Origin of the sequence: Microbacterium galbum, assembly GCF_032464915.1 — a bacterium.
Classification (GTDB): Bacteria; Actinomycetota; Actinomycetes; order Actinomycetales; family Microbacteriaceae; genus Microbacterium; species Microbacterium galbum.
Genome location: NZ_JAWDIS010000001.1, coordinates 1,186,460 through 1,244,130, shown reverse-complemented (window position 1 = coordinate 1,244,130; position 57,671 = coordinate 1,186,460). Strand labels below are relative to the sequence as shown.

General features: G+C 72.2%; 49 protein-coding genes (2 of these 49 running past the window's edge). 25 read left to right on the top strand and 24 right to left on the bottom strand.

Translation table 11 applies throughout. From position 1 onward, the window contains the following. The 6 genes from RWH45_RS05835 to RWH45_RS05810 all read right to left on the bottom strand — a co-directional run. Positions 1-686, bottom strand: partial view of a family 78 glycoside hydrolase catalytic domain gene (locus RWH45_RS05835; protein ID WP_315993937.1) — the beginning only. The gene continues 1,894 nt to the left of window position 1, outside the view; the window shows 686 of its 2,580 coding nt (coding positions 1-686); the start codon lies at positions 684-686; its stop codon lies off the left edge, out of view. Further along, a complete protein-coding gene (locus RWH45_RS05830) occupies positions 683-1,723 on the bottom strand; it encodes an NAD(P)-dependent alcohol dehydrogenase (protein ID WP_315993936.1) in 1,041 nt (346 codons plus the stop codon). The genes RWH45_RS05835 and RWH45_RS05830 overlap by 4 nt, the downstream gene beginning before the upstream one ends. After that, positions 1,720-2,616 carry a carbohydrate ABC transporter permease gene (locus RWH45_RS05825; protein WP_315993935.1) on the bottom strand — a complete coding sequence of 299 codons (897 nt, stop codon included), beginning with the start codon at positions 2,614-2,616 and terminating at the stop codon, positions 1,720-1,722. Before RWH45_RS05825 ends, RWH45_RS05830 begins: the two co-directional genes overlap by 4 nt. Before the next feature lie 5 nt (positions 2,617-2,621). After that, a complete protein-coding gene (locus RWH45_RS05820; protein WP_315993934.1) occupies positions 2,622-3,506 on the bottom strand; it encodes a carbohydrate ABC transporter permease in 885 nt (294 codons plus the stop codon). Positions 3,507-3,574: 68 nt separating this feature from the next. Continuing rightward, entirely contained in the window at positions 3,575-4,864 is a 1,290-nt protein-coding gene (locus RWH45_RS05815; protein WP_315993933.1) for an ABC transporter substrate-binding protein, read from the bottom strand. Positions 4,865-4,957: 93 nt separating this feature from the next. Then, positions 4,958-5,983: a LacI family DNA-binding transcriptional regulator gene (locus RWH45_RS05810; RefSeq protein ID WP_315993932.1), complete on the bottom strand. Its 1,026-nt coding sequence runs from the start codon at positions 5,981-5,983 to the stop codon at positions 4,958-4,960. Positions 5,984-6,428: 445 nt separating this feature from the next. Here RWH45_RS05810 and RWH45_RS05805 point away from each other — a divergent pair, with 445 nt between their 5' ends. Next, positions 6,429-7,763, top strand: coding sequence for a DUF4190 domain-containing protein (locus RWH45_RS05805; protein ID WP_315993931.1), 1,335 nt, complete (start codon positions 6,429-6,431; stop codon positions 7,761-7,763). Between the two features lie 28 nt (positions 7,764-7,791). Here RWH45_RS05805 and RWH45_RS05800 read toward each other — a convergent pair whose 3' ends face one another. Together RWH45_RS05800 and RWH45_RS05795 are read right to left on the bottom strand one after the other, a co-directional pair. After that, positions 7,792-8,793, bottom strand: coding sequence for a LacI family DNA-binding transcriptional regulator (locus RWH45_RS05800; RefSeq protein ID WP_315993930.1), 1,002 nt, complete (start codon positions 8,791-8,793; stop codon positions 7,792-7,794). 37 nt (positions 8,794-8,830) lie between these two features. Beyond that, complete coding sequence (locus RWH45_RS05795; protein ID WP_315993929.1) at positions 8,831-10,510, bottom strand: glycoside hydrolase family 13 protein; 1,680 nt, start codon at positions 10,508-10,510, stop codon at positions 8,831-8,833. A 190-nt stretch (positions 10,511-10,700) separates the two neighbouring features. Between RWH45_RS05795 and RWH45_RS05790 the strand changes: the two genes are divergently transcribed. Further along, positions 10,701-11,225, top strand: coding sequence for an adenine phosphoribosyltransferase (locus RWH45_RS05790; protein ID WP_315993928.1), 525 nt, complete (start codon positions 10,701-10,703; stop codon positions 11,223-11,225). Positions 11,226-11,352: 127 nt separating this feature from the next. Here RWH45_RS05790 and RWH45_RS05785 read toward each other — a convergent pair whose 3' ends face one another. Then, a complete protein-coding gene (locus tag RWH45_RS05785) occupies positions 11,353-12,576 on the bottom strand; it encodes an FAD-dependent monooxygenase (protein WP_315993927.1) in 1,224 nt (407 codons plus the stop codon). A 64-nt stretch (positions 12,577-12,640) separates the two neighbouring features. Here RWH45_RS05785 and RWH45_RS05780 point away from each other — a divergent pair, with 64 nt between their 5' ends. Continuing rightward, the gene (locus RWH45_RS05780) at positions 12,641-13,132 is read left to right on the top strand and encodes a MarR family winged helix-turn-helix transcriptional regulator (RefSeq protein ID WP_315993926.1); all 492 of its coding nucleotides are present in this window, start codon (positions 12,641-12,643) and stop codon (positions 13,130-13,132) included. A 51-nt stretch (positions 13,133-13,183) separates the two neighbouring features. On the opposite strand, the gene RWH45_RS05775 is transcribed toward RWH45_RS05780, so the two are convergent. Further along, positions 13,184-14,224 (bottom strand): Lrp/AsnC family transcriptional regulator, encoded by a 1,041-nt coding sequence (locus RWH45_RS05775; protein WP_315993925.1) that lies wholly within the window; start codon positions 14,222-14,224, stop codon positions 13,184-13,186. Between the two features lie 163 nt (positions 14,225-14,387). Here RWH45_RS05775 and RWH45_RS05770 point away from each other — a divergent pair, with 163 nt between their 5' ends. The 6 genes from RWH45_RS05770 to RWH45_RS05745 are packed head-to-tail and all read left to right on the top strand — an operon-like array spanning position 14,388 to position 20,635. Continuing rightward, the gene (locus tag RWH45_RS05770; RefSeq protein WP_315993924.1) at positions 14,388-15,287 is read left to right on the top strand and encodes a polysaccharide deacetylase family protein; all 900 of its coding nucleotides are present in this window, start codon (positions 14,388-14,390) and stop codon (positions 15,285-15,287) included. Between the two features lie 27 nt (positions 15,288-15,314). Next, positions 15,315-16,628 (top strand): MFS transporter, encoded by a 1,314-nt coding sequence (locus RWH45_RS05765; RefSeq protein WP_315993923.1) that lies wholly within the window; start codon positions 15,315-15,317, stop codon positions 16,626-16,628. Continuing rightward, positions 16,628-17,413: an SDR family NAD(P)-dependent oxidoreductase gene (locus tag RWH45_RS05760; protein WP_315993922.1), complete on the top strand. Its 786-nt coding sequence runs from the start codon at positions 16,628-16,630 to the stop codon at positions 17,411-17,413. The genes RWH45_RS05765 and RWH45_RS05760 overlap by 1 nt, the downstream gene beginning before the upstream one ends. After that, complete coding sequence (locus tag RWH45_RS05755; RefSeq protein WP_315993921.1) at positions 17,410-18,417, top strand: ketopantoate reductase family protein; 1,008 nt, start codon at positions 17,410-17,412, stop codon at positions 18,415-18,417. Before RWH45_RS05760 ends, RWH45_RS05755 begins: the two co-directional genes overlap by 4 nt. Next, complete coding sequence (locus tag RWH45_RS05750) at positions 18,414-19,571, top strand: M20 family metallopeptidase (protein ID WP_315993920.1); 1,158 nt, start codon at positions 18,414-18,416, stop codon at positions 19,569-19,571. The genes RWH45_RS05755 and RWH45_RS05750 overlap by 4 nt, the downstream gene beginning before the upstream one ends. Beyond that, entirely contained in the window at positions 19,568-20,635 is a 1,068-nt protein-coding gene (locus tag RWH45_RS05745; protein ID WP_315993919.1) for an oxidoreductase, read from the top strand. Before RWH45_RS05750 ends, RWH45_RS05745 begins: the two co-directional genes overlap by 4 nt. Before the next feature lie 44 nt (positions 20,636-20,679). On the opposite strand, the gene hpxO is transcribed toward RWH45_RS05745, so the two are convergent. The 4 genes from hpxO to RWH45_RS05725 form a co-directional block, all read right to left on the bottom strand. After that, positions 20,680-21,864 carry an FAD-dependent urate hydroxylase HpxO gene (gene hpxO / locus RWH45_RS05740; RefSeq protein ID WP_315993918.1) on the bottom strand — a complete coding sequence of 395 codons (1,185 nt, stop codon included), beginning with the start codon at positions 21,862-21,864 and terminating at the stop codon, positions 20,680-20,682. Positions 21,865-21,872: 8 nt separating this feature from the next. Continuing rightward, on the bottom strand, positions 21,873-22,193 hold the full coding sequence (gene uraH / locus RWH45_RS05735) for a hydroxyisourate hydrolase (protein ID WP_315993917.1): 321 nt from the start codon (positions 22,191-22,193) through the stop codon (positions 21,873-21,875). 46 nt (positions 22,194-22,239) lie between these two features. Continuing rightward, on the bottom strand, positions 22,240-22,767 hold the full coding sequence (gene uraD / locus RWH45_RS05730; protein WP_315993916.1) for a 2-oxo-4-hydroxy-4-carboxy-5-ureidoimidazoline decarboxylase: 528 nt from the start codon (positions 22,765-22,767) through the stop codon (positions 22,240-22,242). A gap of 214 nt (positions 22,768-22,981) precedes the next feature. Beyond that, positions 22,982-23,608: a helix-turn-helix domain-containing protein gene (locus RWH45_RS05725; protein WP_315993915.1), complete on the bottom strand. Its 627-nt coding sequence runs from the start codon at positions 23,606-23,608 to the stop codon at positions 22,982-22,984. Between the two features lie 161 nt (positions 23,609-23,769). Here RWH45_RS05725 and RWH45_RS05720 point away from each other — a divergent pair, with 161 nt between their 5' ends. The 8 genes from RWH45_RS05720 to RWH45_RS05685 all read left to right on the top strand — a co-directional run bounded on the left by RWH45_RS05720 (position 23,770) and on the right by RWH45_RS05685 (position 34,775). Beyond that, positions 23,770-25,458: an NCS1 family nucleobase:cation symporter-1 gene (locus RWH45_RS05720; RefSeq protein ID WP_315993914.1), complete on the top strand. Its 1,689-nt coding sequence runs from the start codon at positions 23,770-23,772 to the stop codon at positions 25,456-25,458. Beyond that, complete coding sequence (locus RWH45_RS05715; RefSeq protein ID WP_315993913.1) at positions 25,455-26,441, top strand: aspartate/glutamate racemase family protein; 987 nt, start codon at positions 25,455-25,457, stop codon at positions 26,439-26,441. The genes RWH45_RS05720 and RWH45_RS05715 overlap by 4 nt, the downstream gene beginning before the upstream one ends. 10 nt (positions 26,442-26,451) lie before the next feature. Continuing rightward, positions 26,452-27,786, top strand: coding sequence for an allantoinase AllB (allB, locus tag RWH45_RS05710; protein WP_315993912.1), 1,335 nt, complete (start codon positions 26,452-26,454; stop codon positions 27,784-27,786). Then, the gene (locus RWH45_RS05705) at positions 27,783-29,012 is read left to right on the top strand and encodes an acetamidase/formamidase family protein (protein WP_437127322.1); all 1,230 of its coding nucleotides are present in this window, start codon (positions 27,783-27,785) and stop codon (positions 29,010-29,012) included. Before allB ends, RWH45_RS05705 begins: the two co-directional genes overlap by 4 nt. 205 nt (positions 29,013-29,217) lie before the next feature. After that, positions 29,218-30,888, top strand: coding sequence for an AtzH-like domain-containing protein (locus RWH45_RS05700; RefSeq protein WP_315993911.1), 1,671 nt, complete (start codon positions 29,218-29,220; stop codon positions 30,886-30,888). A 232-nt stretch (positions 30,889-31,120) separates the two neighbouring features. Beyond that, positions 31,121-32,353 (top strand): pyridoxal-phosphate-dependent aminotransferase family protein, encoded by a 1,233-nt coding sequence (locus RWH45_RS05695; RefSeq protein WP_315993910.1) that lies wholly within the window; start codon positions 31,121-31,123, stop codon positions 32,351-32,353. Between the two features lie 43 nt (positions 32,354-32,396). Continuing rightward, positions 32,397-33,680: an allantoate amidohydrolase gene (locus tag RWH45_RS05690; RefSeq protein ID WP_315993909.1), complete on the top strand. Its 1,284-nt coding sequence runs from the start codon at positions 32,397-32,399 to the stop codon at positions 33,678-33,680. Positions 33,681-33,917: 237 nt separating this feature from the next. After that, on the top strand, positions 33,918-34,775 hold the full coding sequence (locus tag RWH45_RS05685; RefSeq protein ID WP_315993908.1) for a PhzF family phenazine biosynthesis protein: 858 nt from the start codon (positions 33,918-33,920) through the stop codon (positions 34,773-34,775). A gap of 226 nt (positions 34,776-35,001) precedes the next feature. On the opposite strand, the gene RWH45_RS05680 is transcribed toward RWH45_RS05685, so the two are convergent. The 3 genes from RWH45_RS05680 to RWH45_RS05670 form a co-directional block, all read right to left on the bottom strand. Next, positions 35,002-38,022: a molybdopterin-dependent oxidoreductase gene (locus tag RWH45_RS05680; RefSeq protein ID WP_315993907.1), complete on the bottom strand. Its 3,021-nt coding sequence runs from the start codon at positions 38,020-38,022 to the stop codon at positions 35,002-35,004. Positions 38,023-38,107: 85 nt separating this feature from the next. Further along, positions 38,108-38,941 carry an FAD binding domain-containing protein gene (locus RWH45_RS05675; RefSeq protein WP_315993906.1) on the bottom strand — a complete coding sequence of 278 codons (834 nt, stop codon included), beginning with the start codon at positions 38,939-38,941 and terminating at the stop codon, positions 38,108-38,110. Between the two features lie 2 nt (positions 38,942-38,943). Further along, positions 38,944-39,558 carry a pyridoxine/pyridoxamine 5'-phosphate oxidase gene (locus RWH45_RS05670; protein WP_315993905.1) on the bottom strand — a complete coding sequence of 205 codons (615 nt, stop codon included), beginning with the start codon at positions 39,556-39,558 and terminating at the stop codon, positions 38,944-38,946. Between the two features lie 108 nt (positions 39,559-39,666). Between RWH45_RS05670 and RWH45_RS05665 the strand changes: the two genes are divergently transcribed. Further along, positions 39,667-40,689, top strand: a complete 1,023-nt coding sequence (locus tag RWH45_RS05665; protein WP_315993904.1) for a methylenetetrahydrofolate reductase C-terminal domain-containing protein — start codon at positions 39,667-39,669, stop codon at positions 40,687-40,689. 177 nt (positions 40,690-40,866) lie between these two features. On the opposite strand, the gene RWH45_RS05660 is transcribed toward RWH45_RS05665, so the two are convergent. Continuing rightward, positions 40,867-41,532, bottom strand: a complete 666-nt coding sequence (locus RWH45_RS05660; RefSeq protein ID WP_315993903.1) for a methyltransferase domain-containing protein — start codon at positions 41,530-41,532, stop codon at positions 40,867-40,869. A gap of 38 nt (positions 41,533-41,570) precedes the next feature. On the opposite strand from RWH45_RS05660, the gene RWH45_RS05655 reads away from it, so the two are divergent. Then, positions 41,571-43,028, top strand: coding sequence for a dihydrolipoyl dehydrogenase family protein (locus tag RWH45_RS05655; protein ID WP_315993902.1), 1,458 nt, complete (start codon positions 41,571-41,573; stop codon positions 43,026-43,028). 51 nt (positions 43,029-43,079) lie between these two features. Here the strand turns inward: RWH45_RS05655 and RWH45_RS05650 are convergent, their stop codons facing one another. Together RWH45_RS05650 and RWH45_RS05645 are read right to left on the bottom strand one after the other, a co-directional pair. Further along, positions 43,080-43,706: a CDP-alcohol phosphatidyltransferase family protein gene (locus RWH45_RS05650; RefSeq protein ID WP_315993901.1), complete on the bottom strand. Its 627-nt coding sequence runs from the start codon at positions 43,704-43,706 to the stop codon at positions 43,080-43,082. Further along, positions 43,699-44,394: a TVP38/TMEM64 family protein gene (locus RWH45_RS05645; protein ID WP_315993900.1), complete on the bottom strand. Its 696-nt coding sequence runs from the start codon at positions 44,392-44,394 to the stop codon at positions 43,699-43,701. The genes RWH45_RS05650 and RWH45_RS05645 overlap by 8 nt, the downstream gene beginning before the upstream one ends. A gap of 73 nt (positions 44,395-44,467) precedes the next feature. Between RWH45_RS05645 and RWH45_RS05640 the strand changes: the two genes are divergently transcribed. Genes RWH45_RS05640 through RWH45_RS05625 form a run of 4 tightly spaced genes read left to right on the top strand, consistent with a single transcriptional unit; the run spans position 44,468 to position 48,454 of the window. Beyond that, complete coding sequence (locus tag RWH45_RS05640; protein ID WP_315993899.1) at positions 44,468-45,712, top strand: ABC transporter substrate-binding protein; 1,245 nt, start codon at positions 44,468-44,470, stop codon at positions 45,710-45,712. Then, positions 45,709-46,584: an ABC transporter permease gene (locus RWH45_RS05635; protein WP_315993898.1), complete on the top strand. Its 876-nt coding sequence runs from the start codon at positions 45,709-45,711 to the stop codon at positions 46,582-46,584. The genes RWH45_RS05640 and RWH45_RS05635 overlap by 4 nt, the downstream gene beginning before the upstream one ends. Next, positions 46,581-47,417, top strand: a complete 837-nt coding sequence (locus RWH45_RS05630; protein WP_315994594.1) for an ABC transporter permease — start codon at positions 46,581-46,583, stop codon at positions 47,415-47,417. The genes RWH45_RS05635 and RWH45_RS05630 overlap by 4 nt, the downstream gene beginning before the upstream one ends. Continuing rightward, positions 47,414-48,454: an ABC transporter ATP-binding protein gene (locus RWH45_RS05625; RefSeq protein WP_315993897.1), complete on the top strand. Its 1,041-nt coding sequence runs from the start codon at positions 47,414-47,416 to the stop codon at positions 48,452-48,454. Before RWH45_RS05630 ends, RWH45_RS05625 begins: the two co-directional genes overlap by 4 nt. Positions 48,455-48,567: 113 nt before the next feature. Here RWH45_RS05625 and RWH45_RS05620 read toward each other — a convergent pair whose 3' ends face one another. From RWH45_RS05620 to RWH45_RS05605, 4 genes are all read right to left on the bottom strand, one after another. Continuing rightward, a complete protein-coding gene (locus RWH45_RS05620; protein ID WP_315993896.1) occupies positions 48,568-50,037 on the bottom strand; it encodes a hypothetical protein in 1,470 nt (489 codons plus the stop codon). A 204-nt stretch (positions 50,038-50,241) separates the two neighbouring features. Beyond that, positions 50,242-52,128, bottom strand: a complete 1,887-nt coding sequence (locus RWH45_RS05615; protein WP_315993895.1) for an FAD/NAD(P)-binding protein — start codon at positions 52,126-52,128, stop codon at positions 50,242-50,244. Continuing rightward, complete coding sequence (locus RWH45_RS05610; protein WP_315993894.1) at positions 52,125-53,477, bottom strand: NtaA/DmoA family FMN-dependent monooxygenase; 1,353 nt, start codon at positions 53,475-53,477, stop codon at positions 52,125-52,127. Before RWH45_RS05610 ends, RWH45_RS05615 begins: the two co-directional genes overlap by 4 nt. Beyond that, on the bottom strand, positions 53,474-54,679 hold the full coding sequence (locus RWH45_RS05605) for an LLM class flavin-dependent oxidoreductase (protein WP_315993893.1): 1,206 nt from the start codon (positions 54,677-54,679) through the stop codon (positions 53,474-53,476). The genes RWH45_RS05610 and RWH45_RS05605 overlap by 4 nt, the downstream gene beginning before the upstream one ends. Before the next feature lie 315 nt (positions 54,680-54,994). Between RWH45_RS05605 and RWH45_RS05600 the strand changes: the two genes are divergently transcribed. Beyond that, positions 54,995-56,410, top strand: coding sequence for an FAD-binding oxidoreductase (locus tag RWH45_RS05600; protein ID WP_315993892.1), 1,416 nt, complete (start codon positions 54,995-54,997; stop codon positions 56,408-56,410). A gap of 42 nt (positions 56,411-56,452) precedes the next feature. Beyond that, positions 56,453-57,671 carry the 5' portion of an ABC transporter substrate-binding protein gene (locus RWH45_RS05595; protein ID WP_315993891.1) on the top strand. It continues 428 nt past the right edge of the window, so the window shows 1,219 of its 1,647 coding nt (coding positions 1-1,219); its start codon is at positions 56,453-56,455; its stop codon lies off the right edge, out of view.

The window sequence follows — 57,671 nt, the reverse complement described above, 5'->3', positions numbered from 1 at the left end:
TGGGCGATGAGACCGATGTCGCTGCCGTAGAGGTTCGGGTATCCGCCATGGAAGCCCAGCCGGCCGCGGTACCACCCGTCGGCCAGCCACGACCCCACGGTGTTGCGCCCGGAGACGAGGTGCTCGGTCACGTCGTAGGTGTAGTACCTCAGCCGCTCGCCGTACACGGTCCACCCGGGGGACAACGCGTCGTCGCCGACGCGGACGCCGTTGATCTCGACCTCGTACAGGCCGTGCGCGCTCGCGTACAACCGCGCGCGTGCGATCGGACCGACGAGGTCGAAGGCGCGGCGGACGCGAGGCGGGCGCCGCAGGGCCTCCGCGTCCTCCGCCCAGTCGGGACCCACGACCGACGCGATCCAATCGCCTTCGCGCAGGAGCCCCGCCTCGACGGGGGCGGGTGTCGACCACTCCGACGTCGAACCGTCCTCACCGTGCACGCGCACGCTCACCTCGGCCCGCTCCCGCGACGTCAGTGGGGAGAACGGCCAGGTGACCAGCACGGAGTCGGTGTCGGCGATGAGAGCGGTGGTCTCGACTCGCCCGTCCGCGGACAGAGCGACCTCGTACGCGCGCTGGCGCCATCCGGCGGGAGCCGTGGTCTTCCACGACAGGCGGGGTGCGGCGACACCGATGCCGAGGGCGCGCGGCAGGTGCTCGAACGTGACGGGGGATACCTGGATCATGCGGGGGGATTCTCATCCTGCTGGGGGTGGACCATGGGTTTGAGGGCGGACGGATCGCGGCCCGGCAGCATGAGCGCGTTGTGCACATCGCTGAGCGGATGGACGCTGGTGACGAGCCGGCGCAGATCGATGCGTCCGCTCGCCGCCAGTGCGATGGCGTCCGGATATTGGTGCGCGTAGCGGAACGTCCCGGTGAGGGTGATCTCGCGGGACTGGATGACGTCGAGGGGAACGGACGTCTGCCCGTCGGGCGACATGCCCACGAGAACGGCGCGACCGGCGGGACCGAGGGCGGCCAGCCCCGTGCTGATCGCCGCACCGACGCCTGAGCACTCGATGAGCACCGTGAAGCCCGGGGGGAGCTCGTCGGCACTCACGTCGATGGTGTCGGTCGCGCCCGCCTGCATCGCGGCGACGAGGCGATCGCCGGCCACGTCGCTGACGCTCACGTCGGCACCCGCCGCCCGGGCGACCTGGAGGACGAGGAGTCCGATCGGGCCCGCGCCGCTGACCAGAACGCGGTCCCCCACGGTGACCGACGCCTTGCCGACCGCCCACATCGCCACGGCGAGTGGCTCGATCAGGGCCGCCTCGTCGTCGTCCAGGCTGTCGGGGACATCGTGGGCGAAGTCCGAGTGGGTCACCACATGGGTGGCGAAGGCGCCATCCACCGGTGGCGTCGCGAAGAACTGCACGTCGGGACACAGGTTGTAGCGTCCCGCTCTGCACAGGGCGCACCGCCCGCAGGGAACGCCCGGTTCGAGTGCCACGCGGCTACCGATCCGATTCCGTGGAACGCCCTCTCCCACCTTCACGATGACGCCCGACGCCTCGTGGCCGAGGATCAGGGGCGCCGATACGACGGTGCTGCCGATGCGGCCGTCGCGGTACCAGTGCACATCCGACCCGCAGACGCCGACCGATCGGACTTCGACGAGCACCTCGCTCGCCTCGAGCGGTGCGATCGTACGCGTCTCCACGACGGTCTTCTCGACCGCCGTCATGACGGCGGCGTGCACGGGCTGCGCCGCGCTCACCCCTTGACCGCCCCGCTCGCGAGGCCCGCCATGATGCGCTGGTTGAGAACGAGATAGATCGCCAGGATGCCGAAGACGTTGATGCAGATGGCGGCGAAGAGCGGACCGTACTGGGTGGCGCCGAACTGCCCCGTGAAGTTGAGCAGGCCCACCTGCACCGTTCGGAGCTGCGAAGAGTTGGTGAACGTCAGGGCGATGAGCAGGTCGTTCCAGAAGAAGAAGAACTGCACCAAGCCGACGGTCACGATCGAGTTACGCGCCATCGGCAGGGCGACCGCGCGGAACGAGCGGAAGATCGATGCGCCGTCCAGCGTCGATGCCTCGAAGACCTCGCGCGGGATGGCTCGGAAGTACGTCGCCATCATGAACACCGTCAGGGGGAGCCCGGTGGCGGTGTAGGTGATGATGAGCGGCCACAGCGAGCCCGTGAGGCCTGCCTGGAAGTACACGGAGAACAGCGGGAGGAGGATCATCTGACCCGGGACCATGATCCCTGCGAGGAAGAGGAGCAGGATGCCGCCCCGCCCTCGGAACACCATGACCTCCAGCACGAATCCGGCGGCGACGCCCAGCACGAGCATGAGGAACAACGCGGGGAAGACCGCGAGCACGCTGTTGAGGAGGTAATGGCCGATGTTGCCGGTCACCCAGGCGTCGGCGTAATTCTGGAAGTTCAGTGCCCGAGGAAGGGCCCAGGTGGGCGCATTGAGGAACTCGTCCTGGCTCTTAAAGGAGTTCATGAGCAGCCAGAGCAGGGGCAGCACCTCGATCGCGACGAGAAGCGCGATGAGGAGCGTTCCGGGAAGACGTCGCAGTGACGCGCGGCGCACCGGCGGGCGGCGACGGTCGCGCTCGACGGAAGTCGGGGTCTGGGGCAAGGTGGCGGTGGACATGGAGATCAGCCCTTCGTGACGTCGCGTCGCGACGACCGGAAGATGAAGACGGTCACGATCAGGCAGAGCATCGTCAGCAGAAGCGCGATGGACGCGCCGTAGCCGTACTCGCCGTAGCTGAACGACGTCTGGAACATGTAGAGGGTCAGCGGCGTGGTGGCCGTGCCCGGCCCGCCGTTGGTCAGCGCGACGATCGAATCGAACACCTTGAGCGTGCCGTTGATGGAGAAGATGATCGACGACAGCAGCACGGGCAGTGACAGGGGCAAGACGATGCTGCGGACGAGACGAAATCCGGTGGCCCCGTCCAGACGGGCGGACTCCATGATGTCGTCGGGGATGTCGAGAAGGCCGGTGTACAGCAGCACCGCATAGAAGCCCATCGAGCGCCAGAGGTCCATGATCACGAGCACGACGATCGCGCTGACCGGGCTTCCGAACCAGTCGATCGACTCGACTCCGAACATGTTCAGGATGCCGTTGACGGGACCGGTCTGCGGTGCGACCTCGAACAGCTTCTGGAACATCAGCGCGACGGCCACGGTCGGGATGATCACGGGGAAGAAGACGAGCGTACGCACGACACTGCCGCGGTTGCGCAGGACGAACACGTAGAACAGCGCCAGGAGATAGCCGAGCAGCACCTGGCCGGCGGTGATGATCACGGCGTAGAGAAGGGTGAAGCGGAGCGCCTCGCCCACGCGCGGGTCGCTGAACAGGCGTGCGAGGTTCTCCACGCCCACGTACTCGAAGCCCGAGATCGCATTCCCCTCGAAGAGGGTGTAGCCCAACGACCACACCACGGGGATGAGCATGACGAGGGAGTAGACGACCAGCGCCGGGCCGAGCAGCAGCGCGATCGCCCTCTTATCGCCGAGGACCTTGTGCATAGCGGATGTTCCTTCGCATCGATGGCGGAGGCGAGGACCGTTCGCAACGGCCCTCGCCTCCCCGAGGGTCAGCCCAGGTCTGCCTGGACCAGGCTCATGAAGTCCTGCGGCGAGATGGCGCCCGTGACCAGCTGAGCGGCGTTCTTCTGGCTCGTCTCCGTGGCCTTGGCGTTGAAGAGGGCCTCGAACCACAGAACCGACTCCTGCGTCGATGCGATGCGGTCCTGGACGAGCGCGGTGAGGTCGTCGACCTGCACGTCGCCATTGACCTTGAAGCCGGAGATCGTATCGGCCTCGGAGAGCGACTGCGCACCGTAGTTGTTCGCGATGCACGTCAGCCACTTGCCGGTGTCGTCGGTGTACGCCTTCGCCGACAGGGCCATCGGGAGTCCGACGTTCGCCGGGGTCTGGCTCGAGTCGCCCGCACCGCCTGCGACGTCGGGGAACGGCATGAAGCCGATGTTGTCGGAGCCGATCTGGTTCGCCGACTCGTCGGCGAAGTTCGCCAATGCCCAGCTGCCCATGTAGAAGAAGGCGGCCTTCCCGGTCAGGAAGGTGTTGAAGGCCGTGTCGTAGTCGATCGACCCCACGCCCTGACCGAAGTACCCGTTGGCGCCGAGGTCGGCGACGGCCTGAGCGGCCGCGACGTACTCGGGATCGGTGAGCTTGGCGTCACCGTCAGCGACCTTCTGCAGGGCGTCCGGGCCGAGGTCGCGGAAGATGTAGCCGCTGATCAGGCGGGTGATGGGCCACCCCTGCTCGCCGGACGCGGAGAAAGGCTGCACGCCTGCGGCTTGCAGCTTCGCTGCGCCGGCGGAGAGCTCGTCCCAGGTGCTCGGCACATCGATGCCGTTATCGGCGAGCAGCTGCTTGTTGTACCAGACGCCCTCGATGTTGTACTGGTACGGCAGCACGTTGAATCCGCCGTAGAGCTGCTCGATGGTCGAGATGGCGGCCGGCTCGATCTGGTCGATGACCCCGAGGTCGGTCAAGGTCTTGTCGAGGTCGAGGACCTGACCGCCCTGGGCGAGCTCCTTGGTCAAGGCGGGGGCGTTGCCCGCCGCGTACTGCGCCGGAAGGGCGTTCTGGCCGGCGAGCAGCTGCAGCTTCTGGTCCAGCTGCGTCTGCGGCACCGTCTCGACCTGAAGCGGCTGGGCGTCGTTCTCGGCCTTGCACTGGTCGGTGCTCAAGCTGGTGAGCAGCTCGGGAATGGTCGTGTTCTCCTGGTTGACCAGGAACGAGAACGATGTCGCACCCGCCGACCCGCCGCCGGCGCACGCGGTGAGGGCGAGGAGCCCGGCGGCACCGAGCGAGGTGATCGCGACCATGCGGCGCGAGCGCGGGAATGCTGTGGACACTTTTCCTCCTTGAAAATGCGCCTCGATCATTGAAGCGCTTCAAGAGGATTATGCATGGGTGCTGAAGACGCGTCAACTCATTTTTGAAACGCTTCAGTCTCGGAGTGGCGTGGCCCGCTCGCGCCCGACGGTGCTTTCGCGCACGACCAACTCGGGGCGCAGCATCGTGGTGACATGTCGGTGCTCAGCAGGGTCCTCATCGATCTCGGCGAGGAGCAGGCGCAGTCCCTCGCGCCCCATGTCGAGACCCTTCATCTGAACGGATGTGAGCGGGATCATGCCGCCCCAGGCGGCGGAGTTGTGGTCGCACCCCATCACCGCCACGTCTCTCGGCACCTCGACGCCCCGGGCGCCGAAGACCTGGATGATCGCCATCGCCAACAGGTCCGTGACGGCGATGACGCCGTCGAGACTGCCGCGACGGACGTCCTCCACGAGTCCCTCGGCCGCCCGCAACCCTCCCGGCGGATCGAGGTTCTCCGTCGGGACCTCCTGCAGGGTGACGCGCCCGCCCTCCTCGGCGACGGCGCGCCTCACCCCGCGGCGCCGAAGCGCGACGGGCTGCAGATAGTCTCGACCGCCGACGAACGCCAAGCGGGTGCGTCCGTTGTCGATGAGATGTCGCGCCGCGAGGTAGCCGACCTCCTCGTTGTCGACGAGGACCTGGCAGCAGTCGTTGCGCCCCGTATCGAAGTTCAGGACCACGGTCGGCCGACCGTGGGTGCGGATGCGCGCGACGTCCTCTCCGGCGTCCTCCATCGGAGCGAGCAGGATCCCCCCCACTCGAGCTCCGTCGAAGAAGTCGAGATCCGCTCGCTGCTGGTCTGCCCTGTTGTCGCTGTTGGCCATCAGGACGTTCATGCCGAGCTCCGACGCGTACCGTTGTGCGCCGCGCGCGATGTCGACGAAGAGCGAGTTGCTGATGTCGATCACGACCAGTCCGATGCTGCGCGATCGTCCCGCGGCGAGTTGCTGGGCGTTCGTGTTGCGCACGAAACCCAGTTGCTCGATCGCCCCCTGCACCCTCTCCAATGTGGCGGGGGCGACCTTGTCGGGGTGGTTCAAGACGTTCGACACGGTGCCCAGCGCCACCCCGGCAGCGCGCGCGACATCCGACATGCTCGGCGTTCGCCTCGTGTGCTGCACCACGCCCCCTTCGACCGCCGTGACTCTGAGATGGATGCTAACCGATCGGCGCGATGGATTTGATGCGCTTCAACGCGGACCGGAGCGCTCGACGCCTCCGTGGCGATCCTCGAGGACAAGCCGCGATATCCGCGGAACCCGATCCACGGAGGTCGGCCACCACGGGGCTGACGGTCCGCGGACTATTCGCGTCGCCCCGCGAGCGGCGCGCGCGGGTGATCCTCGCGAGCGATGCGGAGACGCGGCGGTGACCGGCGAGCGGGCCGCGGTCGCACGGAGGGGTCGACGCGTGCGGCGCGATGGTCCGTGAGCGGTGCATCCCGCACTCGCGCGGCCCGGCAGGGGTGTCACCCCGCACGACGGGTCTAACCTGGACGCGCGCTGTGAGTCTCGCGGCGCGCGACACCCGGGAGCACCCATGGCCACCGCCGAGCTTCGTCTCACCCTGCCCGTCGACCGTGCCCGCGACGCCGTCGCCGCGGCTCTCACCGAGCAGGGCTTCACGGTGCAGCCGACCCCGGGCGGATCGCTCGACGTCTCGCGCGGCAGCCTGGGCACGACGCTCGTCGCGGGCGCGTTCGCCGGGCATGACATGCACGTCCGGTTCGACGTGCACCTCGCCGAGACAGCCGAGGGTGCGCTCGCGTCATTCGAGCACTCGACCGCCGGCGGGTTCCTCAAGGGTGGGGCGATCGGCGCCGCCAAGGCGGGCGACGTCGTTCGCGAAGCCGCGCATCTCGCGGGCCGGCGCCTCGCGTCTCAGGGGCTTCTCGTCGATGCTGCGGAGGCTGCCCCCACCGGATCGGGGGATGCCGCGGCTCCTTCGCCCGGTGATGCCCCGGCCGCGTCCGTCCCCGCGTGGCCCGCGCCGGTCGCTCCGGCGCCGCCGGCCGCCGAGGGAGAGCCCGCGGCCCCCGCCCCGCCGTACGTCGGAGCGCCCCCGGTACCGCCGAGCGGATATCCCGGTGCCTCCGGGTACCCCGGCTATCCGGGAGCGGCCGCGCCGTCGGATACGCCGTACGCGCCCGGAGCCTCGCCCTCCGGGGCCGGAACGTCGCCATACGCCCCCGGCGCGGCATCCGGGACCTCCGAACGCACGAACGGCGTGGCGATCGCCGCGATCATCATGGGCTTCGTGCTGCCGATCGGCGGGATCATCGCCGGGGCCGTCGCCCTCGCCCAGATCAAGCGCACCGGCGAGAAGGGCCGTGGCCTCGCGATCGGCGGGATCATCGCGGGCGGCGTCATCACGGTGCTCTCGATCGTCGCGATCTTCGCGCTCGTGCTCATCGCGATCTTCGGTGCCGGCGTCGCGTCCTCCTCGAGCGATCCCTTCGAGCTGCCCGCCGAACCGGGCGACGGAGGGGTGACGATCGGCCCGAGCGAGCAGGCGCCCGGTGGTGCGTACACGCTGCCCGTGGGGGCGTGCCTCGACGACATCCCCAGCGGCTTCATCTCGCCCTCCAACCTGGTCGACTGCGCCCAGCCGCACACCTACGAAGTCTTCGGCGGCTTCTTCCTCGCCGACGGCGCCTTCCCCGGTGACGACGCGATCGAGTCGTCGGCTTACGAGGGCTGCGACGCCGTCTACCCCGACTACGTCGGTGTTCCGTGGGAGCAGTCGACGCTCGCCTACACGTACGTCTCGCCGACCGCGGAGACCTGGGCCGAGGGCGACCGCGAGATCTCCTGCATGCTCTACGACCCCGAGGTGGATCAGACCACCGGATCGCTGCGGGGCTCCGCGCGCTGAACGCGTCGTCCGCGGCCCGGCCGCTGCGTCACCGAGACGGAGCGGCGGTCGAGCCGCGGTCGACCAGCTCGAACGGCAGCGTTCCGCGACCGCGGGCCGGCTCGGCGCCCTCGAGCTCGGCGAGCACGGCGTCCGCGGCGCGTTCGCCCTGGCCCCGCGCGAACTGGTCGACCGTGGTCAACCCGAACCAGCGGCCGAGCTCATGTCCGTCGACGCCGATGATCGAGACGTCCTCGGGCACGCGCAGCCCGCGTTCGCGCGCCGCGAGGATCGCGCCGATGGCCATCTCGTCGGATGCCGCGAACACCGCTGTCGGTGCATCGGCGGCCTCGAGGGCGCGCGCTGCTGCCGCCGACCCGCCCTCGATGGTGAAGTCGGCCGGCTCGACGCGGGCGTCGGTGATCCCGGCCTCGGCGAGCACCTCCTCGAAGCCGCGTCGACGCAACGACGGCACGGTGGATCCGGCGTCGATGACGGCATCCGCGCCGATGTGCGCGAGGCGGCGGTGCCCCAACTCGAGCAGGTGCGTGGTCGCGAGGCGACCGACGGCCAGGTCGTCGACGGTCAGGGTGGTCAGCAGGGGGTTGGGTCCGGCGATCGCGACGATCGGGACGCCGAGGCCGCGCAGCGACGCCGACTCCTCGGCATCCAGCTCGAGGGCGATCGTGATGACCGCGTCGATCCGGCGGCGGCGCAGGTGGTCGTCGAAGACGCGGCGGCGTTCGGCGGGGTCGGCGCTGACGCTGTAGAGCGTGATGTCGTAGCCCTGGCGCACGAGGGCGTCGGAGATGCCCGCCAGCACGGTGCTGAAGAACCACCGGTCGAGGAAGGGCACGACCACTCCGACCGCTCGCGTGCGCCCCGAGGCGAGGCTCGATGCGGCGGCCGACGCCACGTACCCGAGCCTTTCGGCCGCGGCGACCACGCGATCGCGCGCCGCGGCCGAGACAGGGCCGCGCCCGCTCAACGCGCGCGAGACCGTGGCCGTCGACACTCCCGCCGCGCGGGCGACGTCGTCGATGCCGACCACGGTCTCGTGCGTCGTCCGAAACGGTGGATGCCGCGGCTCAGGCCGCCGCGATCCAGACGGTCGTGTCGGCGGGCAGGCGGTCGCCGTCGAGGGGGCCGCTCGCGATCAGCACCTCTCCGGCGGGCAGCTCGACGGCGGCATCGCCCAGGTTCGCGACGACGAGCAGCGACCCGTTGCGGAACGCCACGACGTCGTCCCCGAGACCGTCGACCCACTCGAGGTCTCCGGCGCCGAGGTTGCGGGCGCGGCGCTCGGCGAGAAGCGAGCGGTAGAGCGTGAGCGTCGACGAGGGGTCGTCGACCTGCTGGTCGAACGCGAGGTCCGCCCACTCGGCCGGCTGGGGCAGCCACGACGCACCGGTGTCGTTGAACCCGTATGCCGGCGCATCGGCCGTCCAGGGCAGCGGCACGCGGCATCCGTCGCGGCCGTAGCGCTCGCCGTTCGTGCGGAACCAGGTGGGGTCCTGGCGGGCGTCGTCGGGCAGATCGATGACCTCGGGCAGGCCGAGCTCCTCGCCCTGGTAGAGGTACGACGAGCCGGGCAGTGCGAGCATGAGCGACGTGGCGGCGCGGGCGCGACGCAGGCCCTTCACCGGGTCGGGCTGGCCGGGGGAGGCCGGGCCGATGCCGGCGCCCTGCGGGTTCTCGGCCGTCAGTGCCAGGCGCGAGGCGTGACGCACGACGTCGTGGTTCGACAGCACCCACGTGCTCGGGGCGCCGACGGCGCCGTACTCGTCGAGCGACTCCGTGATGACGTCGCGGAGGGCGGCGGCATCCCACTTCGTCTCGAGGTAGTGGAAGTTGAACGCCTGGTGCATCTCGTCGGGGCGCACCCACAGGGCGGTCTGCTTCACCGTCGGCAACCAGGCTTCGGCGCAGAGGGCACGGTCGCCGTCGTACTCGTCGAGCACCTCGTGCCACTCCCGCCAGACGTCGTGCACACCGGGCTGGCCCCAGTAGGGGACCTCCTCGGCGTCGCCGCCCATGGAACCCGCCTCGGGGTCGGGGCTGTAGTCGGGCAGGCCCTCGGCCTTGATGAGGCCGTGCGCCACGTCGACGCGGAATCCGTCGACCCCGCGGTCCAGCCAGAACCGCAGCACGTCGCGGAACTCCGCGCGCACCTCCTCGTTGGTCCAGTCGAAGTCGGGCTGGCTCTCGTCGAAGATGTGCAGGTACCACTGGCCGGGCGTGCCGTCGGCCTCGGTCACGCGCTTCCACATGCCGCCGCCGAACACGCTCTCCCAGTTGTTGGGGGGCAGCTCGCCGTTCTCCCCCTTGCCGTCGCGGAAGATGTACCGCGCGCGCTCCGGGCTGCCGGGCGCAGCCTCGAGCGCCTGCTGGAACCACACGTGCTGATCGCTGGAGTGGTTGGGGACGAGGTCGACGATGACCCGGATGCCACGCTCGTGGGCCCCGGCGAGCATCGCGTCGAAGTCGGCCAGGGTGCCGAAGATCGGGTCGACATCGCGGTAGTCGGCGACGTCGTAGCCCGCGTCCTTCTGCGGTGAGGTCTGGAAGGGGCTGAGCCAGATGGCATCCACTCCCAGATCGCGCAGGTCGTCGAGGTGCGCGGTGACACCGGGCAGGTCGCCCAGGCCGTCGCCCGAGGCGTCGGCGAAGGAGCGGGGGTAGATCTGGTAGATGACGGCGGTGCGCCACCACTCGGAGCCCGGGGCCGAGACGAGATCGGCGCGCGCGCCCTCCTGCGTGAAAGTCATGCGCCCCACGTTACTGCAAGCGCTTACACTCACGTCAACCGCTCCCTCATCGCTTCGTACGCCCGCCCCCCTCCGCCGCGTCGAGTGTCCAGAACACGCCGTGATCGCGCGGGCTGCTGCGGCGTGTTCTGGACTTTCGACGGGGGAGAGTGCGGGGGCGGCAGGGGAGAGCCGCGATTAGGCTGGGGCGGTGCCCGACGCCTCCGCCCTCTCCCGCGCTGAATCGCTGATCACCAGCATCCCCGACTACCCGAAGCCGGGCATCGTCTTCCGCGACATCACCCCGCTGCTGACGGATGCCGCAGCCCTGCGGACCGTCGTCGAGGCGCTCATCGAGCCCTTCGCGGGCCGCTTCGACGCTGTCGCGGGGGTCGAGGCGCGCGGGTTCCTGCTCGCCGGCGCCGCCGCGATCGCCGCGAACGTGGGTCTCATGCCGATCCGCAAGGCGGGCAAGCTGCCGCGCCCCGCGGCGACGATGTCGTACGACCTCGAGTACGGCTCGGCGCAGATCGAGATGCACGACGACAACGCCGCGGGCGCGCGCGTCCTGCTTCTCGACGACGTGCTCGCGACCGGCGGAACCCTGCGCGCCGGGCGCGACCTGCTCGAGGCGGTGGGCAGCGAGGTCGTCGGGATCGCGACGCTGCTCGAGATCGACGGCCTCGGTGGCCGCGACGTGCTCGGCGACGACGTGCACGCGGTCTTCCGCGTCTGAACGGCTGCGTTCTCCGCGTCTGAGACGCGGCACGGAGATCCGGCTCACCGCGGCGTCCGACGGTGCACGCCGACGTGGCGAGGTCACCACGGGTCGACTCCTGGCGCGCCTGCCCGCGGCGCCACCGTCATTCGTGCGCGGCACTCCGCGTGAGAAGGTCGGGGAGCGGCTGCTCGGCATCGGCGACCTCCGTGAACGTCGCGGTCACGTGCGACAGGGGCGGAGCGGTCATCACCTTGGTGATCACGGCGCGCGCGGCCAGCCCGAACCGGGTGCGCGGGTAGGCGAAGCGCAGCATCCCGCGGGGGATGCCCTGGATGCGGTCGACGAGCGGTCGCATCCAGGCGTCCATCTGCTCCAGTGCGTCGTCGAGAGCGTCGCGGCCCGGTCGCCCCTCGATCTGCGAGAGGAATGCCGCGAGCACGTAACCGCCGGTCAGCGCGAGCGACGCGCCCCCGCCGCCCATCGGTGTGACGCACCACGCCGCGTCGCCGATGACGCACACACGCCCGCGGTGCCATCCGGGCATGCGGATCTGCGTCAGCTCGTCGATGTAGACGTCGTCGGAGTCGTCGAAGCCGTCGAGCACGCGCGGAGCCTGCCAGCCCGCGTCGGCGTACCGCTCGCGCAGTACGCGCAGGGCCTCCTCGCGGTCGCGGGAGGCGAGGTGATCGTCGCCGGCGTAGGCGAGGATCGCCCGGGTGGTGCCGTGGGGGTCGGGACGCAGGTGCACCTGCCGGCCCTCGACGGCGTTGTACCAGCGCCAGCGGTCGTCGTCGTCGGGCGTGCGGGGGATCGTGCCGAACGCCATCGTCACCCCGAGGGGGCGGGCGTCGATCTCGGTCGACGCGAAGAGGAGGTCGCGAGTGCTCGAGCGCACCCCCTCGGCGACCACGAGGAGGTCGGCCTCGAGCCGCTGCCCGTCGTCGATGGTCACGACCACCCGATGCTCGTCGGTCTCATCGACCTCGGCGATCGACGCTCCGTAGACGACGGGCGTGCCGACGGGGAGGGCGTCGAGGATCGTGCGCGCGAAGTCGCCGCGCAGCACCTCGAGTTCGGCCGTCGCCCCGTCGGCTCCGTTCGAGGGGAGCTCACCGATGACCTCGCCTCTCGCGTCGACGATCACCGTCCCCGTCTCGGTCGTGTTCTTCGCGCGGATGGCGTCGGTGAGTCCCATGCGCTCGAGCACGTCTTTCGCGACCCCGCGGACGTCGACGTTCTGGCCTCCGTCGCGGAACGACGTCGACTTCTCGATCAGCGTCACCTTCCACCCGATGCGGCGCAGCCACCAGGTTGCGGACAGGCCGGCGATGCTCGCGCCGGAGACAAGGGCATGCGGGGCGGTCATGGGAACTCCTCGAGGTCGGTAGAGAAAGCTTTACGGCAAAGTCACTTGACTGTAAAGTCATTGCGTGACCGGATCCGATGCGCTCTCCACCTCGTGGTCGACAGACGAGGTCGCCGTCATGCACGGCCTGCGTGACTGGTCGCTGGCCTCCGAGGAGCTGCACCGCCACCTCTCGGCGTGGATGGCGCTCCCTGTGACGGATGCCGACGCACTCGGCCGCATCGTGTGGGCTGAGCAGTCGGGGCACCCGCTGTCGCCCGCTGAGCTGGCGCGGCAGATCGGGATGACCTCCGGGGCCGTGTCGGTGCTGATCGACCGTCTCGAACGGGCCGGGCACGTCGAGAGGCACCGTGGCGACGCCGACCGTCGGCGCGTGAACCTGCGTCCGACGTCGGCGGCGAGGGCGGGGACGGCGGATTTCCTGGACGCGGCCGGAACGGAGATCGCCGCCGCCGTGCGCGACACCCCTGCCGAGGAACTGCGTGTGGTGCGCGCGTTCCTGGACCGCATGACCTCGGCGTCGGGGGCCGCGAACACACGATTGCGCGCGGGCTGAGCGCGGCCGTCTCTGCTGCGCCGACCCGCGAGGCTCCGGAGGTGGTTCCGCTCAGCGGCGCAGCACACCCTCGACGGAGTCGCCGAGGCGCAGGCCGTCGCGATCGACCCAGTACCGGCGTTCGAGCCGCAGGCCCGCGACCGACTGCACCGATCTGACGCCGGCGAGGGTGCCGAGGTCGTCGCGCACGAAGCGGGCGAGATCGACGGGCCCGGCGAAGACGCCCGCGAGGCTGACCGGCGCCGAGCCGGTGACGGTCGACAGCAGGCGCACGCTGGGGTGCGCGGCGAGGGTGTCGAGCGCGCCGCGGATGTCGCGCGGCCGGACGTCGATGGTGACGACCGCGTTGAGGGGGAAGCCCATGAGGTCGGGCTGGATCTCGATGCGGGGGGAGATGGCCCCGGAGTGGATGAGGAGCCGCATCGCGCGGGCGGCGGTCGTGGGCGAGACGCCGAGCGTGCGCCCCACCTCGGCGGCGGTGACGCGGCCGTTCGCGCCGAGCATCCGCATGGTCTCGAACTCGAGGTCCGACAGCTGTTCGAGGTCGCGGAGCGGTTCGCCGTCGGCCACGGAGGAGTGCTTCTCGAGCTCCGCGGTGCGCGCGGCGTCGAGTCGGCGGTACCGCCACGATTGTCCGACCTTCGCGGGCTCCAGGATCATCCGGCTGTCGATGGCGCGCACCCCGGGGATGGAGGGGATCGTCGAGGTCAGCAGGTCGTGGGGGTCCGACCCGCGCAGCGGGAACAGGTTGGCGTAGATGTCGGCCGCGCCGCTGGTGCGGAGCACGAACTGCACGTCCGGAATGCGCAAGAGCTCGCTCACGACGGCCTCGGAGTGCCCGGGGGTGGAGGTGACCCACAGCTCGAACGGGTTGCTCGAGGTGATCAGCTCCCAGGCGAACCGACCGACGACCCGGAGAAGGCGTTCGTCCTGCAGGCGCGCGAGGCGCCGGGAGGCGGTACTGGTGGGGATGCCGAGGATGTCGGCCAGTGCGGCCGTGGGGACGCGGGGGGCGATGTGCAGGGCCGCCACGATGTCGAGATCGGTCTCGTCGAGCTGGGGTCGGACCGCGCGCGGGTCTGATCGGTGCACGGTCTCAACCTATCTCAGCCGCCTCTCGCTGGCCGGAACGCGAATATCCCATTCGAGGAAACACGAACGACACATTTGCCCATCATGCTTGCCTCCAAGTTTGTTTATTCCTACAGTTGCCTGCATCGATGACGCAGGTGTCGTCGAGGGCCAGGAGGATCGCATGGACGAGCAGCAACCGTGGCAGTGGGACGAGAGCGTGTGGCGCGGCCACGTGGAGCACGTCCGGGCGGGGCGCCGGCTCGTGCACGACGACCCCGCACAGCGATGGCCGTCGGGCGCGCGGGTCGCCGTGCTGCTGTCGTTCGACTCCGACCACGAGTCGATCCCCCTCCGCGACGGGGAGACGTCACCGGGTCGGATGGCGCAGGGCGAGTTCGGCGCACGGTTCGCGGTGCCCCGGATCCTCGACCTGCTCGCCCGGTACGAGGCGCCCTCGTCGTTCTACATGCCCGCGGTCTGCGCTCTGCTGCGGCCGGACGAGGCGCCGTCCTACGTCGCGGGCGGTCACGAAGTCGCCGTGCACGGCTGGATCCACGAGCGCAACACCGCACTCGGCCACGACGACGAGCTCGAGCTCGTCAGCCGGTGCCTCGATGTCTTCGAGCGGCAGATCGGACATCGCCCGACCGGCATCCGGACCCCGTCGTGGGACTTCTCGGGGTCGACGCTCGCCGTCATCCGCGAGCTCGGGTTCGTGTACGACTCCTCGCTGATGGCGGATGCCGACCCCTACGAGCTGCTGGAGCACGGCGAGCGCACCGGGGTCGTCGAGATTCCGGTCGAGTGGATCCGTGACGACGCCCCGTACTTGATGATGGACCGCTTCGGCGGCCTCCGTCCCCACATGCCGCCCCGCAGCCTCCTGCAGATCTGGATCGACGAGTTCGACGCGGCGCGCGAGGAGGGCGGGGTCTTCCAGCTGACCATGCACCCGCACATCATCGGGCACCGCTCGCGCCTGCGGATCCTCGATGAGCTGCTCCGTCACATCCGCTCGTTCGACGACGTGTGGATCGGCACCCACGCCGACCTGGCCGCCCACGTGCGCCCCCTCCTCTGACCCGCACCGCCTCGAGAGAGAATGCAGATGACCTCCACCGCACCCGAGACCGTCCACGCGACGAAGCTCAGCAAGAAGGGCAAGAAGGCGATCGTCGCCGGCTCGATCGGCAACGCCGTCGAGTTCGTCGACTGGGCCGTCTACTCGACGTTCTCGTCGATCTTCGCCCACCACTTCTTCCCCGCGGGCAACGACGTCGCGGCCCTGCTGTCGACGCTCGCCATCTTCGCCGTCGGCTTCATCATGCGTCCCATCGGCGCCGCGGTCATGGGCACGTACGCCGACCGTTTCGGCCGCAAGAAGGGCCTGCTCTTCACCATCACCCTGATGGCGGTCGCCACCCTCGTGATCGGCCTCGCTCCGACCTACGAACAGGTCGGCATCTTCGCGCCGCTGCTGCTCGTGCTCGCCCGCCTTGCCCAGGGCTTCGCCGCGGGCGGGGAGTTCGGCTCGGCGTCGGCGTTCCTCGTCGAATCCGCTGCTCCCCAACGGCGTGGATTCGCCGGATCGTGGCAGCAGGTCTCGGTCGCCGCGGGCGTACTCATCGCGTCGGCGCTCGGTTTCACGATCACGACCGCGCTGCCGCCGGAAGCGGTCGACAGCTGGGGCTGGCGCGCCGCCTTCATCTTCGCCGCCTCGCTCGGATTCGTCGGGCTGTGGCTGCGGCGGGGCATCGAGGAGACGCAGTCGTTCGCGACCGGCCGGGAGCGCGTCGACGGCTCCGCGAAGCCCGCCCGCCACAACGCCTTCGTGCGAATGTTCCGCGACCACCCCAAGGCCACGCTGCGCGTCTTCGGCATCACCATCGCCGGCACCCTGCTCTACTACATGTGGGTCAACTTCATGCCCACCTACGCGGCGGTCACCACGGGCATCCCGCTGAACCAGGCACTGCTGGCGAACGTCATCGCGATGATCATCTTCATCGTGCTGCTGCCCTTCGGGGGTCTGCTCTCCGACAAGATCGGTCGCAAGCCCACCATGGCGGCCTTCGCGGGCGGCTTCCTCATCTTCGCGTGGCCCGCCTTCCAGCTGATCGGCGGCGGATTCTGGGCGCTGCTGGCCGTGGAGATCATCGGCATCGTGCTGCTGGTCGGCTACTCGGCGAACTGCGCGGTGATCATGGCGGAGCAGTTCCCGCCCGAGGTGCGCGCGACGGGCATCGGCCTCCCGTACGCCCTCGCGGTCGCCTGCTTCGGCGGCACCGCGCCGTACATCACCACGTGGATGAACACGAACGGCTACGGCGGATGGGTCTGGCTCTACGCGTCCATCGCCGCGGCGATCGGCCTCGCGGTGTACCTCACCATGCCCGAGACCAAGGGCAAGGAGCTGGACTGATGCGTCACGTCCTCGTGACCGGGGCGGGGTCGGGGATCGGCCGCGAGATCGCCCTCGCCTTCGCACGACGCGGCGAGGCGCTCACCGTCGCCGACCTGCACGCCGAGCCCCTCGCCGAAACGGCCGCCCTGGCCCTCGACGCGGGCGCGCCGAGCTGCGCCACGACGACGGTCGACCTCCGCGAGGCCGACGCCCCCGCCGACCTGATGCGCACGGCGTGGTCGACCGCACCCGTCGACGTGCTCGTCTCCAGCGCGGGCGTGTACCCCGCGACGCCCTTCCTCGACCTCGACGCGCACACCTGGGACCGCGTGCTCGACGTGAACACGCGCGCGCCCGTGCTGCTCACCGTGGCTCTCGCGCGCCGCGCCATCGAGGCCGGGCGTCCGGCATCCGTCGTCAACATCTCTTCCGGAGCGGCGCTGCGCGCTCGACCGGGAGCGGCGCCGTACTCGACGTCGAAGGCGGCGCTGGAGGCCGCGACCCGGGCCTCGGCCCTCGAACTCGGGCCCCATGGCATCCGGGTCAACGCCGTCTCGCCGGGGTTCGTCACCGTCGATTCGCGCGTGAATCCCGTCACAGACGAGTACGCCGCCGCTGTCGGCGACACGCCTCTCGGTCGCCGGGGGACGCCCGCCGACATCGCCCGCGCCGTCGTCTGGCTCGCGGGTGGAGAAGCCGAATGGATCACCGGGGAGGTGCTGCGCGTCGACGGCGGATCGTCGACCGGCGCGTGGCACCTCCCGCAACACTGGGCCGCCACCGGCCAGGGAGAGCACGAATGACCTCGAATTACACGATCATCGGCGCGGGAGCCATCGGCGGCACCCTCGCGGTGCACCTGCATCGGGCCGGGGCGGAGGTACGCCTGATCGACACGGATGCCGAGCACATCGCCGCCGTGCGCGAGCGCGGCCTGCGCATCGAGCACCCCGGTGGGGCGTTCACGGCGCGCCTGCCGATCTCGACCCCCGAGGAGGCTCCCGACGAGCTCGGCGCGGTGCTCCTCGCCGTCAAGGCGCAGGCCACCGACGCCGTCGCCGAGTGGATCGCGCCGCGTCTCGCCCCCGACGGGTGGGTCGCGTCGATGCAGAACGGTTTGAACGAGGCCACCATTGCCCGGCACATCGGCGTCGACCGCACGGTCGCCGCCTTCGTCGACCTGTTCGCCGACGTCGTCGAGCCCGGTGTGGTGCGCGACGGCGGCATCGGCGACATCGCGCTGGGCGAGCACGCCGGCGGGTCCAGTGACCGCGTCCGCGCACTCGCCCACGATCTGCGCGAGTGGGGCACGCCGATCGTCTCCGACAACGTGCCCGGATTCCTGTGGTCGAAGCTGGGATTCGGCGCGATGCTCGTGGCATCCGCCCTCGCCGACGACGACATGGGCGACCTGATCGACCGCCACCGCGCGGGCCTGCACGCCCTCGTGCGGGAAGTGCTGGAGGTCGCGGTCGCCGAGGGGATCCACCTCGAGGGGTTCGACGCCTTCGTCCCCTACGACTACCTCGGCGAGGCGAGCGCCGCCGACGCCGCGACCGACGGGCTCGTGGCCTGGCTCGCCCGCCAGACGAAGAAGCGCTCGGGGATCTGGCGCGACATCGCCGTGCGCGGTCGGCGCACCGAGGTTCCGACGCAGTACGCGCCGGTGCTGGAAGCAGCCGAACGCCGGGGGATCCCGGCCCCGCTCACGCGGTGGCTGGTGTCGCGCATCGAGCAGCTCGAGACGCACGCCATCGCGATGGACGAGGCGCACCTCGACGAGCTCGACCGGATGGTGACGGCATGAGCGCGCTGGTCACGGCCGCCGAGGCCGCGCGCGAGGCGCTCGTCGCCGACCTGACGGCGTACACGCAGCAGGAGACCCCCTCGGACGACCTCGACGCCCTCGCGGGGGGACTCGCGTGGGTGCGCGCCTTCGTGACGCGCCACCTCGGCGCCCCCGACGCGGAGCGCGTGATCGACGCCGCTCCCCACGGCGATGTCGCCGTGCTCGACTGGGCGGCGACGGGCGGCGGCGCGGGGTCCGTCGCGATCCTCTGCCACTACGACACCGTGTGGCCCCTCGGCACCCTCGCCGAGTGGCCCGTCACGGTCGACGGCGATCGGCTCACCGGCCCCGGCGTCTTCGACATGAAGGCGGGTCTCGTCCAGGCGACGCACGCGATCGCCATCGCCCGCGCTCAGGGACTGCCGCTGCCCGCCATCCGTCTCGTGCTCAACGGCGACGAGGAGATCGGTTCGCTCGGCTCCCGCCCGCACATCGAGGAGGCCGTCACGGGCCGCGACGCCGTGCTGGTCTTCGAGGCGAGCGCCCGCGGCGCGCTCAAGACGGCGCGCAAGGGCGTGGGGATCTTCCGCGTCACGACGCACGGCGTCGAGGGCCACGCGGGGCTCGACCCGGAGCGGGGGGTCAGCGCCATCGACGAGATGGCCCGCGTCGTGCTCGCCCTGCACGCGCTCGCGGACCTCGGTGCCGGGACGAGCGTCAATGTCGGCACCGTCGCGGGTGGGTCCCGCTCCAACGTCACCGCCGGTCGCGCCGACGCCCTCGTCGATGTGCGCGTGACCGACGTGGCCGAGAGCGAAAGGATCGACGCCGCGCTCGCCGCCCTCGAGCCCCACCGCGCGGAGGCGACGTTGGACATCGCCGGCGGGTGGAACCGACCGGTCATGCCGCGGAGCGCATCGACGGTGGCGCTGTTCCGCATCGCAGAGGCGGTCTCGGCGGAGCAGGGATGGGCGGTCGAGGAGATCTCGGTCGGCGGCGCCAGCGACGGCAACTTCGCCGCCGCTCTGGGGCTGCCGGTGCTCGACGGCCTCGGCGCCGTGGGCGACGGCGCGCACGCGCGTCACGAGTGGATCTCCATCGACGGCATGGTGCAGCGCACGGCGCTCGCGGCCGGCATCCTCGTGCGCCTGGGCGGAGGGGATGCCGCGTGACCGGCATCGTCGAGCCGATGAGGCTGCGCGAGCTGACGCTGCGCAACCGCATCTGGATCGCCCCGATGTGCCAGTACTCGGTCGATGCGTACGACGGCATCCCCACCGATTGGCACCGGGTGCACTACGGCGCGCTCGCCGCGGGCGGCACCGGTCTGCTCGTGGTCGAAGCGACGGCGGTCGTCCCCGAGGGGCGCATCACCCGCCAGGACACCGGGCTGTGGAACGAGGCGCAGGTCGAGGCGTGGCGCGGCATCGTCGCGTTCGCCCACGCGCAGGGCGCGGCGATCGGCGTGCAGCTGAACCACGCCGGCGCCAAGGCGAGCACCTTCGCAGGCTTCGGCCGCGACGGCGACGAGCGGGGCTCCGTCCCCGTCGAGCAGGGTGGCTGGCAGACGGTGTCGGCATCGGACGCGCCGGTCATGGGTCTGGCGGCGCCGCGCCCGGCCACGACCGCCGAGCTCGAAGCCGTCGCCGAGGCGTTCGTGGCCGCCGCGCGCCGTGCGGACGACGCGGGCTTCGACGTGGTCGAGGTGCACGCGGCCCACGGCTATCTGCTTCACCAGCTGCTGTCGCCGCTGTCGAACCGCCGCGACGATCGCTACGGAGGCGACCTCGCCGGCCGGGCGACCCTGTTGCTCGACATCGTCCGTCGCATCCGAGCGGAGCTGCCGACGGTGCCGATCATCGTGCGGTTGTCGGCGACCGACTGGGTCGAGGGGGGTCTCACCCCCGACGATGCCGCCACCGTCGCGGGGTGGGCGGTCGAGGCGGGAGCGGATGCCGTGGACGCCTCATCCGGAGGGCTCGTGCTCGCCGACATCCCCGTCGGGCCGGGCTATCAGGCGCACCTCGCCGAGCGCATCACCCGGGAGGGTGTCGTCGCCTCGGCCGTCGGTCTGATCGAGACGGCGCAGCAGGCGGAGGAGGTCGTGCAGCGCGGCGTCGACGCGGTGCGTATCGGGCGCGCGGCCCTGCGCGACCCGAGCACGCCTCTGCGCTGGGCGCGTGAACTCGGCGCGACCGTCGATTGGATCCCGCCGCAGCGCCTTCGGGCGTACTGAACGCGGGCAGGCGCGGCCGCGACGGTCGTCCGGTATCGGCGCCCTCAGCCCAGGACGCTCGCGCCCAGCTCCACCGGGCTGCCCTCGATGTTGCCGACGATCCCCCGGATGACACCCGTCCCGTCCTCGCGGCGCAGGCCCTCGTACCAGGCCTGCGTCGCATCGACGTCGAAGGCGTGCGTCTCGAACGCCCGCTTCCGGGCGCGCAGCACGAGGTCGCCCGCGCGCTCGGTGCGGATGCGCTCATAGCGCTTCAGCGAGTCCTCGACGCCCAGGGTCGAGGTGGCGAAGACGATGCCGAGGGCGAAGCTGTCCTCCAGGGCCGAGCAGGCGCCCTGGCCGATGTCGGGCGCGGTGTTGTGCGCGGCGTCGCCGAGGATCGCGACCCTCCCGCGCACCCAGGTGTCGAAGGGGTCGATGTCCCAGATCTCCACGCGGTTGAGCGACTCGTCGGGGTCGATGCCGTCGAGCAGGGCCCGCACACCGGGGGCGCCCCACGCGCCGAACGCCTCCTCGAGCGCGGCCATGCGGTCCTCGAGCACCCCCGAGGGCCCCGGCACGTCGACGAAGAAGTAGAAGCGGTCGCCCGCGACGGGCATCACCGCGCACCGTTTTCCGTCGCCCACGTACGTCGTCCACTGGTCGAGCGGTCCGATGCGCTCGTCCGCGGCCACCAGACCGTTGTAGTTGACGTATCCGGAGTAGGACCGCTCGGGACGGATGCCGGTGGGCTCCGTCACGTAGTCCCGCACGATCGAGCGCGCCCCGTCGGCGCCGATGAGCAGGTCGGCGGTGTCGGTCGACCCGTCGGCGAAGGTCGCGGTGACGGTCTCGCCGTCGTCGGCCACGGCGACCAGCTGCATCCCGAGGCGGATGTTCGCCGGGCCGACGGCATCCATCATCAGGGCCTGCAGGTCGGCGCGGGCGACGGGATAGGGGCGCTGGCCCGTCTGCGCGGTCACGGGGGCGAGGCTGAAGCGGCAGAGCTCGGCGCCGGTGTGGCCGTCGTAGTAGGCCATGTCGTCCATCCGCCCACCGAGGGCGGCGACCTGCGGACCGAGGCCGAGCCAGTTGAGCACCTTCACGCCGTTCGACCACAGCGACAGGGCGGCTCCCACCGGGCGGTTCTCGCGCATGCGGTCGTAGACCACGACCTCGTGGCCGAGCTTCTGCAGGGCGAGGGCGGCCGAGGTTCCGCCGACACCCGCGCCGATGACGATGACCTTCATGACTCTCCTCAGCTGCCGCGGTAGGTCGAGTAGGCGAACGGGCTCAGCAGCAACGGCACGTGCAGATGAGCCTCGCCGGCGACGGTGAACGCGACCACCGCCACGGGGTGGAACGACGCGACGCCGCGCCCGCGGAAGTAGGCCCCCGTACCGAAGGTGAGGGCGTAGTCGCCGTCGCCGAGCACGTCGGGGCCGAGGGCGAGGCGACCGTCGGCGTCGGTGGTCGCGGAGTCGATCGTCGCGCCGTCGAGGTGGGCCAGCGTGACGGTGACGCCGGCTGCGGGGGTGCCGGCCGTGGCATCCAGGATGTGGGTGGTCAGGTGCGTCATCGCAAGACTCCTCGGGCGGCTCGTGCGGGGGTGAGGGCGCTGCGGGTCACTCCGCGTCCTCCGGTTCGGCGGGCGCGTCGTCGGCGAACGTGGTTCGCAGGCGCAGCAGGGCGATCTCGGCGAGCTGTCGCGTCGCCTCGATCGTCTCGGCCGCCGGGTCGTTCGTCAGCCGACGCTCGAGCTCGGCCCGCATCTCGCCCGGCGTGCGTCCGGCGGCGCGGATGAGGAAGACACGGCCGAAACGCCCCTCGTACGCGGCGTTCCCGGCGGCGATGGCCGCCACGTCGTCGTCGGCGGCGGATGCCATGGATCCCTGCTCGCGACGGGATGCCGTGGCCTCGGCCCCCTCGCCCGACACCTTCGCGCCGATGCGGGGGTGCGCGTGCAGGGCGGTGGCGAGGTCGTCGGGCGACCACGCCGACGCGAGGTCCGCGGCGTAGGCCGCGAGGGCGTCGACGTCGGCGTACGGCCGGGCGTCGACGATGGCGTCGACCCATCCGGGGACGTCGGCCCACACGCGGACCACGGCCGAGGCCTCCGCGTCGTCGAGGGCGTGGAAGTGGCGCAGGAGCATGCGGGCCAGGCTAGGCGGGCCGCGTTACGGGGCTGTGGCGCGATGTGTCGGCGATGTTGCTGTGGGGAACATTTCGGGCGTGTGCGGCGTCACGAGAACAGGGGATGCCACCGGAACAGGCCCATTCGGCGGATTCCGGCCTGTTCTCGTGCCGGCGCCTGTTCTCATGACGTGGCGGGTGCTCGGCGGGAACCGCCGGTGACGATCGCGCGCGTCAGGCGTGCACGATCAGCCAGTGCGCCACGGCATCCGTCCCGCCGGTGTTGTGCAGACGGTGGGGGACCGAACAGGGATAGCTGATCGCGTCGCCGGCGCGCAGGATGACGCGCTCGGCCTCGAAGTCGATGGTGAGCTCGCCTGCGACGACGGTGCCGACCTCGTATCCCTCGTGGTGGAAGAGGCCGTCGGCGCCGTGCGCGGAGGCCCCGGGCGGGTAGATCGACTCGAAGTAGTCGACGCCGGGGGAGGAGCCCGGGGTCAGGCGACGGAACGAGACGCCGCTGTCGAGCACGATGTCGGGCGATTGCCCCGCGCGCTGCAGGGTGAAGCCCGAGGGCCCGACGGGATCGACGGGACGATCGGATGCCGGATCGAACGCCGCGACGAGCGGCACGCCGAGGGCGTCGGTGATGGCGATGAGCCGCGAGACGCTCGGCTGCATCACTCCGCGCTCGATCTGCGAGACGGCGCTGGGGGAGATGCCGAGGGTCGCGGCCAGCGCGCGTGCGGAGATGCCGCGGGCCTGACGGAGGTCGCGGATGCGCGCCCCGACGGATGCCGACGGCTCGGCCGCCACGGCCGCGTCGTGTTCGACGGCGTCGGCGAGGGGCGGCTGCGTCATGCCCCCGAGTCTAGGCAGCCGACGAGTGTGAAGGAGCGACTTCACATACTCGTTACATGAGCGAAACCGCCACGGTCGTGTGAACCCATAACTTCACATCAGAGCTCCACTCCGGCCGCGGACTCCACGTCGTGGCATCCATCCGTCCTGAGAGGAATGACATGACATCCACCCCGCTCACCGGCCCCCACGATCTCGTGGAGGCCGCCGGCCACCCCCACGGGGGCGGCAACATGAAGCCGCACTACGACGACCGGCTCGCCAACGAAGACCTCGCTCCACTGCGGAAGCAGAAGTGGTCGAGCTACAACATCTTCGCGTTCTGGATGAGCGACGTGCACTCCGTCGGCGGCTACGTCACCGCCGGCTCGCTCTTCGCCCTCGGCCTGCAGTCGTGGCAGGTGCTCGTGGCGCTGATCGCCGGAATCGTCATCGTGCAGGTGTTCGCGAACCTCGTCGCCAAGCCGAGCCAGAAGACCGGCGTCCCCTACCCGGTGATCAACCGCGTCGTGTTCGGCATCCGGGGTGCGAACATCCCCGCGATCATCCGCGGTCTCATCGCGATCGCCTGGTACGGGGTGCAGACGTTCCTCGCGGCCGAGTCACTGAACATCGTGTTCCTGAAGTTCATCCCGGGTTCGGCGGCCCTGCTCGACGTGTCGTTCGCGGGCCTGTCGGCGCTCGGCTGGATCTCGTACGCGATCCTGTGGACCGCGCAGTTCCTGCTGTTCTGGAACGGCATGGAGGTCATCCGCCGCTTCATCGACTGGGCGGGTCCGGCGGTCTACCTGGTGATGATCGTCCTCGCCGTCTACCTCGTGTCGCAGGCCGGCATCGAGAACATCTCGTTCACCCTCTCGACCACCCAGCTCGACTTCTGGGCCTCGATCCCGGTGATGTTCGCCGCGATCGCGCTGGTCGTGTCGTACTTCTCGGGCCCGATGCTCAACTTCGGTGACTTCGCCCGCTACGGCAAGAGCTTCGCCGCGGTGAAGAAGGGCAACTTCTGGGGCCTGCCGATCAACTTCCTCTTCTTCTCGCTCCTCACTGTCATCACCGCCTCGGCCACGGTGCCCGTGTTCGGTGACCTCATCACCGACCCGATCGCGACCGTCGAGCGCATCGACACCCCGTTCGCGATCCTGCTGGGCGGACTCACCTTCGTGACCGCCACGGTCGGCATCAACATCGTCGCCAACTTCATCTCCCCCGCGTTCGATTTCTCCAACGTCGCCCCGAAGAAGATCTCGTGGCGCGCGGGCGGCATGATCGCGGCGGTCGGCTCCACGTTCCTCATGCCCTGGAACTGGTACTCCAACAGCGACGCCATCCACTACTCGCTCGGCGTGCTGGGTGCGCTGATCGGCCCGCTCTTCGGCATCCTGATCGCCGGCTACTACTTCGCGGCGCGTCAGCGCGTGAACGTCGACGCGATGTTCACGATGGATGCCGCGGGCCCCTACTGGTACCGCAACGGATTCAACCCGAACGCGGTGAAGGCCGTCATCGCCGCGGGCGTGCCGACGGTGGCGATCGCGATCTTCCCGAAGCTCTTCGCCGACCTGGGGATGTTCGACGTCTCGGCGGTCAGCGACTACAGCTGGTTCATCGGTTGCGCGTTGGGCCTGGTGCTCTTCCTCCTCTTCGAGCGGCTCGATCCCCGCGTCCCGACCTTCGACGGCGAGACCGAGGGGATCTCCGACGGGACGACGGATGCCGTCGAGGCCCCCGCCGAGGCCGATGCCCTCGTGCTCGCGCGGACGGCTGCGGACGCCACCGACGCCCCCTCGGGCGCGCCGTCGCCGCAGCGGGCGCCGGGCGTCGCCGGTGGGCGTGAGGCGCTCGCGTGAGGATCCTGCTCCTGAACCCCAACACCTCCCGGGCGATGACCGCGAAGATCGCGGATGCCGCTCGGGGGGTGGCGGGGCCCGACGTGGTCATCGACGCCGTATGCCCGGCGACCGGAGCGCCGGCCATCGAGAGCCACGTCGACGAGATCGCGGCGGCGGCGGCGGTCGTGGAGCTGATCGTGGCCGATCGCGACGGCGTCGACCCGGCGGACGCCTATGTGATCGCGTGCTTCGGCGACCCGGGGCTCGACGCGGCGCGCGAGCTGGTCGAGGTACCCGTGATCGGGATCGCCGAAGCAGCCATGCATCTGGCTGCGGTGTCGGGGCGGCACTTCGGCGTCGTGACGACGCTGAGCCGCACCCTCGGCCGGGCTCGCGACCTCGTCGCGCGGTACGGCATGGATCGTGCCTGCGCCTCGCTCGCGGCCACCGGCATCCCGGTGCTCGATCTCGAGGACACGGGCTCCGTGGCGGTGGAGACCATCGCCCGCTACAGCGCGGATGCCGCGGCCTCCGGCGCCGACGTGATCGTGCTCGGCTGCGCGGGAATGGCGGATCTGTGCGCCGAGCTCACGGCCCGCGTCGGGGTACCGGTCGTCGACGGGGTGGCGGCGGCGGTGGGGATGGCATCCGGGATGGTGCGGATGGGCTTGGGGACGAGCAAGCGCGACGAGTATGCGGCGCCGCCGGTTCGCGAGCCGGTGCGCGCGGGGAGCGGCTTCGCGGCGACGGTGGGGCCGGAGCGTCGGGAGGCGGCGTTCGCGGGTGGCCCCGGGGCGTCGGTCGTGCCCGGTGTCGGGGGTGCGGCGTTCGCGGGTGGCCCCGGGGCCACTGCGCACGCCCCGGGGCCACCGGCGGCATCCGGCTGCGAGATCCCGCGCGGGGGCTCCGGACACCGGCGCGACTCCTCCCCAGGTGGCGCAATTCCGGGTGTTCCCACAGATGTTGATGACGGTTACATTCGTGAAACGCAGGGCGCTTAGCGTGAACGGCATGAGCACACGGATCGCCGCGCGTCGGGTCTTCCTCGACGGCGCCTTCGCGCCCGCCACCCTCGTGATCGACGACGGTCACATCGCGGCGCTCGAGTCCTTCGACGCCACCGCCGACACGGTCCTCCCGCAGGACGCGACGCTGCTGCCGGGCCTGGTCGACTCGCACGTGCACTTCGACGAGCCCGGCCGCACCGAGTGGGAGGGCTTCGCGACGGGAACGGCGGCCGCGGCAGCGGGCGGCGTCACGACGGTGGTCGACATGCCGCTGAACAGCGTCCCCGTGACGACCTCGGTGGAGGCGTTGGATGCCAAGCGAGCGGCCGCGCGCGGCAAGCTCGCCGTCGACGTGGCGTACTGGGGCGGCGCGGTGCCCGAGAACCTCGGGTCGTTGCGCGCCCTCTCCGACGCCGGCGTCGTCGGTCTCAAGTGCTTCCTCTCGCCGAGCGGCATCGACGAGTTCGGCCACCTCGACGCTGTTCAGCTCGAGCAGTGCCTCGCGGAGCTCGCGGTCTTCGACGGCCTCCTCATCGTGCACGCCGAAGACCCCGCTCATCTGCCCGCGCACGGCGCGCTCGGACCCCGGTACCGCGACTTCGAGGTCAGCCGCCCGCCTCTGAGCGAGCGCGCGGCGATCGAGCGCGTGATCGGTGCCGCCCGCCGAACGGGCGCCCGCGCGCACATCGTCCACGTCTCCGACGGCGGCGCGCTCGACGCGGTGCGGGCGGCCAAGGCCGAGGGCGTGCGCCTCACGGTCGAGACGTGCCCGCACTACCTCACGCTCGATGCCGAGGAGGTGCCCGACGGCGCGGGGGCGTTCAAGTGCTGCCCGCCCATCCGCGGCGCGGGCAACCGCGATCTCCTGTGGGCCGGAGTCGTCGACGGGACGATCGACGCCATCGTGAGCGATCACTCGCCCGCGACGGTCGAGCTGAAGAGCAACCCCGACTTCGGCCTCGCCTGGGGCGGCATCGCGGGCCTGCAGACCGGTCTCTCGGCCATCCACACGACCGCGCGCGAGCGGGGGCTCGCGTTCGAGACCCTCCTGCCGCTCATGACCACGGGGCCCGCGCGCATCGCCGGTCTCGCAGGCCTCGGAGTGATCGAGCCCGGCGCTCCGGCGCACCTCGTGGCCTTCGCCCCCGACGAGCAGGTCGTGGTCGACGCGGCGAGTCTCGAGTACCGCAATCCGGTGTCGCCGTGGCACGGCAGGACGCTGACCGGCGTCGTACGCGAGACCTGGGTGCGCGGTTCGTCGGTCTATCGCCGAGGGGCGCCCGTCAGCGAGCGGGAGGGGCGCGAGCTCCTGCGCGAGGCCGCGGCGGTGCAGGCGTGACTGCCGCGCCCGAGGCCCACGAGCCCGTCGCCTCCGCCGGAACGGAGGTCCCTGAGCCCGTCGAAGGGACCGGCTCTCACGCCCGCACGTCGACACCCGTCCCCATCCTCCAGCCGGGCGTCGGGTTCGTCCCCGGCGACCACTACCTTCCCGCCACACCCGCCACCGTGATGTGGGGGCGCCTTCCGTGCGCGGCCGATGCGCCCGCGCTCGAGATCGGCTCGGGCGAGAGCGTGACGTTCGACACCGTCAGTCACGAGGGCATCCTCGACGACCAGGGCAAAGACCCCCTCGCCTTCTTCGCGGCCCACGGCGTGCCCGCCGATCACGTGCTCGACGACGCGATCGAGATCGCGGCATCCGTCGCTCGGGATCCCTTCGCCGACGGACCGCACGTCGTGGTGGGGCCCGTGCACGTGCGCGGGGCCCGCCCCGGCGATCTGTTGAAGATCACCGTCGAGACCCTGACCCCGCGCGTCCCGTACGGCGTGATCTCGAACCGCCACGGCAAGGGGGCGCTGGTGGGCGAGCTGCCGCGCGGCGAGCACAACGTCAGCGTCTTCGCCGCCGTCGCCGAGCGCGAGGGCGTGCTGCACGGAACCCTGCCGATCGTCGAGGGCGACGACCCGATCGTCGCTTTCCCGCTCGCCCCGTTCCTCGGCACGATGGGCGTGGCCGTCGCGGCCGACGAGCGACCGCACTCGGTGCCGCCGGGCACGCACGGCGGCAACATCGACATCAACCTTCTCGTCGCAGGCACCACGCTGTTCCTGCCGGTGCAGGTCGACGGGGCCCTCGCGTATGTCGGCGATCCCCACTTCGCCCAGGGCGACGGCGAGGTCGCGCTCACCGCGCTCGAGGCCTCGTTGCGCGCGACGCTGCGCTTCGAGGTGATCCCCGCGGATGCCGCCCGCGCGGCGTTCGGCGAGGTGACCGGCCCGCTCGTGCGAACGCCCGAACATCTCGTGCCGACCGGCATGGACCCGGACCTCGACGCCGCGATGCGCGCGTGCGTCCGTGCATCGCTGGCGCTCATCGGGGGACGGTGGGGCATGGACGAGCACCTCGCCTACGCCTATCTGAGCGCCGCCACCGACTTCGACATCTCGCAGGTGGTCGACATCGTCTCGGGCGTGCACGCGCGGATCCGTGAGGCGGATTTCGCCGAGATCCCGTCCGTGGAGCCCGTGCCGCTCGCATCTGCTCACGAGGGAGGCGTCGCGTGAGCCCGATCCTGGCCGCAGCCCTGGCCCGCGCCGAAGCGGCTGACGTGTGCGTCGAGTCGGCGACCGACGTCGCCGCGCCGCTGCCGCCCGCGAATCGCGTGTCCGGGAGTCCCGAACGAATCCCTCGGCTGTCGGTCTTCCGCGGACACCCGACGCAGCAGAAAGGCGGGCGACGCTCATGACGGATGCCGAACAGGGACAGGCCGTGGCCGTTCCCGCAGACGACGCAGCGATGCCGGACGACCTGCGCGCAGCTTTCGACGCCTACGAGAGCGCGATCGTCGCGAACGACCTCGACGCTCTCGACGCCTTCTTCGCGCCCGGGACGCAGACCCTCCGAGGCGACACCGCGGGTCTGCTGGTCGGGCACGACGCGATCAGCGGTTTCCGGGCTCTGCGCGGCGGCGTGCCGCCGCGCGAGATCGCCGAGATCCACTACCGCCCTCTCTCCTCGGGACGCCGGGCCGCACCCGTCGCCTCGGACGACGTCCGTGACGATGCCGGCGCCCCGGGCACCCCGGCAGGCAGCGACGACGGCGATGTGGCCCTTCTCGTCTCGGTCTCGGCGTTCCGAGGCGGTGGGCGCGGTCTGCAGACGCAGATCTGGCAGCGCATCGACGGGCGATGGCTCATCACGGCCGCCCACGTCACCCCGCGGACTCCCGCGCTCGACCGCACGATCTGGCGCAGCGTCGGCGACCCGTTCCTGCAGGGCGCGTGGGAGGGACCGCTGGCGGGCCTCACGGTCGCGGTGAAAGACCTGTTCGCGATCGCGGGCTTCCGCATCGGGGCCGGCAATCCCGCCTATCTCGAAGAGGCACGCCCCGAGAAGGCCACGGCCCCCGCCGTCGCGGATCTGCTGAGAGGGGGTGCCTCACTGCGCGGCATCGCGCGCACCGACGAGTTCGCCTACTCGATCGCGGGCGACAACGTGCACTACGGCACCCCGCCCAACGGTGCCGTCGTCGGAGCCCTCCCCGGCGGGTCCTCGAGTGGACCGGCGTCGGCCGTCGCCCTGGGCCACGCCGACATCGGCCTCGCGACCGACACGGCCGGTTCCATCCGCGTGCCCGCGTCGTACCAGGGTCTGTGGGGGCTGAGAACGACCCACGACCTCGTTCCGCGCCAGGGCATGCTGCCCCTCGCGCAGTCGTTCGACACGATCGGCTGGCTCACCCGCGACGGCGACACGCTGCAGCGCGTGGCCGACTGGTGCCTCAGCTACGACGGCTCGGCCTCGACCGAGAGCGTCTACGGAGCCTCGGGCGATGACCTGCCGTGGCGCTTCCTTGTGCCGGAAGAGATCCTCGACTGCGCCGACCCCGACACGCGCGAGGCCTTCTCGCGGTTGCTGGCGGCGCTCGCGGCATCCGACGATCCGCCGTCGTTCCGCGCCGTGCACACGGGCGAGGTGGATGCCGCCTTCACCGCGTTCCGCACCGTGCAAGGCGCTGAGGCCTGGCGCAACGACGGCGAGTGGCTGCGCGCGCACCCCGGGGCCGTGGGGGAGGCGGTGGCCGAGCGCTTCCGCGCCGCGTCGCAGATCACCGCCGCCGAGGAGTCCCGCGCCCGCGCCGACCTCGAACCGATCGCCGCGCACCTGGCGGAGCTCGTCGACGGCGCCGTGCTGATCTTCCCGACCGTCCCCGGCCCCGCGCCGTTGCGCACCGCCGACGTGGATGCCGTCCGCGCGGCGACCCTGCGCATGACCGCCCCCGCGGCGGCGGCGGGCCTGCCCGCGATCTCGGTGCCGCTCCTGACGGTCGGGGGTGCGCCGGTGGGCGTGTGCCTGGTGTCGCGCGCCGGCACCGACATCGCGCTCGTCCGCCTCGCCCGTCGGCTGGCTGCGCTGATCGGGGCGGGGGACGGGCGATGAGCCGCCGGCCGGCCCCGACTCGGTCGGCGGCCCGCTCCGTTCCGGCGGCGCCTCGCTCTGCGCCGGCACAACCCCTGCAGTTGCGCCGTTCGGCGGCATCCGACGCCTCGATCGCCCGGATTGCCGAAGTTGTGCCGACCCGCGGCACCGCTCGCCCCGTGCCGATCCGCGTCGCAGCTCGCCCCGCGTCGCTCCACCCCGCCTCCCGCCCCACCCGCACCATGGAGTCCCGATGACCCACCTCCCCGGCCCGATCGACCCGCCCGCCCGCCTGCTCATGGGCCCTGGCCCCATCTCGGCGTACCCGAGCGTGCTGCGCGCGATGGGCGCCCCGCTCGTCGGCCAGTACGACCCGTTCATGACGGCGACGATGACCGAGACGCAGGAGCTCTATCGGCGGGTCTGGGGCACCGACAACGACGCCACGCTGCTCATCGACGGCACGAGCCGTGCCGGTATCGAGGCGGCCATGGTCTCGCTCATCCGCCCCGGGGACCGCGTGCTGGTGCCCGTCTTCGGGCGGTTCGGCCACCTGCTCGCCGAGATCGCCGAGCGGGCCCTCGCCGAGGTGCACACGATCGAGGTGCCGTGGGGGCAGGTGTTCCCGGTGTCGACGATCCGCGAGGCGATCGAGCGGGCGCAGCCGCACCTCGTGGCGTGCGTGCAGGGCGACACCTCCACCACGATGCTCCAGCCGCTCGACGAGATCGGCGAGATCTGCCGTGCGCACGGCGCGCTGTTCTACACCGACGCCACGGCCTCGCTCGGCGGCAACCCCTTCGAGATGGATGCCTGGGGCCTGGATGCCGCGACCGCGGGACTGCAGAAATGCCTCGGCGGCCCCTCCGGATCGGCGCCGATCAGCCTGTCCGCGCGGGCGGTCGAGGTCGTCCGCTCGCGTGCCCGCGTCGAGGCCGGCATCCGCGAGGAGGGCGATGCCGTGGCATCCGACTTCATCCGCTCGAACTACTTCGACCTCGCGATGATCCTCGACTACTGGGGACCGCGCCGCCTCAACCACCACACCGAGGCGACCACCATGCTCTACGGCGCGCGGGAGTGCGCGCGCGTGCTGCTGCTCGAGGGCCGCGACGAGGTCATCGCGCGGCACCGGCTGCACGGCGACGCCATGCTCGCGGGTGTCGAGGGGCTCGGGCTCACCGTCTTCGGCGACGTCGCGCACAAGATGACGAACGTCGTCGCGGTCGAGATCCCGGATGCCGTGGTCGGAGACGCCGTGCGGAGCGAGCTGCTGAGCGACTTCGGCATCGAGATCGGCACCTCGTTCGGTCCGTTGCACGGACGCGTCTGGCGTATCGGGACGATGGGGTACAACGCTCGGAAGGACGCCGTGCTGACGACGCTGGCCGCCCTCGAGGCGGTGCTGCGCCGTCACGGGGCGACGGTGTCGGCAGGTGGAGGTGTCGAGGCGGCGCAGGGCGTGTACGCGGGGGCGGGCGCGTGATGCGCAGCGTCACCCACCGAGAGACGTCGACGGGATGCCGCGCATGACCGCCGCCACACGCCTGCAGGACGCCCCCGAACGTATCGCGGCGGCATCGCGCCGCGTGATGGGCCGCTGCGAGGAGCTCGCGCGGGTCACGGCGACGCCCGGGAGCATCACGCGCGTCTACCTCTCGCCCGAGCATGCACGCGTCAACCGCCTCGCGGCGGAGTGGATGCGCGAGCTCGGCATGACGACTCACCAGGACGCCGCCGGCAATCAGGTGGGGCGCCTCGCCCCCGCGGGATCCCCCGACGCCCCCGCTCTCCTGCTCGGGTCGCACCTGGACACCGTCCCGGACGCCGGACGCTTCGACGGCATCGTCGGGGTGCTGATGGCGCTCGAGGTCGTGCGGCTTCTGCGCCGTGTCGACGATGACGGCGCGGCATCCAGTCCCTTCCCCTTCGCCCTCGAGGTCATCGCTTTCAGCGACGAGGAGGGGACGCGCTTCGGCAAGGCCCTGCTGGGCTCGTCAGCGGTCGCCGGGCAATGGGATGCCGCGTGGTGGGACCTCGCCGATGCCGACGGCATCACGCTGCGCGAAGCGTTCCGCGACTTCGGGCTCGACCCGGGCCGCGTGGGCGAGGCCGCGCGGCGACCCGACGAGCTCGTCGCCTACCTCGAGGCGCACATCGAACAGGGACCCGAGCTGCACCGCAGCGGGCAGGCGCTCGCCGTGGTGTCGTCGATCGCCTCGGCCCGGAGGTTCCAGCTCGTCGTCGAGGGCGAGGCCCGGCACGCCGGCGGCACGCCCTACGACATGCGGCGCGACGCTCTGCTCGGGGCGAGCGAGGCCGCCCTCGCGGTCGAACGCATCTGCCGGGGCGAGCATCACATCATCGGGACGGTCGGGCAGCTCGAGGCCTTCCCGGGCGCCGTGAACGTCGTGCCCGGGGAGGCGCACTTCTCACTCGACCTGCGCGGGGAGTTCGACGACACGCGCGATCACACGTGGGCGGAGATCTCGAGCGAGCTCGACGCGATCATGGGACGTCGGGGCCTGCGGTGGCGCGCCCGAGAGGTGCACAGCGCTCCCGCGGTGTTCTGCGCACCGCTGCTGCAAGACGTCGTCCGCGCGGGTATCGGGGCCGACGCCCCGACCCTCTTCAGTCGCGCCGGTCACGACGCCATGTCGATCGGCGCGATCACCGGGGTCGGAATGCTGTTCCTGCGCAACCCCGACGGCATCAGCCACCACCCCGATGAGGCGGTCACCGGGGCCGACGTCGCGGCCGGACTCCGGGCGCTCGCCGAGGCGGTGCTGCACCTCGGGGCGGAGGTGCGCTGAGGGGTGCTCCCAGGCGCCGGCCATGGCTCCGGGGCGCGGTGTGCGCGGGTGCGGCAGCCGCAGGGGCGCCGGCCATGGGCCCGGGAGCGCGGTGCGTGCGGTGCGGTAGCCGGAGGGGCGACGGAAGTGGCCCCGGGGCGGCCGCGGTGGCCCCGGGGCCACCTGGGCACAGCGCTCCTGACGGGCTTGCGGGGTGAGCCCATCGAGAACCCGCAGTCGCACCGCGAGAATGGACGCATGACCTCCGCTCCCGAGATCCTCGAACTGCTCGCCTTCGCCGCGGAGCCGGGCGGAGGCAATCCGGCGGGAGTGGTTCCGGATGCCGTGGGCCTCGATACCGCGCAGATGCAGCGGATCGCGACCGACCTCGGCCACCCCGAGACGGCGTTCGTGGGGCAGCGCGACGGCCGCCGGGTCGCCGTGCGGTACTTCTCGCCGGAAGCCGAGGTGCCCTTCTGCGGGCACGCCACGATCGCGACCGCCGTCGCGCTCGCCGAGGCCGAGGGTGTCGGCCCGTTCATGTTCGAGACCGCGGCCGGCGTCGTCGAGACGTCGACCGAGCGCGACGCCGAGGGCCGCGTGACCGCCGGCTTCCGCAGCGTCGAGCCGCACCTCGAGGCCCTCGATCCGGGGGTCGCCGACCGCCTGCTGGGCATCCTGGGTCTGCGCTCCGACGACCTCGATGAGCGGATGCCGCTCGCCCAGGCCTTCGCCGGCAACCTGCACCCGGTGGTCGCGATCGCCTCTCGTGAGACGTTCGACGCGTTCACCTTCGATCCCGCGGTCCTTCGCACGCTCATGGACGAGCGCGGATGGAAGGGCACCGTCATCACGGTCCACATCGGGGGCGACCTCGTCGACGGCCTCGTCGCCGAGGCGCGCAATCTCTTCCCCGTCGGTGAGATCACCGAGGATCCCGCGACGGGTTCCGCCGCCGCCTCTCTGGGTGCGTACCTGCGCGAGCAGGGCGGCCTCGCCGCGCCGTTCGCCTTCACGGTGCTCCAAGGTCGGCATATCGGGCGACCGAGCGTGCTCGAGGTCGAGGTCCCGGCATCCCGAGGCATTCTCGTGCGGGGAACCGCGACGCCCCTGTGACGCGTGGTTCGGGGCGCATTCCGTCGTTCGGAGCGCGAGTCGTCCGCCCCGAACGACACGATGCGCCCCCAGCCCGGCGAGGGCCTCGCCGGCTTCACCGTCATCTCGTTCGGGGCGGGTTCTTGCGTTCGGGGCGTGAATCTTCCGCCCAGAGCGACGAAACGCGCCCCCAGCCCCTCCGCTCGGCCTCAGTCGACGACGCAACGGGAGCCGAGCCGGACCCCGCTCATTTCCCGCCCGCCAGCCGCCACACCCGATCGCGCGAGAACGGCAGCTCGTAGCCGCGACGACCGAGCGCGCGCGAGACGGCGTTGCCGATCGCCGCGCCCACCGGGTTGTACGGCGATTCGCTCATCGACTTCGCGCCGAAGGGGCCGAGGCTGTCGTCGGTCTCGGCGAAGTACACCTCGGTGTCGGGCACGTCGGCGAACTGCGGAACCCGGTAGGTGCGGAACACCGGGTTCTGCACCACGCCGTCCTCGAGGAGCACCTCCTCGTACAGTGCTCCGCCGAGCGCCTGCGCGGCCCCGCCCTCGATCTGCCCGCGGCACTGCGCAGGGTTGATGACGACCCCGGCGTCGGCCGACTGGATCGACTGCAGCACCTTCACGGTCCCCGTCTCGGGGTCCACCGCGACCCGGGCCGCGTGCACGTTGAAGGCGAGAGAGCGCAGGTCGCCGAACTCCGCGCCGTCCGCGGTGAGCTCGTCCCCGCCCCCGGCCGCGACGATCCGTCCCCACGAGACGACCTCTCGGCCCACCCGGATCCCGGATGCCGTGAACTCCATGTCGTCCCTCCCGGATGCCGAGTCCGCGAGGGGCGCGTCATCCCCGTACGCCGCCGCGGGGCGTCCGATCGGCGTCCTCGACCCGACGGCGGATGCCGCGACCGCGAGTTCAGCGGCATCTCCGGTCGCGAGTTCCCGGGCGATGTCGACCATCCGCCGCCGCAGCGCCGTGCAGGCGCCGAAGAGGGCCTTGCCCGCGACCACCGTGCCGGCCGAGGCGAAGGCCCCGGTGTCGTGGCGGACGGCGTCGGTGTCGGCGGCCCACAGCTCGAGGCGCTCGGGAGCGGCGTCGAGCACGGTCGCGGCGATCTGCCGGTGCACGGTCGAGGTGCCGTTGCCGAACTCGGCCGTGCCCACGCGCAGCAGGTACGTGCCGTCGCCGCGCAGGGTGGCGGTGGTGTGGGCGATGTGGCCGCGCGGTGCCATCGTGGCGATCATCGCCGTCGCCATGCCCTCGCCGACGAGCCATCCCTCGGGGGCCTCGACACCGTTGCCGCGGCGCAGCGCGTCCTGGGCCAGGTCGAGGCACTGGTCGAGGCCGTAACTGCCCCAGATCAGGTCTTCCTCGTGCGTCTCGCCGTCGTCGGGGTGCAGCGGATCGCCCTCGCGCACGGCGTTGATGCGGCGCAGGTCGAAGGGGTCGATGTCGAGTTCCTGGGCGAGGGCGTCCATCGCCGATTCGACGGCGAACACCACCTGTCCGAGGCCGTATCCGCGGAACGCCCCCGACGGCGGGTTGTTGGTATAGACCGCTTCGGCGTCGATCCACTTCGCCGGAACCCGGTAGAGGGTCGTCGACTCCGCGCACGAGTGGAACAGCACACCGATCGCGTGGTTGCCGTAGGCGCCGGTGTCGCTCAGCACGTCGATCTTCATCGCGGTCAGCCGCCCCGCGGCATCCGCCCCCAGCGTCGCGCGCACGCGCATCGGATGCCGCAGCGACGCCCGCACGAACTGGTCGGTGCGCGAGAACTCGTACGCCACCGGGCGCCCGAGCTTCAGCACGGCCAGGGCCGTGAGGTCTTCGGTGAAGAGCTCCTGCTTGCCGCCGAAGCCGCCACCGACCCGCGTGGCGTAGACGCGCACGCGGTCGCGCTCGAGGCCGAAGACGTGCGCGAGCTCGTTGCGGGCGAGGAACGGCACCTGCGTCGATGAGCGGATGACGAGGCGCCCGTCGTCGTCGAGCCATCCCACGGCCGCATGCGTCTCGAGCGCCGCGTGCGTGACGCGCGAGGAGCGCCATTCGCCGGTCACCGTCGCGTGACTGGTCGCGAGGGCGGCGTCGATGTCGCCGCCGTGCCCGGTGTGGAACCCGGCCACGACGTTGCGTCCGGCATCCATCACGCGGTCCGCGGGGGTGCGGTCGGGGTGCAGGAGGGGCGCCCGAGGGCGCCGGGCCTGCTCGGGATCGAAGACGGCGGGCAGAACGTCGTAGTCGATGCGCACCGCGCGGCAGCCGGCATCCGCCGCCTCCGCCGTCTCGGCGACGACAGCGACCACGCGCTGGCCGACGTGTCGCACGACGTCGTCGAGCATGCGGGTGTCGTCGGGGTCGTCGGTGCGGTGCTCGTGCCGGCCCGTGGAGTAGCGCACGTCGGGCACGTCGGCGTGGGTGAACACGGCGACGACCCCCGGTACGGCAAGCGCCTCGGACGTGTCGATCGCGCGCACGCGGGCGTGGGCGTGCGGGGAGGTCACGACCCGCAGCACGAGGGCGGGGCCGCCGGGCACGGGCTCGTCGAGGGTGAACGGTTCGCGTCCCTGCACGATGCGGCGCGCCGCCTCGGGGATGACCGAGGTGCCGACGCCCGCGGTGGGGGAGGCGGCGGGCGCGGACGACTCCTGCAGATCGGTTCCTGCGAGGGCGGACGAAGGTCGGTCGAACCGCTCCGCAGGAGGAGTGCGCGCGATCAGGGCGGGCCCTGCGTCGCCCGGAGTGCGGTGATGGCCGCCGCAGCCGGCGCCGCACGCGGCAGTGTCGGTGTCCGCGCCGCCCGCGTCCGCCCCGCTTCCGGTCTCGCGCACCGGACCGAGCACCGAGGCCCGGATCGCTTCGCGGATCGGTCGGTACCCGGTGCACCGGCACAGGTTGCCCTTCATGCGGCGGTCGAGGTCGTCGAGGTCGTCGGCGGTGAGGGTGGATGCCGTGACGCTCATGCCGGGGGAGCAGAAGCCGCACTGGAACCCGAAGCCGCTCGCGAGCGCCTCTTGCACGGGGTGCAGGTCGTCGCCGGGGGCGAGGCCCGCGGCCGTGGTGACCGCACGCCCCTCGAGGCGCACGGCGGGCACGATGCACGAGTGGGTGGGCGTGCCGTCGAGCAGCACGGAACAGGCGCCGCAGTCTCCGGCGTCGCACCCCTTCTTCACCTCGACGTGCCCCGTCTCGCGCAGCAGCGTTCGGGCGCACTGACCGGCCCGCGGCTCCACCTCGACGGGGGAGCCGTTGACGTGGAACTTCATCCGGCTGCCTCCCCGGCGGTCGTCGCCCGGCCCCTCGGGGCGGCGGACGGGTGCGCTCCCCCTCGGCCCGGGAGGGATGCCGCCGTCATGCCGCACCCCGCTGCGGCTCGCGCTGGAACTCCGCGCGCAGGCGCTCGGCGAGCACGATGCTCACTCCGCGGCGCCAGTCGGCGCTGCCGAGCGGGTCGGTGTAGAAGTCGGTGGCGCCGGCCACGGCATCCCGCAGTTCCCCGGCTCCCGGCACCCGTGCGAAGCGCAGCACGCGCGGGCGGCGCACCGCCGCCGTCACGACGAACACGCTCGATCCGTCGGGGTCGACGCGCGCGGTGACCACTGCGCCGGAGCGGCCGAGCTCGGCGAGGGCGATCTTGCGCAGGCCGACCTGGGCGGTGAGGGCACGCAGCGGGATGTCGAGCGCGCGCACGACCTCTCCCGGCGCGAGCGAGGTCGCGGCGTTGTCGACGACGAGGTCGGCCACCGCGATGCGGCGCTTGCCGCCGTCGGGCGTCCACACCAGTGCCGTGGCATCCAGGGTCGACAGCAGCGCGATCATCGCGCCGGCCGCGAACGCCTGGCAGACGTTGCCTCCGACGGTCGCGGTGTTCCAGATCTTGAACGACGCCAGCAGGGCGTCGGCGGCGGGGCGAGCGAGAGCGAGGGAGGTCCACGCGAGCGGGGCCTCGTGCTCGACCCACGCCAGCAGGCGCGCGATGGTGCAGGTCGCACCGATCCGCAGGCCCTCGTCGGTCACTTCGAGGTCGGGCCAGTCGAGGCCGGTCAGGTCGACGAAGCCGGTCGTGCCCGGCTGCGGCTCGCTCATGAGCCAGGTTCCGCCGGCGATGACGACCTCGCCGTCGCGCAGCGCGAGGTCGGCGCGCGTCCGGGCGACGCGGTACGAGGTGACGCTGGTGATGTCCATGCCTAGCCCGCCAGGATCCGGCCGGTCCAGCGCCCGTCCGCGAGCGAGTAATGCTGACGCGTGCTCTGCCCGAGGGCGTCGCCCCTCCAGAACGTGAGCGTCACGGGGCGCACGCGGAAGCCCACCCATCGCTCCGGTGGGTCGAGCTCGGGATGGGCGGCGTCGAACTCCGCCCACAGGTGCCGGCGTTCGAGCACGTGCAGGTGGGCGTTCTCGTCGGTGTTCAGCCACGCGAGCAGCTGCAGGTAGCGCGAGCGCCGGCGGTACACCTCGGCGGCGTCGGCGGTGCCGACCCGCTCGACGATCCCCCGCACGACGAGCTGGCGGCCCACGTCAGGCCAGACGACCGACATGGCCGCGACCGGGTTCGCCGCGATCTGCGCCACCTTCGCGCTCGCGGCATCGGTGTGGAAGTACAGCCCGGTGAGGTCGCGATCGCTGACCAGCACGTGCCGCAGCGAGGGCAGGCCGTCGCGGCCCATCGTCGCCAGCGCGGCGAGGGGGCGGAGCTCGCTGTCGTGCGGCGGCAGCCAGCGCACGAGCAGCGTCAGCGGATCGTCGACGAGTGTGTCGACGTCGTCGACGTCGGAACCGAACGTGGTGCCGGCCGTGATCATGGCGACCTCCGAGGATGCTGCGGGTATCGACGAGCGTAGGCAGCGCGCGTTTCGGCGATGTTGCCGCCATGAACATTCGTCGAAACACGGCGTTCGTACACTCCCCGCATGAGCGTGCTGCCCCTCATCGACTCGTGTCCCAAGCGCATGGAGTACGGCCCGTGCGGCGGGGTCGGCTTCGACGGCTCCTGCGAGGTCGACGCGGCGCAACGGTGCGCGTTCGTCCACCGTCCGACCGTGCCGTGGACGGGCCTGGACCGCACCACGGCGGTACGGCCCGCACCGCGCACCGCCGCCGCGACCGCGACCCTCGACGCGCTCGGCACGCGCCCCTGGATCGTGGCCGATCTGCCGGCGCGGGCGCTGAGCGTGGCATCCATCGACGCGTGCGCCGGAATCCTCACGGGAGAAGTGGATGCCGTCCTGGCCGGCGACGCGGGAAGCGCCCGGGTGCAGTTCCCTCCCGCGTACCGCGCGCACCTGCTGCAGCGGCGCGGCCTGCGCGTGTGGACGGGGCTCAACATGCGCGACCGCAACCGGGTGGCGATCGAGGGGGAGCTCGCCGCCCTCGCGGTCGAGGGCGTCGCCGGGGTGCACTGCGTGACGGGCGATCACACGCAGACGGGGCACCGCCCCGACGCCGCACCCGTGTTCGACCTCGACTCCACCGAGGCCGCCGCCCTGGCCCGCGCCGCCGGGCACGTCGTGTCGGTCGCCGCCTCTCCGGCCGCCCCTCCCGTCGACCGGCGCGCGGCGCGGCTGCGCGAGAAGCTCCGCGCCGGCGCCGACGTGTGCTTCGTCAACCACGCCGGTGGGGCGGAACCCGTGCGCCGTTTCATCGACGAGGTCGGGGACGGCATCCGATTCCTCCCCTGCGTGCCGGTGGTGGTCGACCACGCCTCGGCCGATCTGCTGGAGTCGTTCACGACGCTCGTGCTGCCCGAGGACTTCCTCGCGCGCGTGCGGCGTGCTCGCGACCCCCGCGCCGAGGGGATCGCCCTCGCGGTGGCGATGGCGCAGGAGATGCTCGCGCTCCCCGGCGTCGTCGGCGTCAACCTGTCGGGCGGACGCGAGGGTGCGGAGGAGTCGTTCGCCGAGGCTCTCGCCGAGATCGGGCGGCGCCTGCGCTGAGCGCGCGGGGGCGGCCGCGGCCCCCGGCGGGTGTCCGGGGGTGCCGCGCGCGTCGCGGGGATGCGACGTGTCCGGGGCGCTCGACGACTGGGCGGTGCCGGGGGCGCGGCGCCGCGGGCGATGCGGGTGGGGCGATGTCGCCGGGCGCGGTGTCCGGCGACGCGGGGCAGCGCCGTGTCAGCGCGTGACGGCGGGGGAGAGGTCGGCCGCCACCGCGACGAGATGGCCGCCCTTGCGCTCGGCGCGGGCGATGCCGCGGGAGTCCGCGGCGTCGCGCTCGAGCAGCCGCCACGGGTGCGCGTCGATGTCGGCGCCTCCGGTCGCGCACGCCAGCAGGGCGAGGGGCTCGAGCACGCGCCAGCGGCCCCGCGGGCGCTGCATGTCGACGATGCCCGCGCGACCGCCCGGGCGCACCGCGGCGCACGCGCGGCGCCAGGCCTCGTCGCGCGCGGGGATCACGCTCAGCGCGTAGGTCGAGAACACGGCATCCGCCGCGCGCCCCCCGTTCGCTGCGACGATCGTGGAGGGGTCGAGGGTCGCGGCATCCGCCGACACCAGGGTCACCGAATCGTTCCACCCCGACGCGGCGACCCGACGACGGGCCACGGCGAGCATGTCGGAGCTGCGGTCGACACCGACCACGCGCCCCGTCGGTCCCACGGCCGCGACGAGCCCGGCGAAGTTCAGACCGGTGCCGCAGCCGAGGTCGATCACGGTGTCGCCGGGTCTCGGGTCGAGAAGGCGGATGCCGGCCTCTCGGCCCGCCCGGTACACCCAGCGTTCGCCCGAGAGCACGTCGTACCAGCGTGCGCCGACGCCGTAGCGGCGCATCGGTGTCGTCATCGCGCCACCCCCTCTTCCGACCACCCTAGGCTTCGGGGATGACCTCCGTCTCGCGTCGCCGCGCCCGTCCGCTGACCGCCGTCGAAGCGGGTCGGGCGGAGTGGGACCTCGTCGTGGTCGGGGCCGGGAGCGCGGGACTGGTCGGAGCCCGCACCGCGGCCGTGCTCGGGGCGAGGGTGCTGCTCGTCGAGGCGAACGGGTTCGGCGGGGAGTGCCTGTTCACCGGCTGCGTCCCGTCGAAAGCGCTCATCGCCGCGGCCGACGCCGCGCACGACGCACGCGTCGCGGCGCGGATGGGCATCCACGTCGACGGGGTGCGGGTGGACTTCGCCGCCGTGATGGCCCACGTGAAGGGCGCGATCGCCGCGATCGAACCCGTCGATTCGCCCGAGACGCTCGCCGAGACCGGCGTGTACACGCTGCGCGGCCGTGCGCGGTTCGACGGTCCCCGCTCGCTGGTCGTCGAGGGAGTCGGCATCCGCTTCCGCGATGCCCTCGTCGCGACCGGCAACACGCCGATCGTGCCGGAGGGCGTCGACGTGCTCACGAACGAGACGCTGTGGGACCTCGACGAGCTGCCCGCGAACCTGCTCGTGCTGGGCGGGGGAGCGATCGGATGCGAGATGGCCCAGGCCTTCGTCCGCCTCGGCTCGCGCGTGACCCTCGTGCACCGCGGTGACCGGCTGCTGCCGAAGGAGGATCCCGCCGCGAGCGCCCTGGTGCTGTCGGCTCTGCGCGCCGACGGCGTCGACGTGCGCCTGGGGATGACGCTCGCCGAGGCCTCCCGCGGCGTGGGGGGCACGACCGCGCGGCTCGCTGACGGCACGACGGTGGTCGTCGACCGCGTGCTCGCTGCCCTCGGCCGCCGTGTCGACACGACGGGACTGGGGGTGGAGGCCGCGGGCGTCGACCTCGACCGCGCGGGCGCGATCGCGGTGGACCGCACCCTCGCCACGAGCAACCCGCGCATCCGCGCCGCCGGCGACGCGACGCCGCTGCCGCGCTTCACCCACACCGCGGGGATGTTCGGCAGCATCGCCGCCACCAACGCGGTGCTCGGCCTGTCGCGTCGCGTACGTCTCGACGACGTTCCGCGCGTGACGTTCACCTCTCCCGAGGTGGCGGCGGTGGGGACGTCGACGGTGGATACGGCGGACTCGGACGTGCGCATCGTCGAGACTGCGCACCACGACCTCGACCGCGCGATCGCCGAGGGCCGCACCGCGGGGTTCACGCGGCTCGCGGTCGACCGGAAGGGACGTGTGGTGGGCGCGACGATCGTGGGTCCGCGCGCCGGGGAGTCGCTCGGGGAGCTCTCGACGGCGGTGTCGCGCGGGCTCTCGGTGCGCGACCTGGCCGGCGTGCTGCACGCCTACCCGACGTACTCGGATGCCGGCTGGAACGCCGCCGTGCGCGACGCCCAGGGCGCCCTGCGCACGGGCGCGGTCGCGGCGGTGATCCGGCTGCTGCGGCGCGTGCGGCGGCGCCGGGGCTGACTCGCGGCCCGGACCCGCGCGGCGCCTCCCGGGGTCGCCGCTCCCCGGCGGTCACCGCAGCAGGCGGTACCCGACCACGACGCGCTGCACGGCGCTCACCCCGACGAAGAGCGCCCACGCCAGCGCGATCCACCCCGCCCAGAACGGCAGCAGCAGCCAGAGCGCGTGCACGATGATCGTCTCGGTGCCCTCGGCGATGCGCCCCAGGAACGACAGCGATCGCCCGTCGTCGAGGCGGCGCCCGGTGCGTTCGGCGATCGACGAGAACGCCAGGAAGGCCGTGCCGTTGACGTAATAGGTCAGCAGCACGAGCAGGAAGGGCCACCACGGGATGCCGAACGCCGCCGTCGCGCCCCACGCGACGCCGAAGACGCCGGCGCCGTAGGCGATGAAGTCGGCCGCGATGTCGAGGAAGCCGCCCGCCTCGCTCTCCCCGCCGTCGCCTTCCGCCCGGCGCCGCCGCGCGAGCGTGCCGTCGAGCCCGTCGGCCACCCGCGAGAGCAGCCACAGCACGGCGGCGACGACCCACCATTGCGCAGCGGCCGCACCGGCCGAGGCCAGGGCGAGCACGAGGCCGGCGACGGTGAGCCGGTCGGGCGTGATCCCGGGACGGTCGAGGGCCGCGGCCGCGGCATCCAGGGGGCCCGAGAGCGCTGCGCGCATCGTGCGGTCAAGCACCGGGGGCTCCCCGCTGATCCCGGCGACGGCGCACGATCGCCCCGGCGACGAGTCCGCCGATCACGAGCACGCCGATCGCGGCCAACGCGGTCCAGAAGCCGGGGCCCAGCTCCCACCCGAACGCGCCGAGGGCCACGTACGCGGCCGACCCCGGGAGGATGCCCACCGCGGTGCCGATGGCGTAGTCGCGGCGCCGCACCGAGGTCAGGCCGGCGCCGTAGTTGATCAGCGTGAACGGGATGACGGGGATGAGCCGGGCGCTCAGCACCGCGAGGAGACCGCGGCGTCCGAGCGCGGCATCCAGGCGGGCCACCCGCGCCCCCGTGAAGCGTTCGACGGCCTCGCGGCCGAGGGCGCGACCGATCAGGAAGGATGCCGCGGCCCCGAGCAGGGCGCCGACGTAGACCATCGCGAACGCCACCGGAAAGCCCCACACCAGACCGGCGGCGATCCCCAGCACGTTCTTGGGGGCGGGGCTCAACGTCAGCGCCGCGTACAACAGCGTGAAGAGCACGACGCCCGTCCAGCCGACCTGGGTCGACCACGCGCGGATCTGTTCGACGTCGTGCGGGACGAAGACGAAACCAACCGTTGCGACGACTGCGACGAAGACACCGAGAAGCACCAGGCGGAGAAGGGGTCGGCGCATCGCACCGCCCGCGGGTGCGTCGGTTCGGTTCGGTTCCATCGATCACCCTCCGCTTCCCCATACCCTAAGTCCGCACGCGACCTGCGGTCGCCGGTCCCGACCGAGGAGCCCCATGACCCCCCTTCGACACCGACGTCGTCTCGCCGCGATCACCGTGGCCGCGGCATCCGCCCTGTTCGCCCTCACCGGCTGCGCCGCGCCCGCGGCCCCCGACACGGCGGAGTTCGCCGACTGGGAGGCGGTGCTGTCGGCCGCGAAGGGTCAGACCGTGCAGCTGTGGATGTACGGCGGCGACGACCAGGGCAACGCCTACATCGACGACGTGCTCGCGCCCGCGGTCGCGGAGTACGGCGTGACGCTCGAGCGCGTTCCCGTCACCGACACCCGTGACGCGCTGAACCGCGTCTTCACCGAGCTGCAGGCCGGCCGCGACGACGGCAGCGTCGACCTGGTGTGGGTCAACGGCGACAACTTCCGCACGGGCAAGGATGCCGGGGCGTGGCGCTGCGGCTGGACCGGGATGCTGCCCTCGATGGCGAACACCTCGGCCGACGACCCGCTGCTGCAGTCCGACTTCGGCACCCCCGTCGACGGCTGCGAGGCGCCGTGGCACAAGGCGCAGTTCACCCTGGCGTACAACGCCGAGGCGATCCCCGACCCGCCGACCACCCTCGCCGGGGTGCTCGACTGGGCCGACGCCCACCCCGGCCGGTTCACGTATCCCGCGCCGCCGGATTTCACCGGCTCGGTGTTCGTGCGCGAAGCCCTGGCGAGCGTGTCGGGCGGAGCCGACGAGGTGCCCACGGCCTTCTCCGAGGACGCCTTCGACGAGCTCGCACCGGCCCTGTGGAGCCGGCTCGATACGCTCGCGCCGAACCTCTGGCGCGGCGGCGACACGTACCCCGCCAACGAGACCGAGCTCGGCCGGCTGTTCGCCGACCGTCAGGTCGACATGACCATGACCTACGGCCCGGCGACGCTCACGGGCCTCGTGGCTGACGGCACCTACCCCGCGCAGACCAAGGTGCTGACGCTCGAGGACGGAACGGTCGGCAACGCCAGCTTCCTCGGCCTGCCCGTCAACTCCGACGCCGCAGCGGGCGCGATGGTCGTCGCGAACGTGGCCCTCTCGGCCGAGCAGCAGGCGAAGAAGGCCGAGCCCGACGTGTGGGGGCAGTTCCCCGTGCTCGACCTGAACGCCCTGTCGGCCGAGGACCGCGCCCTCTTCGACGCCCTACCGGTCTCTCCCGTGGTGCCGCCGTACGACGAGATCTCGCGCAACGCGCACGGCGAGCTCGCCGCCGAATGGGTCCCCGCGCTCGACGACGGCTGGCGGCAGAACGTGCTGTCGCGGTGACCTGGGCGCCCGTCGCCCGGCGCGCCGGCTCGCCCCGCGAGAAGCTGCGCGGGGCGCTGCTGGTGCTGCCCGCCGCCGTGCTCTCGCTCGTGGTGCTGGGCGGCGGCATCGGGGCGACGGCGCTGCAGGCGTTCGGGCTGCTGCCGGTGGTGGGGCGGCCCACCCCGGGGGTCGCGGCCTTCACCGCGCGTCCGGGCGAGCTGTTCGCCGCCGTCGGCGTCTCGCTCAGCGTGGCCGCGGTCAGCACCGTGCTGGCGGTGATCATCGGCACGCTCGCGGCGATCGTGATCGTCTCGCGCACGCGCAGCAGCCGCGCGGTGGCCGCCCTCGGCACCCTCACCGTCACCATCCCGCACCTCATCGCCGCGGCCACCGTGGGGCTGCTGCTGTCGGACGCCGGCGTGCTGCCACGCCTGCTCGGCATCCCTCCCGAATCGTGGGCGCCGTGGGTCGGCGGCCCGCTGTGGGGCGCCGCGATCGTCGAACTGGCGTGGAAGGAGTCGGCGTTCATCGCCCTCATCGTCACGGGCACGCTCGCGACCCGCATCCAGACCTTCGACGAGACCGCGGCGCTGCTCGGCGCGGGCCGCGCGCAGCGCTTCCGGCACGTGCTGCTGCCGTTGACGGCGCCGACGATCCTCATCGGAGCGGCGATCAGTTTCGTCTACGCTCTCGGCTCCTACGAGGTGCTGTGGTTGCTGGGACGCACCTCGCCCGAGCCGCTGCCCGTGCTCGCGGTGCGCCTGTTCCAGGGCGTGTCGCTCGACTCGCGACCCGAGGCGGCCGCAGTGGCGCTGGTGACGAGCGCGCTCGCCCTGGCCGCGGTGGCCCTGACCTTCGCCGCGCTCCGGCGGACGGCGGCGTGGCGATGACCGCCGTCGACAGCCCCCTCACCCGCTCGCGCGGCGCCGGCAAGGCTCTGCGGCGACTGCTCGCCGTCGTCCTCGCGGTGTGGTTCGCTCTGCCCCTGCTGCCGCTCGTGCTGTGGTCGTTCGCCGACCGCTGGAGCTTCCCGTCCGTGCTCCCCACCGCCCTCGGCATCCGCTCGATCGACCAGGCGATCGCGTTCGGCGCGGTGCCGGCGCTGGGCCGCTCGCTCGTGCTCGGGATCGTCGTCGCGATCACGGCGACGCTGTTGGGTGCGCTCGCCGCCCGCGCGCTCACCTTCGGGGCCGTGCCCGGGGCGCGGTTCGTCTCGGTGCTGCTGCTCGCGCCGATCGCGCTCCCGCCCTTCGCCGCGGTGCTCGGCGTCAACGTCGTGCTGCTGCGCGCGCACGTGCCCTCGCTCGTCGGGGTGGCGATGGTGCTGACGGTCATGGCGCTCCCCTACACGGCGTTCGTGATGCGCACCGCCTACGGCGCCTACGACCGCTCGTACGAAGAAGAGGCGCGTCTGCTCGGTGCCGGGCGCCTGCAGGTGCTGCGGCGCGTGCAGCTGCCGCTGATCGCGCCGGCGCTCGCGCGCGCCGCGTTCCTCGCCTTCCTCGTGGCGTGGAGCGACTACATCGTCACGCTCATCGTCGGCGGGGGAGAGGTGGTCACCCTGCCTCTCGTCGTGGCGTCGGCGGCCGCGGGCCTCGGTAACGACGCCGCCGTGGCGCTGATGTCGCTGTCGGCGATCGTGCCCCCCGTGATCCTGCTCGTCGGCGTCCTCGCTCTGGGGCATCGTCGGCACCCCCGCACCCGGAAAGAGGTGGTCGCGTGAGCGCCGACCTGGTCCTGACGGGCCTGACCAAGACCTTCCCCGCCTCGACGGCCCCCGCTCTCGACGACCTGTCGCTGACGGTCGCCGCGGGAAGCTGCACCGCGGTGCTCGGACCCAGCGGCTCGGGTAAATCGACCCTGCTGCGCGTGATCGCCGGCCTCGAGACCCCGGATCGAGGGACGGTCGCCATCGCCGATCGGGACGTCGCCCCCATCCCCGCCGAGCAGCGCGGCGTCGGCATGGTCTTCCAACGGTCGCTGCTGTTCCCGCACCTGTCGGTGCTCGACAACGTCGCATTCTCGGACCGGGTGTCCGGGATGCCGCGTGCCCGCGCCCGCGAGCGCGCAGAGCGGTACCTCGACACCGTGCGCCTCGCCGGCTACGGCCGACGCCGGGTCGGGGAGCTGTCGGGCGGGCAGGAGCAGCGCGTCGCGATCGCGCGCGCCCTCGCCGCCGAGCCCGCCGTGCTGCTGCTGGACGAACCGTTCAGCGCGCTCGACTCGGCGCTGCGGGCCGACATGCACGACCTGCTCGAAGCGGTGCGCGCCGACGTCGCCCCGACGATCCTGCTCGTCACGCACGACCGCGACGAAGCCGCACGGGTCGCCGACCGCATCGCGCTCGTCGAGCACGGCCGGCTGCTGCACGAGGGCACGGTCGTCGAGGCCTACCGCCGCCCGGGGAGTCTGCGCGCGGCCGAGCTCATGGGCACGCGCAACGCCGTCCCCGGCGAGGTGCGCCGCGGCATCCATCGCAGTGCGCTCGGTGAGCTCGCCGCGACGGGTCTCGCCGACGGAGCGGCGACGCTCGTCTTCCGCCAGGAGGACGTGCGGGTGGGCGACCGACCGGATGCCGCCTCCCTCGGCGTCGTCGGAACGGTCGGGGCGCGGCGGCCGGTGGGTGCGCGCAGCGAGGTGACGGTGCGCGCGGGCGCGCTGACGCTGCACGCGGAGGTGCCATCGGTGTCGGGCCTGCGGCCCGGCGATGAGGTCGCCGTGTCGATCGCGGCCGAGCTCGCGCACGTCGTCGCGGGCTGACGTCGAGCGGGGCGGCCCGGCCGACGGGGCGCGCAGAGCGCACCTGATCAGCCCGTACCGGCAGCATGCGCCGCGAGCCGAGATCCTCCGACCCGCAGCTTCCCGCACGCGGCTCAGGCCGTACGCGCGCCCGTCTCGCGCACCGCGGTCAGACCCGAGGGGCGCGCGGTCACCGTGGCGCCCGGACGCACCGTCGGCAACGGCAGGATGCGGCGGAGCTCCTCATTCTCTCCCGGGTCGAGCACGGAGTGCTGCACGCACGCGGGCACCAGACGGCCGTCCTCGGGGTGCGCCATCGCGTACATGCACGCGCCCAGGCGCTCCTGCGTCTCGCGCAGCAGCGGGTCGTCGGCGACGACGCCCTCTTCCATGAGCTTCCACGCGGGCGCGACCTGCTCGGCATCCATGAAGTTGTGGATCACGAAGGTCTTGAACGACACCTTGCCGCGGCGGGCCGCCGACACGACCTGTCGCAGACCACCCGCGCGGCGCAGCACGCGCGCCATCAGGCCGATCAGCGGAGGGATGTCGCGCGGATGCGACGCGAGAGCGCGCACGACCTTGACGGCCAACACGTGACGGGGGATGCCGCCGAAGATCATGCCGCCGAAGTGCGACAGGAACCTGTCACGGGCCGCGATGTCCTTCGGGTCCTCGGGGTCGAGCACGGGGGCGAAGGTCTTTCCGACGCGCACACCCACGGTCGAGCGGTTGCAGCGCGGGTCGCCGAACTGCGTCGCCTGCCACGGCAGCTTCTGCCCCGCGCCGGCCTCGATCTTCTCCCACACCGCGTCGATCGTGACCTCGCCGAAGTCCTCGCGCCAGCGGCGGTCGTCGCCGATGAACGCCGCCGGCTGGAACGACATCATGTCGAACGGCATCTCGAGCACGTCGCGCGTGACCTGCTCGACCTCCGCGACGTTCGAGGGGGTGACCGTCATGTTGTGCGCGAGGTAGCTGCTCACGCCGTGGTCGCGCTTGAGGTCGACGAACATGCGGGCGAACTTCTCGCGGAACGGGTTGAGCTCCGCCTCGCCGCGGGGGCGCACGGCACCGCGACGGCCGCGCATGAGCGAGTCGAAGTGCGCCGCGAACGACACCTTGTCGAAGCGCGGCTTGCCGTCCTCGTCGAGGACGACGTCGAGCAGGTAGTCGTAGTCGAAGTCGCCGTGCGTCATCGACATGGGCTCACGGCCGACGGCGCGCATGGCGAGCAGGGAGCGGGCGTGGTCCTCGGCGCTGAGCAGGCTCACCTCGCCGCCGATGAGCTGGGCATGGGCGCGTGGTCCGCGCACCTCGCGCAGATAGTCCATCTGGCGGGTGACGTTGTCGACGGTGTGGTCGCCGTCGATGCGTACCTTGTTGGCGTCCGCCGAGTGGTAGCAGGGCGAACACGTGAGGTTGCACTTGGGGAAGACGCCGTGCGTCCCCTCGCACCCGACGGCGCTGCGCCCGAGCAATTGACTCGGCGTCTTGGCGTGTTCAGGCAGTTCCGCCCACCGCCGGTCGAGGGCGCGGCGCGTCTCGGGGTGGATGGGGCGGGTGTCGAGTTCGAACCGCCGGAGGGTCGTCGCCAGTCGCATGTCGTCCTTTCGTGGCGTCGTCGCACTACGAGAAGTCTTCGCCGCGCGCCCGGGTTCGGATTGCGCAGGGCTCCATCCTGCCCCCACGCGGCGTCGATGCGGCGCGCCGGGGCTGATCGGCGCCGAAGAATCCCGTGGATGCGGTCCTGCCGGAGGTCGGGACGCACAGTGGCCTCCGGGCCTCCGCGCGGGTTCCCGATCGGATCAGCGGATGCCGGCGACCCGACGTGTCGTGACGGCGGCCATGACCGCCCCCGCGACGCGGTCGGTGTGGCGGAGCGAAAGGGCGTTGGAGTTCGGTCGGGTGAAGGCCCCGGCCTCGAGCCCCGCGGTGAAAGGACCCAGCGCGAAGAGCGTCTCCTGCGCGATGCCGTCGCGCGAGACCACCCGCCCGTCGGGGTCGACGTCGATGCGGCCGAGGGAGCCGGCGAACTGCTCGTCGGCCACGTGCACCTCCCGCCCGTGCCGGGTCGCGAGCTCGCGCAGGACCGGGTTGTCGCTCGCTGCCGCGGCGGGTGCGGGCAGCCACGCGTCGACGAGAGCGGCGGCGACGACCTCGCCCCCGCGGCGGAGGGAGGTCGCGACGAAGCCCCGGGGCGGGTCGAGGTGCACCGCCAGGTCGGGACCGAGGAAGCGCACGACGCCCGCGTCGGCGAGCGCGAGCAGCTCCTCCAACCGGTGCGGCGGCGGGCCCGACGCGACGTAGCTGAAGAACGTGTGCCAGGTGACGGGCAGGTCGACCGCGCGCGAGCGTGCGCTCCATCGATCGACCGGGATGTCGCCGAGCGCGAGGAACGACCCGAGGATCGTGAGGAACAGCGCCTGCGTCGTGCTGTGCTCCGCCGAGGTGCGCAGCAGCAGATCGTCGGCGATGTGCCGGCGGACACGCGCGTGCACCGCCCGCTCATCGAGGAAGGTCTCCTCGCCCAGCGGGACGTCGAGGGTGCGCACGTCGAAACGGTCGAGGGGATTCGGCACCACCTCGGCGACGGCGCGACGCAGCGCCGCCGTGTCGCCGTCGACGGCCCGCAGCGTCGCGCGGAACGCCTCCCACGTGGTGCCGACCCGTTCGGGATGCCCGGTGAAGAGCTCGCGATAGTGCGCCCACACGAGCTCCCGCGCGATGAGCGGCCACACGTCGTCGACGAAGTCGATGCTGCCCGGTCGATCCAGCAGCTCGGCGATGGCCGCGGGCGTGAGCACTTCGCGCTCGGGTGCATCGCCCTGCACCTGGGACGCCACCTTCGACCGGTACGGCACACCGCGCCGCGACCCGAGATGCAGACGCGGCTCGCGCCCCGAGGCGGTGTAGGCGAGCTTCCCGTCGGCGCGGCGCGAGAAGCGGCCCCCGCGTCCCTGGGTCAGGAGCACGACGGCATCCACCGACGCCAGTCCCATCCCCCGCACGATGACGTCGGCGCCGGGTGCGAGGCGCGACAGGTCGGCGTCGGCGGTGAAGGCCGGCTCGAGGTAGACGAAACCCGCGGCGGCGGCTGCGGCGCTCACGTCGAGGGCGGTGCCCTCGGGCTCGCGTCCGTTGTGTCCGACCGCGTAGACGACGACGTCGCCGCTCAGGCGCGTGCCGTCGGCGAGTGCGACCTCCCACCCTTCGGGGGTGTCGTCGACCCACTGCACGCTGCCCGGATGCCATCGCACCTCGACGCCGGGCGGGGCGATGGCGACCGTGCGACGCCAGAACCAGTCGAGGTACAGGCTCTGCAGGCGGCGCGTCGGAAAGCTGTCGCCGCGCAGACCGTGCACCTCGTCGGTCAGCGCGGGATCGTCGATCCGCACATCGGGCAGGCGCCCGTCGCGCACGCGCTCCGCCCACTCGATGAGGGAGGGGCCCGAGCGCACCGGACCGGAGATCACACAGCTGTCGTCGGTGAAGACCGTCACGTCGCGCGCCATGGAGTTGAGTTTCAGCAGCGGTGACTGTTCGTACCGCCAGATGCGGCCGCCCCCGGGCGGGAACGGGTCGACGAGCGTGATGCGCAGGGGCGCGGCCGTGGCGCGCGTGCGCCGTGCGAGCAGGCGCTCCACGAGCATCACCGCCCGCGGTCCCGCCCCCACGATCACGACGTCGCTCACGGCGCGGTGACCCGTTCGCGAACCGCCGGCAGCCCCAGCAGGTCGTGCAGCGTCGCACCCTCGTCGTACGAGCGGCGGTACGAGCCCCGCTCCTGCAGCAGCGGCACGACCCGGTCGGCGAACTCGTCGAGACCGTGCGGGGTGACGTGCCCGACCACGGTGAACCCGTCGGTCGCCCGCTCCTGCACGTAGCGGTCGATCTCGAATGCCACGTGCTCCGGCGTCCCGACGAAGGTGTGGTTCGCCGTCAGGCGGATGACGAGTTCGCGGATGCTGAGGTTCTCGGCCGCGGCCTGGTCGCGCAGCTGCCCGACCCGGGCGCGGATCGCGGCGTGCCGGCCCGCGAAGCCCTGTGCGGTCTCGACGCCCGTGTCGGGCTCGACGTCGGGGAGAGGCCCGTCGGCGTCGTAGTCGCTGAGGTCGCGGTTCCAGATCTGCTCGAGATACGTGATCGCCGTCTGCGGGCGCACCTGGGCGAGGGCGATCTCGCGCGAGCGCTCGCGGGCCTCCGCGGCGGTGTCGCCGAGCACGAAGGTCGCGGCGGGCAGGATCTTCAGGGAGTCCTCGTCGCGGCCGTGCGCGGTCAGCCGCCCCTTCACGTCTCGGTAGAACTGCTGCGCGTCGGCGAACTCCGTGTGCAGCGAGAAGATCACGTCCGCGTGCGCGGTGGCGAAGTCGCGACCGTCGGCCGAGTCGCCCGCCTGCACGATGACCGGCCGCCCCTGCGGCGAGCGGGGCACGTCGAACACGGCGTCCACGTCGAACAGGCGCGACGCGCGCCGCACCCGCGCGATCGCCCCGGCCCGCAGGAACGTTCCGGTCTCGGCATCCGCCTCGATCGCGTCGTCGCGCCACGACGACCACAGCGCCTTCGACAGCTCGGCGAACTCCGAGGCCCGCACGTAGCGATCGGCGTGGTCGAGGTAGCCGCCGCGGCGGAAGTTGGCGCCGTGGAAGGCGTCGGAGCTGGTCACGGCGTTCCATCCGGCACGGCCGTTCGACAACAGGTCGAGGGTGCCGAGCTGACGCGCGAGCTCGTACGGTTCGTTGAAGGTGGTGTTGAGCGTGCCGACGAGCCCGATGTGCTCGGTGACCGCGGCCAGCGCCGCGAGGATCGCGAGGGTGTTCGGGCGCCCGGCGACGTCGAGGTCGTGCAGCTGCCCGCGGTGCTCGCGCAGGCGGAGCCCCTCGGCGAGGAAGAGATAGTCGAACAGGCCGCGCTCGGCGGTGCGGGCGAAGTACTCGAACGACGAGAAATCGATCTGGCTGCCCGCGGCCGGGTCGGTCCACACCGTGGTGTTGTTCACACCGGGGAAATGGGCGGCGAGGTGGATCTGCCGACGGGTCATGCGCCGACCTCCTGACGGGCGTAGCGACTGGCGGGGCGGGGGAGTCCGAGACGTTCGCGCAGCGTCGCCGCTGCGTCGTCGGGCCGCAGGATGCCGGCCTCCGCCGCCCGCGGGACGACGCTCGCGGCGATGGCCTCGAGGTCGGCGGGCAGGCGGGCCGGACGCAGGCGGATGCCGTCGACCCCGGCCGCGGCCAGGGCCCGCAGCTCGTCCACGACATCGTCGGCGGTGCCGACGACCACGCGGGCGTCGGTGGTGAGCGTCGCCCGATCCTGCAGGCGGTCCCACACGGCGGAGGCGGCCTCGCGCGTCTCCTCGACGAGCACGAGCACATCGGCGAACACGCGCAGCGGCTCGTCGAGCGTGCGCACCGCGTCCGCGGCATCCCGCAGCTCATTGAGGATGCCGGTCGCCGACGCCGCGTCGGAGGGGGTGATGAACACCAGGTCGGCGTGCTCCGCGGCGAAGCGGTAGGGCACGCTCTGGTGCGCGAGGGCGGTGATCAGCGGCTGGCCCTGCGGGGAGCGCGGCACGATCGAGGCGCCGGTGATCGAGAAGAACTCGCCCGCGTAGTCGATGTTGTGCACGCGGTCGCGGTCGAGGAATCTGCCCGTCTCGAGGTCGCGCACGATCGCCTCGTCCTCCCACGAGTCGGCGAGCCGGCGGATCACCTCGGCGACCTCGCCCGCCTCGCGGAACGCACCGAGCAGCGCCGGATCGTCCTCGACCCGACCCGACGCGGGCAGGCCCGCAGGGCCGCCGGTGCGGCGTCCGAAGTTGGCTCGCTCCTGCTCCGTCGATCCGGCCACGAGCCGCACGCCCCCGCGTCCGCGGCTCGCGTGATCGAGCGTCTGCAGCCCGGTCGCGACGTGGAAGGGCTCCGGGTGCGCCGTCGTCACCGTGGGCACGAGGCCGATCCGGCCCGTGACCGGGGCCAGGAACGACGCCAGCAGCACCGCGTCGAGGCGCCCGCGGACGCGGTCGCGCCGCGTCTCGGCATCCGGTTCGCTCGAACGGCCGCCGAGGCTGAGCGCATCCTCGATCGTGGCGAAGAGCACCCCGGCGCCTTCGGCGGTGCGGATCAGATCGCGCCAGTACGCGGCCGATGTCAGTGCGGTGGGGTGGGCGCCGGGCTCGCGCCAGGCGGCGGGATGCCAGCCGGCCCCGTCCAGGGCGACGGCGAGGTGGATGCGGTCCGGCATCGAGGCTCCTTGTTCTGCGGGCGGCGGATCAGCGGGCGGCGGATCGTCTTCACTGTCGCGCGAGGGTGGCGCGGGCCTCAATTGGTGACGTAACGCAACGCCTCGCAGCGACACGTTCGCCGACGAGGCCGCGGAACTTAGCGCTTCCCGCCGGACGACGCACTCCTCGGAGCGGTCTGTGACGCCGCGCGACGCGGCGTTTCCGACGGTGACGGGGCGCTACGGCCCGTGTCGGCCGAGGTGAGGGCGGCGGCACCGGGGCCTACCTTCGGCCGGAGTCCCGTCGCCCATCGCATCCCGGAGAGAGGTTCGCCCATGAGCACTTCCGCCGTCGTCGCCCCGCTCACCGGTCTGCCCGCCCTGCTCGACGCCGTGCGCGAGGTCGCCCCGCACCTCGACGTGCGCGCGCCCTCGGCCGCGACGGCCCCCTTTGCCTTCGACGCCGGAACCGTTCCCCGTCACGGGGAGGCGGACGAGGACGGGCCCGCGGTCTCCTTCCCCTCCACCGTCTCCGAGGTGCAGCAGCTCGTGCGCCTCGCCGGGCGGCACGGGGTGAGCATCGTTGCGCGCGGTGCCGGCAGCGGGTTGTCGGGAGGCGCCTCGGCGACCCGTCATCAGCTCGTGGTGTCGACGGACCGTCTCGACCGCATCGTCGAGGTCTCGCCCGCCGACGAGGTCGCGGTCGTCGAACCCGGCGTCCTCAACGCCGCTCTCAACGAGAGGCTCGCGCCCCTCGGCCTGTTCTACGCCCCCGACCCCGCGAGTTGGCGCATCTCGACCATCGGCGGCAACATCGCCACCAACGCCGGGGGCCTGCGCTGCGCCAAGTACGGCGTCACCCGCGAGTCGGTGCTCGCCCTCGACGTCGTCCTCGCCGACGGGAGCCTCGTCTCGATCGGCCACCGCTCGATCAAGGGCGTCACCGGCCTCGACCTCGTCTCGCTCTTCGTCGGATCCGAGGGGGTGCTCGGCATCGTCGTCGGGGCGACCGTCCGCATCCGACCCCTCCCCGTCGCCCGCCGCACGGTGACGGCGTTCTTCGACTCCACCGCGGCGGGGGCCGCCGGCATCGGCGCCATCACCGCGTCGCGCGTGCGCCCGAGCGTCATCGAGTTCCTCGACGAGCCCACCCTCGTCGGCATCGACGCCGCGCAGGAGTCGGGACTCCGTGCCCGGGGCGCGGCCCTGCTGCTCATCGAACTCGACGGCTTCGGTATCGACGAGCAGACCGCCGAGCTCACCGTCGCCCTCGAGAGCGCCGGCGCTCGCGTGCGCGTCGAGAGCGACGCGGATGCCGAGACGCTGTGGGAGCTGCGACGGTCCGGGCGCCGGTTCGACGACGACTCGTGGTTCGTCGGTGGAGATGTCGCCGTGCCGAAGTCGCGCATCGCCGAGGTCTTCGCGGGCTTCCCCGCCCTCGAGGAGCGCTATGGCGTCGCCGTGAGCGCCGTCGCTCACGCCGGAGACGGCAACCTGCACCCCGTCATCACCCTGCCCATCCCCGCCGGCGCTGATCCCGCCGCCTTTCCCGCGGTCCTGCACGACGCGGCCGACGACCTCGTCCGAGCGGCCCTCGCCGTCGGCGGCACGGTCAGCGGAGAGCACGGCATCGGCACGGTCAAGCGCGAGCTCGCGGCTGAAGAGCTCGCGGAACGCGTGCGCGTGGCCCAGCTCGCGATCAAGGACGCGCTCGATCCGACCGGACTCTTCAACCCCGGCAAAGCCCTCTGACACCCGTTCCCCACAGCACCTCCCCACAGCACAAGGACCCACATGACCACTCGCTTCCGACGCCTCCTCGGCGTCGCCTCCGCCCTCATCGTCGGGGCCGTCCTGCTCAGCGGATGCGGCGCCGGTACCGCAGCCGGCCCGGCCGAAGGCTCCACGCCGAAGCCGGGCGGCGACCTCGTCTTCCTGATCGACTCGCTCGGCGCGACCTGGATCCCGAACAACAGCGCGATCTCGAGCTACCAGGGCCAGATCTGGGGCAACCTCACCGACAAGCTGATCTACGTCGACGCCGAGGGCACCCTGAGCCCGTGGATCGCCGAGAGCTGGGACGAGAACGCCGACAAGACGCAGTTCACCCTGCACCTCAAGGACGGCGTCACCTTCTCGGACGGCACGCCCCTGGATGCCGCCGCGGTCGTCGCGAACATCGACATCTGGGCCAAGGGGCGCCCCGACGACGGCATCAACCGCATCGGCCTGTTCCCCTCGGCGAACTACGTGGGCGCCGAAGCGGTGGATGCCACGACGGTGACGGTGTCGTTCTCGGCTCCGACCCTGAGCTTCCTCCCGGCCCTGGCCTACCACGGCTCGATCCTCATCTCGCCGGCGACCCTCGCCCTCCCCGCCGCGCAGCAGGCCGACCTCACGAAAGACATCGGCAGCGGCCCGTTCGTCGTCGAGAAGGTCGCCGAGGGCGACAGCGTCGTGCTGAAGAAGCGCGACGACTACGACTGGGGCCCCGAGGCCGTCGGCCACGAGGGCCCGGCCTACCTCGACACGATCACCTACAAGCAGGTCGCCGAGCCCACCCTGCGCACCGCCTCGGTCGAGTCGGGCCAGGCGCAGGTGGCGTACAACGCCAGCCCGCAGGATCTCGAGGCGCTCAAGGGCGAGGGACTGACCGTCGAGACGCCCCGCTATCTCGGGTTCGTCAACGGGTACGCCCTGAACACCTCGGTGGCTCCCTTCGACGACATCACGGTGCGCCAGGCCGTGCAGCACGGCATCGACCGTGACGAGATCCTCTCGACGGTCTACACCCCCGACTGGTTCGCGGCCGAGTCGCTGTTCCAGAGCACGGTGCCCGAGGCCACCGACCACACGGCCGACTTCGCGTACGACCCCGACAAGGCCGCGGCCCTGCTCGACGAGGCGGGCTGGACGAAGGGCGCCGACGGCGTCCGCACGAAGAACGGCCAGAAGCTGTCGTTCACGCTCTACCCCAACCCCTACCTCCAGGCGTCGCAGTCCGTCGATGAGC

Coding starts and splice junctions, on each gene's coding strand:
- RWH45_RS05825 (WP_315993935.1), bottom strand. CDS start 2,616: ATGTCCACCGCCACCTTGCCCCAGACCCCGACTTCCGTCGAGCGCGAC.
- RWH45_RS05820 (WP_315993934.1), bottom strand. CDS start 3,506: ATGCACAAGGTCCTCGGCGATAAGAGGGCGATCGCGCTGCTGCTCGGC.
- RWH45_RS05810 (WP_315993932.1), bottom strand. CDS start 5,983: ATGTCGGATGTCGCGCGCGCTGCCGGGGTGGCGCTGGGCACCGTGTCG.
- RWH45_RS05805 (WP_315993931.1), top strand. CDS start 6,429: ATGGCCACCGCCGAGCTTCGTCTCACCCTGCCCGTCGACCGTGCCCGC.
- RWH45_RS05795 (WP_315993929.1), bottom strand. CDS start 10,510: ATGACTTTCACGCAGGAGGGCGCGCGCGCCGATCTCGTCTCGGCCCCG.
- RWH45_RS05785 (WP_315993927.1), bottom strand. CDS start 12,576: ATGACCGCCCCGCATGCCCTTGTCTCCGGCGCGAGCATCGCCGGCCTG.
- RWH45_RS05770 (WP_315993924.1), top strand. CDS start 14,388: ATGGACGAGCAGCAACCGTGGCAGTGGGACGAGAGCGTGTGGCGCGGC.
- RWH45_RS05765 (WP_315993923.1), top strand. CDS start 15,315: ATGACCTCCACCGCACCCGAGACCGTCCACGCGACGAAGCTCAGCAAG.
- RWH45_RS05760 (WP_315993922.1), top strand. CDS start 16,628: ATGCGTCACGTCCTCGTGACCGGGGCGGGGTCGGGGATCGGCCGCGAG.
- RWH45_RS05755 (WP_315993921.1), top strand. CDS start 17,410: ATGACCTCGAATTACACGATCATCGGCGCGGGAGCCATCGGCGGCACC.
- RWH45_RS05750 (WP_315993920.1), top strand. CDS start 18,414: ATGAGCGCGCTGGTCACGGCCGCCGAGGCCGCGCGCGAGGCGCTCGTC.
- hpxO (WP_315993918.1), bottom strand. CDS start 21,864: ATGAAGGTCATCGTCATCGGCGCGGGTGTCGGCGGAACCTCGGCCGCC.
- uraH (WP_315993917.1), bottom strand. CDS start 22,193: ATGACGCACCTGACCACCCACATCCTGGATGCCACGGCCGGCACCCCC.
- uraD (WP_315993916.1), bottom strand. CDS start 22,767: ATGCTCCTGCGCCACTTCCACGCCCTCGACGACGCGGAGGCCTCGGCC.
- RWH45_RS05725 (WP_315993915.1), bottom strand. CDS start 23,608: ATGACGCAGCCGCCCCTCGCCGACGCCGTCGAACACGACGCGGCCGTG.
- RWH45_RS05720 (WP_315993914.1), top strand. CDS start 23,770: ATGACATCCACCCCGCTCACCGGCCCCCACGATCTCGTGGAGGCCGCC.
- allB (WP_315993912.1), top strand. CDS start 26,452: ATGAGCACACGGATCGCCGCGCGTCGGGTCTTCCTCGACGGCGCCTTC.
- RWH45_RS05695 (WP_315993910.1), top strand. CDS start 31,121: ATGACCCACCTCCCCGGCCCGATCGACCCGCCCGCCCGCCTGCTCATG.
- RWH45_RS05690 (WP_315993909.1), top strand. CDS start 32,397: ATGACCGCCGCCACACGCCTGCAGGACGCCCCCGAACGTATCGCGGCG.
- RWH45_RS05685 (WP_315993908.1), top strand. CDS start 33,918: ATGACCTCCGCTCCCGAGATCCTCGAACTGCTCGCCTTCGCCGCGGAG.
- RWH45_RS05680 (WP_315993907.1), bottom strand. CDS start 38,022: ATGAAGTTCCACGTCAACGGCTCCCCCGTCGAGGTGGAGCCGCGGGCC.
- RWH45_RS05675 (WP_315993906.1), bottom strand. CDS start 38,941: ATGGACATCACCAGCGTCACCTCGTACCGCGTCGCCCGGACGCGCGCC.
- RWH45_RS05670 (WP_315993905.1), bottom strand. CDS start 39,558: ATGATCACGGCCGGCACCACGTTCGGTTCCGACGTCGACGACGTCGAC.
- RWH45_RS05665 (WP_315993904.1), top strand. CDS start 39,667: ATGAGCGTGCTGCCCCTCATCGACTCGTGTCCCAAGCGCATGGAGTAC.
- RWH45_RS05660 (WP_315993903.1), bottom strand. CDS start 41,532: ATGACGACACCGATGCGCCGCTACGGCGTCGGCGCACGCTGGTACGAC.
- RWH45_RS05655 (WP_315993902.1), top strand. CDS start 41,571: ATGACCTCCGTCTCGCGTCGCCGCGCCCGTCCGCTGACCGCCGTCGAA.
- RWH45_RS05645 (WP_315993900.1), bottom strand. CDS start 44,394: ATGGAACCGAACCGAACCGACGCACCCGCGGGCGGTGCGATGCGCCGA.
- RWH45_RS05640 (WP_315993899.1), top strand. CDS start 44,468: ATGACCCCCCTTCGACACCGACGTCGTCTCGCCGCGATCACCGTGGCC.
- RWH45_RS05630 (WP_315994594.1), top strand. CDS start 46,581: ATGACCGCCGTCGACAGCCCCCTCACCCGCTCGCGCGGCGCCGGCAAG.
- RWH45_RS05620 (WP_315993896.1), bottom strand. CDS start 50,037: ATGCGACTGGCGACGACCCTCCGGCGGTTCGAACTCGACACCCGCCCC.
- RWH45_RS05610 (WP_315993894.1), bottom strand. CDS start 53,477: ATGACCCGTCGGCAGATCCACCTCGCCGCCCATTTCCCCGGTGTGAAC.
- RWH45_RS05605 (WP_315993893.1), bottom strand. CDS start 54,679: ATGCCGGACCGCATCCACCTCGCCGTCGCCCTGGACGGGGCCGGCTGG.
- RWH45_RS05600 (WP_315993892.1), top strand. CDS start 54,995: ATGAGCACTTCCGCCGTCGTCGCCCCGCTCACCGGTCTGCCCGCCCTG.